Origin of the sequence: Paenibacillus sp. LC231, from assembly GCF_001860525.1 — a bacterium.
Lineage (GTDB): Bacteria > Bacillota > Bacilli > Paenibacillales > Paenibacillaceae > Paenibacillus_AQ.
In genome coordinates, this window is record NZ_JFOM01000006.1 from 1 (window position 1) to 57671 (window position 57671).

Sequence of the window (57671 nt, forward strand, 5' to 3'; positions counted from 1 at the left end):
CTCCTCGTGTTTTAAATTTGGTTGGCGAACCGAATTTATCTTAACACTTCGGAGGATTTTTTTTATACAACGCTTAAGCTATCCTGAACCATACGCATAGCGTATGGTTTTCTTTTTACAATAAAAGGACCCGAGCAGCTGGAGCCGCTCGGGTCCTTCAGGCGAACGTTATGGATTCGCTGTATAAGCGGCATTCACTTCCTCCATGATCTTGTCTCCGCCGTCTCGCTTCCATTCCGCGATCGCTTCATCTATACGTTCCGCCGGTTTTTTGCCTGCAATGATTTCGATGACGGATTTATGGAAACTTTCGTTTAGGGCTGTCCCCTTCGCCAAGTATGTGGCTGACGAGAAGATGTAAGCGTCGGACGCGTTCTTATATGGATATTTGCCTGCGTTATCAATGGATTGCTCCATTTCCTTTGCCCAAGTCGGGTCGCTCCATTTGTACGTGTTAAACGTATTGGAATTGTTTCGCAATACCCAGTTCCACAAGAGACTTTGACGCCCCTCACCTTCAGCCTTCAATTCATCGGTCATCTCATAAGCTCCATTGCTGTTTTTCTTGTAATGGATATTTTCAATTCCATTCTTGAGGATGTCTTCCCCTTCGGGAGAAACCCACCAATCGAACATTTCCAGAATGCGATCCCGCTTCTCGGCATCGACGTCCTTGCTTAAAACGACCTTAATGGTTCCGCTCGTAGGCGTGGATGTGCCCCGCGTTCCGTTTGCTCCCATCGGCGGCGCCAGCTCCACGAACTCGGCTCCTGGGGAAATGGTCTGCAGCTGCTGGTTGGTTTGTTGGCTAAACTGATAATGCATGTCGGCAAAGCCTACTTTACCTTGCGCGTATTTTTCATTGAAATTCGTGTTGGTAATGAAGTCTTTGTCAAGCACGCCTTCCTTATAGGCGCGATTCATGAAAGTAAGGAATGCTTTCCATTCTTCCGATTGGGTTTGCATCGGTATCAGCTTGCCGTCCTCTTCCTTCCAGCCGTTCGCTAATCCGAATGCTGCAAACAGCTCCGGTATTCCCATAAGGCTCGAGTTGCCAAGCGCCGAGAATCCAAAGGTATCGTTCTTCCCGTTGCCATCCGGATCTTGGGTCGTGAAAGCTTTGGCTATTTCATAAAAAGTATCGATGGTGAATTGCTCTGCGGTTGGCACGGGGATTCCCAGCTTAGTAAGCCAGTCCGCTCTTACATAAATTGTGTTCTGGGCTGTGGCGTATATCGGAATGCCGAAGATTTGATCTTTCGGGTTCAGCAGCGCCCATTCTTCCGGCTTTGCTATGTTTTGCAAATTTGAATATTCGGGTAAATGCGGCTTTAAATCCAGGAACACGCCCTGCTCCACCCATTTCAAGTATAGGCTTGGACTATCCATGCGTATAATATCCGGCAGTTTGCCGGATGCGGCGATCACGTTCAGTTTCTCGGCAAAATTGGCATTCGGAACCCATTGAATCTGCAAATCCACATTAAATTTTTCATTGATATGCTTGATAATCGGATGATGGTTGTCCGCCCAGCCCCCACCCTTCCATGAAGCGATCATCATATCGATTTTTATTTTCTTGGAATCGTCTTTCTCTCCGTTCGCACCGGAAGCCGTACCTGCATCCTCTTTTCCCGTGGATGTGCATCCAACGATCGACAATAACACCAGACTCATAACCAGGATCATTGATAACGTTCTTTTCACTTCGGGTGACCTCCATTACGAATTTTTGGAATTTGTCCTTCATGCATCTTTAATATATCTTGTTGTCCGGGGTCACTTTTTCACATAATGATGATGTTTTTATCCGAATTTCTGATCATGTGTTTGTCTTTTTTGGGAATCGAAGCGTGACTTTGCTTCCTTGTCCCGATACTGAATGCACGCATACGCCGTATGGAGGGCCGTATTTTAAAGCCATTCGGGCATGGACATTGAGGATGCCAACCGATTCCTCGTGGTCCGATGGCTCTGCCTGTTGTTCCACATACTTCATTCTCTGGACAATCCGCTGCAATTCTTCTTCTGGAAAACCACTGCCGTTATCCGTAACGTCAATGACAAGGTCGCCATCCTTCTCATATGCCTCCACCGCGATATGGGCATTTCCGTTTCTTGGTTCAACCGCATACTTTACACTGTTCTCTACGATCGGCTGCAGCGACAGCTTGATGATCCGGCAATCCATGCAGGATTCAGGCACCGATATCCGGCTTCGAAAATGATCGAACCGGATATGAATGATATCCAAATAATTTTGCAAATTCCGCAGCTCATCCCGCAGCAGCACTTCGGAACCGGGCATCTTTGATGTATATCGATACACACCCGCAAGCCTTGTCACCATTTTCTCAATCGTGGGCACCTTCTCGATAAAGGCGATGCTTTTGATAATTTCCAACGTATTGTAGAGCAAATGCGGGTTGATCTGATTCTGCAGTGCCTGGATATGCGCATCCCTTTGCCGCAGCTGCAGCTGCATCTCGTTGATCTCAAGATGATGTACCGTGTGAATGAGTTCATTCAGCCTTGCCGTCATCTGATTAAAGCTGCCGTTAAGCTGCTGAATCTCGTCCTTGCCTTCAACCACCTCCGCACGGACATTCGTGTCGCCGGTCTCCACCCGTTTCATCAGGTTCCGCAAGCGAAGAATGGGACGGACGACTTGGCTGACCATTCTCGGAATAAACAGCAACGATACGATAATAATGCCTGTCATCACAAAGAACGTTGCCTTGCGCGCGAAGTCCAGCCCGCTCGCCATTTCATGCATGGGTACAGAAGCAACCATATTCCAGCCGGTCACTTCCGAGCGGTTCCCGGAGATCAGAATTTTCTCTCCGTTCCGTTTGATTACAGCATCCTGCTCACCGAGCGGCAGTGCACCCAGAGCGGTATCCTCGACACGATGACCGGCCAAGTTCATGTCCGGGTGATACACGATCTCTCCTGTTAAATCGACAATAAAAAAGAACCCCGTTCTCCCGAGTCTCGTCTGTCCGAGAATGTCTTGAATTTCGGTAATGGATAAAGCGATGTTCAAATTTCCGACGAGCTTGAGGGAATTCGGATCAAATATGGGCACAATCAGCGTAATATAGGGGTATGCAGCCATGACGGCATCTTCATGACGGTAGTGTGAGGGGACGATGTTCAGCTTATCGGATAAGGGGCTGCTTAGCCATGGCGAGTACTTAATCATGGCATGATTCAAGGCGTGATCTTTCGAATAAATTAATCGGTCGTCCAGTGAACGGAGTACAATCCCCAGGACATTAGAATAGTTGATGGCAATATACTTTGACATGATGCCCTCGACGAGCGCTTCCTGTTCTCTACTGAACATTTCACCGCTAATGAGCCATTTCTGCAGAAGTCCGCTCTCCGGATTGTCGCCTAACAGCGAATTGGAGGGCAGCGGACCGGCAATCGATGCATAAGTCGATTGGGCCATTTGCGTAAAATACCGGTCGAGCTGATGATTAATCCGGGCCGTAGAATCCTGGGCAATCATGTAAAAATCATCTTTTGCCGATTCTGTATAGTAATAGGACGTGAAAACTGCCATCAGTGAAATGGAAATAAAGCTAACGGACAGCACCAACCCGAGGATCTTCGTCTGAAAAGAGAAACGGTGATGCCAGTTACGCCATTTCATGAGCCCATCCTCCTTCTGTATTCGAGGGGAGCAACTCCGGTATGCGCTTTGAATACTCGTGTGAAATATGGCGAAGAGGTGTACCCGACGATTTCAGCAATCTCGGACACAGCGTACGAGGTAGTTCTCAGCAGCTTTTTGGCCTCATCCATACGCAATCGATTGACATAACCGACGAGTGAGCTGCCCGTATGTTTTTTGAATAACGCGCTGAAATGGGAAATGCTGAAATTTGTTAGATTCGCCATTTCCGTGAGCGACAGATTTGATTTATAATTTGTCTCAATGTATCGGCACGATTGGGCAATGGCTTCAGGCAGGCTCGCTTTCCCCATTCCCGGATACTCGAGGTACCATTTTTCCAGCAGCGCCATGTAGTATTTCAGGATGGCCCCATCATCATTAGATACATATTTAGGGATGTCCTCGGACGCAGCGCCGATTTCATTCAACAGGCTCTTGAGCTTGGTCTCCATAATATTCAGCAGCCCAATCCGGGCATTTTTGCTCAGAGCATGTAATCTTAAGACGGACTGAATTAGGTGGCTTTGCTTTTGCATGAGAGTATCAAGCGCCAATCCCTGGTTGTTATCCAATAGCGACTGGAACTTAACGATATAGTCGTTCAGGTCCTTCAGAGATTCCAGCTTCTCCTTGGATCTGCTTAGCGCTTCGGTCAGGGTTTCAAATTCTACCGGCTTTAGCAAATACTCCGAAACGCCATAACTCATGGCCTTCTGGGCATATTGAAAATTGTCGTAGCCGCTGATAATCACGGATACAAGTGGAATCCGATGCTCCGCTATTCGCTTGATCAAAGATAACCCGTCCAGCTCAGGCATCATGATATCCGTAATCAAGAGCATCGGCCACACTTCCTGAATCATGCTCCACGCTTCTTTTCCATTGCTGCATTCCCCTACCACCTGGAATTCCTCACCGGCGGTTTTCACCATCTCGACGATTCCTTTCAAGACCCATGGTTCATTTTCGGCTATCAGAACGGTGTACATTTGAGCGATAAACCTCCATCGTTAGCAATTATCCAGGATTCTCAGGATATAAAGAGGATTTCGTGAATGCATGATATTTTCCTGCTTTTACTAGGCGCAAATGTATGATCAAGGCTTTAATCCTCGTGATTCAATGATCGCGTATCTTCTCTTGAAGCAAAATAAATGGGGTTTGTCACTGCCGCCATCGACAAGCCGTCGGCCAGATCAAGATTCCGCCAAATTTCAGCCCGCAAAAATCTCCTATGCATGGCGTTAACCGTCAGTGTAACGCCTCCTTCCGAGTCAACAGAAGTTTCTTCCTCAAGACCGCGCTCGGTGTACAGACGAATCCGATCGCCCGGAATCAAATCATCCAGTTGAACGACCACCTCGTGATCGGCGTGCCCATAGGGCACTTCATCACCAATCCCGTATTCGCCGCACTGAAGGTTAGCAAAAGGACCATCAGGCGAATAAGTGATGACGACATGGCCTTCCGCAATGCCGTTCAGCACGCCTTCCACCGTTTTTTCATCGGTCCAGACCCATACGCATGGCATCGCATGCTTCACATATGAGTCCGGTCGATGCACATCGCTTCCCCCTACGGCTACCAGACGTCTTCCGGTAACGAGCTGCTCCTGCCACCAAGAAAGCGCGCGTCTGTTGTGCTCTCTCCAAGGGCCGTTCCAAATTTCTACCCAGTCGTAATCCACATCGAAATCCCATTCCCACGGGCAGTTATCGCAGTGCGTATGGTTGAGCACAATCTTGGCTCCCCGTTCGCGGGCGACTCGAAACTTCTCGTGCACATCGGATATTCCCGATACGCGAAAATCATCCATGGGGTTCGTCACGCCGAGAAAATTACTATGACCATAATTCGTCGTAAACTCCGTACCCGGTATCATCAGTACCGAGGTCCCGCGGGGATACGCAAGGTTTTGGCTGTTCGTATTGTGATCGGTCATGGCTATAAAATCGCAGCCCAAACTCTCCATCATGGCCGCATTCTCTTCAAGAGTATAAGTGCCGTCGCTATGAACGCTATGCGTGTGAAGATCTCCCTTCAGCCAGCGCGATATCTTGTAGGTAAACTCGATTTCGATCGTGACCGTACAACCCTGAGCGGGAACCTTGTATGCGTTATGGAGAATAGCCCAATCTCCTGGGGCCAACCGTCCAGGCAGATATCCTGGAGTCGCTTGATTCAGACCGATGCTAAATTCCTGACGTGCCCCTCCGCTCCAGCCTCTTACTCTCTCAGCGTCCCGGATCCCTAAATCAATGACGGCTTTTGCGACATCATCGCCGTGGGATTCCACCTGATAGCTCACGTGGATTTCTTCGACATGCTCCGGCATTTGAAACGGGACTTCGATGTACATACTTTGTTCCGAATGCTCAATGTATCGTTGGAAAGCTAAGGTGTTCATTCGCTCGATTTGTTTAGTCATACGACTGCCTCCTCCATTCTGCTTATTCTTTATTTGCACCGACAAACATTCCTTTAACAAAATACTTTTGCACATACGGATAGATGATGATTAGCGGAAGAAGCGCAATGACGATCCCTGCCATTCTGACATTGGTCGTGATAAGAAAGTTGCTCGAGGTCGAATCGGTATCGACAATGAGCGATTTCAACGCGATCTGCAGCGTATATTTGGACGAGTCATTTATATACAGGAGGGCTGGCGTGAATTGGTTCCAGCGGCTGACAAATTCAAACAGCGTAACTGTTGCCAGCCCTGCTCTCGCAAGCGGCAAGTACATCCTAAAGAAAATCCAAAGATCCCCGGCTCCGTCGATCCGCGCCGATTCCGACATCTCGTAAGGGACGCTCAAAAAGAAATTTCGCATGAGCATGACGCTGAAGCCGGATACGAACCCGGAAAGTATGAGTGAGGACAACGTGTTCAGGAGTCCTAAATCCTGATTCACGATATACAGCGGGATCATGATCGCCTCGCTCGGAATCATCATCGTTAGCAGGATCGCGGATAACATCCACTTTTTTCCGGGAAGCCCTTTTTGAATCAGCACATAGCCAGCCATAGAACTTAGGAACACATGACCTACGGTACCGACAACGGTCACAATGACATTGTTCGTAAATGGCAAATAAAGCTTCATGCGGTTCCACACCGTGGAGAATCCCTCCAGGCTGAATTCCTTGGGCCACAGTACGATCCCGGGCTGCATGGAAGCAAAATTTGATGAAAATGCAAGCGCAAGCGTATTTAAAAAAGGGATAACCATGGTTGAAACGAGCAGAAGGAGGAACAGAATATTAACCGCATCAAACACACGGCCCGGCAAGCTGATTTTATTCGTTGATTTCATCTACCGACTCACCCTTCATCGTAGCGGATCACCGCTCTTGTTACGTACGTTAGCGCGAATGTTGCCATAATCACCAGGAAGCCGGCCGCCGTAGCAGGTCCAACGCTAAATTCCAATATCCCCTTTTGGTAGGTGTACATCATAATGACATCGACTTTATTGGCAATGGCGCCGTTACTCATCACGAATATTTGATCAAACAAACGCAGGATTCCCAAAACGTTCAACATGATGACCACTTTCATGGTGGAGCGAAGCATCGGAATGGTGACGTAACGGACCTTCTGCCAGCGACTGGCTCCGTCCATGCTCGCAGCCTCATACAACGAGGGATTAATGTTCACAATGGCGGCCAGGTACATAATGCAGGTATACCCCATTTCCTTCCAACCTGAAGTCAGGATCATGACGAAGCGGGCATAACGGTCCGAAGACAGGAACCCGACCGATTGACCACCGAAGAGCTGAATGATTTGGTTCACGATGCCCGTATCCGGAGACAGCAGTAGAATCCACACCCCGCCTACGACAACCCAAGAGAATAAATGAGGTAAATAGACGATCATCTGGGTCATTTTTTTGAACCAGGCGGAAGCCACTTCATTTAAGGAGAGCGCGAGAATCAGAGGCAACAAGAAGTTGATGATAAAACTTCCGGTGCCGATTACGATCGTATTCTGAAAAACTTCCCAAAAAACCGGATCCTTTAGCACACTCAGATAGTTATCGAAACCGATAAAGGGCCGGTCTCCGATAAGCCGGTAATCTTGAAAGCTGATAACAAGTCCCCGGGCCAGCGGATAAAAGGAAAAGATGAGGAAGTAGGCCAGGATAGGAAGCATCATAAAATATAGGGTTTTGTATTTGAATATGGCTTTCACGGAATTTCGCCCCCTTATTAAAAAATAAAGAAGGGCGCGGCCGCCATCACCGCCCCTCCTCATGCTTTAATCGATAAGTCCGCCTGCTTTAAGCTCTTCTCGCATTTTCTTTACGGCGTCGGCAGCCGGCATTTCGCCCATGATCGCTTTGAAGGAATATTCATTGATAATCTTCTCGGCATTCGCCCAATTCGGAGGCGTTAATTCCAAGGAAGCGTATTGATCGACGAGATCCTGCGCTTCCTGGACGCCCGGCAGTTTACCGAAAGGCGGTTCGACGTTGCGGTTATACCAGAAAGGAACGCCATGGTCGGAAGCATGCTCTTTACCGGTTTGGGTCAATTCGTATTTGCCGTTGGCAACCGTGTAATCCACATCCTTTATGCCTAAGCTGCCCAGCGTAATACCTTCCTCGGAATGCCACCATTCAATGAATTCAAAGGCTGTTTTCGGATGCTCCGCATTGACGGGAATAACCCAAACATCCGGATCGCCTCTGCGCAGCATGTGGTTGCCGTTTGCGTCGGCTGCACCAGGCAAGCCCTTCGCTTCGAATTTCGTATTCGGATCTTGTTCCTGGCGCGTATTGTTCAGCATGCCTACCCAAGCGTCCCAGTACGTAATCATGCCGACCCGGTCGGTTAGGAACAGGTCTCGCATTTTACCGGTGTCATTCGTGGTAAAGTTCGGATCCAGAATGCCTTCCTCAAACAGCTTGTTCAGCCATTCATAAACCGGGATGGCCGCATCTGTAGAATATGGAACGTCCAGCTTGCCGTCCGCCGTTTCCACATATCGTTGTTTCAAGCCCGCTGCGCTGAAGAAACCCTGCAGTTCATACATGCCGGCCGTGCTGAGTCCGTACGTGTCTTTTTTGCCGTTTCCGTCCGGATCTTGTTCGGTGAACGCTTTGAGGACGTTATAATAATCGTCCAGCGTTGCAGGCTCCGGCAGGTTTAATTCGTCCAGCCAGTCCTTGCGAACGATCGGCATCGTTCCTCCCTGGTACTTGGTGAACACGCCGTAGATCTGGCCATCCTTCGTCTTTACTTGTTCCCACTCATTCGCGGGAATGACGTTTGGATCCGACAGCACCTTGGAGGCGTTCACTTGATCGGTCAGCGGCGTAAGAATTCCTTGTTCAACGAAGGTGGACATCTTCTCTTTGCTGATTTGCAGCAGATCGAATTTTTCTCCGGAAGCGATCGCTGCAAGCAGCTTCTGGTCATAGTCAGCAGCCGGCTTGTTTATCATTACCTTGATGCCGGTTAGACGTTCGATTTCTTGCTCGAACTGCGTGTTCTCCTCAGGCGTTTTGCCGCCGATGACACCCGTCATGATTTTGAGTGTGCGTTCTTCTTTCGATGCAGCTTGGGACGCGGCAATGCCGCCTTCCTGTGTACTGCTGCCTGCGTTCGGAGAACAGCCCGCAAGCAGCCCACCGAACAGAGTTACAGCCATGATTGCACTCATGATCTTGTTTCTTTTTACCAAGCTAACCACTCCTTAATTGTCATTAAATAAGAAATTTGCAGGATTCCCTCACAACCAGCTTTGCGGGGATGATGATTTGCCTGTGGACACGTTTATCGCTTATTTTCTCGATCAACAGCTTGGCTGCTTCGGCTCCAAGCGTCTCTGCCGACAACTCCACGGATGTCAGCTTTGGATTCATATCTTGAGCTAAAATCGCATCATTGCTGAGGGCGATGACCGATAACTGTTCGGGCACATCAATATCAAGCTCCCTGGCTGCCCTCAGCACGCCAAGAGCCACTCTGTCCGTATCGGTAATGACTGCCGTATAGTTCATGTTTCTATACGTATTCATGATGGACATGTATCCGTATTCCGTACCGTTGGCATGCAGCCTGTGATTATAGTACATTACGTACTCTTCGCGCATCGGCAGACCGAACTGGCGATAAGCTTCCAATAAGCCATGTTTTCGATCATAGGACACGGTCATATCGGAGGCTGCATTCAGGAAGAGGATGGATTGATGTCCTCCTTGAAGCAAATAATCTCCTACCTGATGAGCCACGTTTGTGTTGTTGTTATCCACGTAGCTGATCGAATCGTCATATGGATCCGACCGCCCCACCAGCACAAGGGGTGTGCCCATCATCAGATACCGTTGGATACGCAAATCATTCTTTCGCGGGTTGAGCAGAATGACGCCATCGACAGGATCCTGTGAATACATCGTAGGATCATCCTGCTCGGGTAAAGTGTCGAGCACTAAGCGGTAGCCCTGCTTGGAGCATTCCTTGATGACACCGTTAATCAACTGAGTATCGAAAGCCGTCATCGTCCCATCAGGCGGGAGAGGGATCTTGAGGCCGATGCTCATCGTCCTCTTGATCGCGAGGCTTCGGGCCAGATGATTCGGGAAATATCCCAGCTCTTGGGCTACCTCCAGTACCCGCTCCGTCACTTGCTGGCTGATCGGCCTTTTTTTGCTGAACACACTGGATACGGTCCCCTTGGATACACCAGCCCTCTTGGCAACGTCATCAATGGTAGCCATCTATGGTTGTTCCTTTCTCTAGCAAATTCTCATTGCCTGCTGGATCATTAAACCGGTTTAATAACCCTACGCCATTGATTGTAAAAAAGAATAATTTAATAGAATGCAGGTTTTTGTTAATTAAAAATTAAAATCTCTGCACCAGCTTGATGAAGGATGCTGCTCTTGTTTTTTCTCGGCACATCAAAAAAAGCCGCCTATGGCGACTTTCTACGCATGTATATTCATGTGAACCCGACCCCTATCGTGTCCGGGTTGCCATATTAGTTATTTTCGATTGGCATCGCTTTACTTTATAGCGGTTCGCATCGGGTCTCCCGCCTAATTATGAGTAAGAAACTATTATACTAACTCCGTGCGGACCGTGATTCCGCTATTTGTGAGCAAAGGTGCTAAATATAAGATTAAGCGGACACAGGTTCCGCTATTACCGGTATATCACCGCAAAAACAGAGAAAAAACCGAGAATAACGGATTCTGTGTCCGCTAAGCATTGAAATTAGTACTTTTGTTGGGAAATAGCGGACCTCCTGTCCGCATACATCAGTGCACCTGCCTATTTTTACTTCCAATTTGAAAATAGGGCTATTGTTAATTGGGCTCTTATTATCGCTGCCACAGTTGATCCTTTAGAAGAACCCGATGTATTTATCCATATACCCATCTTATTCATATAACCAACTTATCCTTAATCTTCTTCATATCCATCACTTTGGTCGAGTATTCTATTGCATGTATTTCCCCCTTGATATGGAAAATCAAATCCTAAACGGCTGAAAGAAGCAGCAGAGACCTATCCATTGACGGGTCCCTGCTGCTTCTGTGCATGCCTATATCTCGCGAGAAAACTAAACATTTTCCAGAAAAAGTGTGCAATGACGCTCTCTATTCACCTATGCCAGGGTTATGCTTCGTAACGAGTCCATATTCGCTTATGCCAGGTTTATGCGTCATAACGAGTCCATAACCGCTTACGCCAGGTCTATGCTTCGAATCGAGTCCATAACCGCATACACCAGGTCTAGCTTCGTATCCAGTCCATATTCACTTACGCCAGCTCTATTCTTCGTATCAAGTCTATATTCACCTATGCCAGGTTTATGCGTCGTATCGAGTCCATATTCACCTACGCCAGCTTAATGCTTCGAATCGAGTCCATAACCGCATACACCAGGTCTAGCTTCGATTCCAGTCCATTTTCGCTTACGCCAGGCTTATACTTCGTATCAAGTCCATATTCAACGACGCCAGAACTATTCTTCGAATCGAGTCCATACTCACCTATGCCAGGTTCATGCGTCGTAACGAGTCCATATTCGCTTACGCAAGGTCTATGCTTCGAATCCAGTCCATATTCACCTACGCCAGGTTTATGCTTCGAATCGCTTCCATATTCACTTTCGGTTTGCGCTCGATCGTCAGCAAGCCATTCACTTCCTGCTGAACGTCCGTAATTTGCGTATAGCAGAATCCGCTCACGTATGGCAAATTTTTAATCGCTTGCGTAATTCCTTCGTATCGCTTCAAAAATTCATCCTCGTTACGAACTTGATTGCCGTAGCCCCAGCCCTCTTCGCTTGTAAAGGCGATGCCGCCGTATTCGCTGATGATCACAGGCTGGCCTCGATAGCCATACCCCTGCGCGAATGGATAACGATGCGTGTTATGCGCGAATTTATTGCCCAACAGCGCGTCTTTGTCCCGATATCGCTCTTCCAGCATAGCGCCTATCTCTTCATAATCGTGGAGTGTAATGATATCCGAAATCGTATGTTCCCAGCCGTCGTTCACGATGACCGGCCGCATCTGGTCGAATGCCTTGGTCAAATGATAAATCGACTCCGTAAATTGCTGCTGCTTGCGGTCGGTGGCGATGTCAGTTATCCCCCAGGACTCGTTGAACGGTACCCATGCAATGATGGAAGGATGATTGTAATGCTGGCGGACGACAGCCATCCACTCATTCGTGAATCGCTCAACCGCATCGTCCCCGAATTCGTAGGTTGACGGCATCTCCGACCATACCAGCAGCCCTTTGCGATCGCACCAATATAAGTACCGGGGATCCTCCAGCTTCTGATGCTTGCGCACACCGTTAAAGCCGAGGGCCAGCGTTTTGTCGATGTCTTCCAGCAGTGCTTCCTCCGATGGAGGCGTCAAATGCGTATCGTTCCAATAGCCCTGGTCCAGCAGCAGTCTCTGATAGATCGGCGTATGATTCAGTATGACCTGATCGCCTACGATCCGGATGCTCCGCATGCCGAAATAAGAATAGGCCGTGTCGACCGGCTTTCCGTTTTGCTTCAGAATCATCTCGACGTCGTATAAATTCGGATGGTTCGGATGCCACGGCTTGATCTTCCACTCGCCCACGGCCTCGTTAACAACGCTCACGTCAACTGCTACGGTGCCGCGCTCTACGCTCGTTTCCGTCGACCGGATCAGCTTACCGTCAAACCGGATGATGGTCTGCAGGGTCAATCCGTTGTAGTCCTGCCCAGCGTTACCCAGTTCATAACAGAAGTTTGCCGACCCGCGTTCCAGCTCCGGCGTTATTTTTACCCGGTTGATATGAATCGGATTCACGTACTCCATCCATACCGTCTGCCATATCCCTGTCGTCTGCACGTACCAGCAACCGAAGTTGTCCTGCATCCACCGCTGCTTGCCGCGCGGTTGGGTACAGCTGTTGCTGTCCACGGCTCGAACGGTAATCCGGTTCTCCCGGCCGACCTCAACCGCTTCGGTAATGTCGAAGGAGAAGGCTGCGTATCCGCCCTCATGCGTGCCAACTTTGTGTCCGTTGACCCACAGGGTCGCCGTGTAATCGACCGCTTGAAAATGCAGCAGGATACGTTTGCCTGCTTCCTTGGCAGGTATGGCAACCATCCGCTCATACCATACGCAGGGATGGAATGATTCATCCGCAATGCCGCTTGCTTTCGTTTCGAACGCGAAGGGGACCGTAATTTTGCGGTCGGCTTCAAGACGGTCGTACCACTTGCCGCTCTCCCCTTCCCATGCATCGTCAAAACGGAAATCCCATTCCCCGTTCAGATTTTCCCAGTTTTCACGCACCAATTGCGGTCTAGGATAGTCTTTAATATATTTGTGCGAGCTAGACATTATGTTCCACTCTCCATCTTCTGTTAGTTTATCGTTTCTATTTCCGTACCCATGGATTCCACCGTTAAGTCGCCGAGCTCGATCTGCTCTGCATGAACCGATCGCAGGCCTACTCTCCCCTGCATGAATGCCCGGGGATCATCATATGTCAGGATCGGCTCTCCCCCGTCCTGCACATATACGCGAATCGTGCCTCGTACCGCTTCAATTCGCAAGCTTGTCGGCTCGTTCGCTTTCAGCGAAACCTTGACACTATGCAGTAATTCGGAATCGTAATTATGTTTGTACAGCTCAAGCTTCGTAGCGCCGACCGCAAGGAAATATCCCATCAGCGAATCACTCACTTGATCCCGGAAATCCGACTCGTTAGTCACTCGAAAGAGCACTCCCGCCTGACCGGACGGATCGTCGCCCAGCTTCACGGTCGTTCGGATGCGATAATCGGTCCAAAGGGGGCTTCCTCCATACATCTTGGCATCGGAATCGGCTGCGCCGGCATACCCGCCGTCCGATTCGATCCATTGGCCGTGAACATCCTCGGAGCTTGTTTGTTCCAGAAGATTCTCCAATTTAAACGTTTGCATGTCGACCAGCTCGAAGTCCATCGTTTTCCATTCCATCGTATGGTCGCTGTCCAATTGAATGGCAAGGCTATGTAATCCCTTTTCGAGCTTAAGAGACCCAACCCGAATTTTAACCCAAGGTTCGCTACCGCTACCCGAGTAATGGCTGCCGTCAACTTTATAGTTTTCGACCTTCTTATCGTCCACGAGCAGCTTGAAGGATGTCGGCCCCATTCCGGCCTTGACCGTCAGGTCCAGCGCATACGTTCCGGATTCCGACACGTTCACGGCATAACGCAACCAGTCGCCTTTTTCCGTCAGCGAAGCCGAATAGCTTCCATCCTCAGCCATCTTAATCGCCGTACGGTCCGAACCGCGCCATGCACCTGCTTCCGATGGATGGCGGACCGAGAACCCTCTGCCTTCACCGCTTAAGTAGTGTACGGCTTCCATGCTGCCGGGAAGCGGCTTGGCCGTTTCGAAGTCGCTGCTGCCGGAGGCGTGATTCGAGAATGCCGTATACGAAAAGCTCGGCTCGCCGGTTTGGTATCGATAACCGATTTTACCTGGTCCGAACGGTACCGCCGATTGATCCAGCTTCAGAACGCCGTCCAGATAAACCCGCAGCCGATCTTCTCCGCGCTCGACGCGAATCGTGTGCAGCTTGGACCAATCCGTATCTGTGGGAAGCTCCACCGTGGCAAGCACCTTGCGGCTGCCGTCCTGCATTCTGCCTAAGGATAACCCGTTTTGCTCCGGATCGATTTCGGCGAACCCGTATTGATTCGTGTCCTGATACGCAAACAACGCGGCGACGGGGGCCTTCGATGGAACCAAGTTATATTCGGCAGTAAAGACTCCATCCGTGCTCACCTTGCTAATGATTTGTGCACTTCCTCCAGAATCCGCTGCTTCCCAGCGGCTTTGATCGATGGCTTCTGCGTCCAGCCTATCAGCAAAGACCGGCCCTCCCGGAACAGGCTGATCGTAATTCGTAGGCCCCAGAATCTCCATCTTGTCTCCGTTGAATACAAGCCGGTCGATGTTCATCCGACGTACGGGCGGGCCCTCCTGGGATCTTCCCGTCAAGTTATGATAGACGAGATAATAGGAATCCAGATCGGGCCCCATTACCGTCGAGCTATGGCCGAGCCCGTAAAAGTCCGGCTTAGTGCTGATGACGAGCGGGTTGTTGGCCGGAATGGTGTACGGACCTAGCGCCGAATCATGCGACACGGCATAATGAATGCGGTAACCTTTGCTGAACACATGATTCCCGGTATATGTCATGTAATAGGTTCCGTTCCGTTTGATGATCATGGACCCTTCCGTCCAATGCCCCAAATAGGGCCCTGGGATCGTCTGGCCCACCCCGAATTCGGCGGGACCATCCATCGGAACGCCGACAATGCCCGACGAACCAGCATGGGTGAACAGCCATGAGCCGTCATCGTCGATAAATACCGAGCCGTCAATGCTCATCCCGACGTTGTCGGAGATCCGTTCGAACGGGCCTGTCGGCGATTCGCTGCGAAACACATAATGCCCCTTTCCTGCCGGAGACGTGTAGAGATAGAACCAGCCGTTCCAGTAAATCACTTCAGGTGCGTAGGCGCCGGTCGATACGGGATCCTCCGTCACCAGCCCCGCATACCTCCAATCGACCAGATTGTCCGATATCCACGCCTTGATGCCCGTCCGGTGATCCTTTGTACTGACATACAGATAATAGCGGCCGTCATGCCGCAGTATATACGGGTCCCCGTTGCCGTAATCCTCCCATTCTTCCTCTAGGGAAGGAAAAGGATTGGCGTAAATCTTTTCGTTGTAAATGTCCAAATCGACCGCCTCCGGTTTCGTTCTTGAATCGCATCCCGACAATGCCAATCCGGCCGCTAATCCTAACATGCCAAGACAACAAACGATCTTCGACAGGCGCGGCATACTTCTTGGCATGTGTCTCACCCCTTGATTCCGCTGATTGCCATCGACTCGATAAAGTATCGTTGGCAAAAAAAGAACACGATGATCACCGGCACCATGGCGATGATGGCGGCGGCCATGATCATCGGATAATCCGACTGGCCAATGTACATGGCCTGCATGGAAGCGATCAGCACTTGAATCGTTTGCTTCTCGGGCGTATGCAGGTAAATCAGCGGACCGAGAAAATCGTTCCAGATGCCCATAAAGCCGAGGGCAGCTTGGGCGGCGAGCGCGGGCTTCATGATCGGCAGCGCGATCTTGAAGAAAATGCCCGGAAAGCTGCAGCCGTCGATCTTCGCCGCTTCGATCAATTCCGTTGGCATCGCGCTTTGCAAATATTGGCGGATGAAAAAGATGACAACGATGTTGCCGAACAGGCCAGGTATGATGAGCGGCAGCAGTGTATCCACCCAATCCAGCCTGGAGAATCCGATATACTGCGGTATCATAACGACCGAATACGGAATCATCATCGTCCCGAGCAAACCCATGAACAGCATGCCTTTGTAAGGAAATTCGAATTTGCCAAAGGCATAGGCCGACATCGCAGATACCAGCATCCCGATCGTCAGGACGATCACCACGATGATCAAGCTGTTCATAAATCCATGCAGCAAGGGCGACTCCAGCCAAACCTTCGCATAGTTGTCGAACGTAAACGGATCGGGAATCCATTGTGGAGGAATTTCAAATACGTTTCGCCGATCCTTTAACGAGGTCGATATGGTCCATATGAACGGTGCGACCATAAAGATCGAACCGCATAACAACAGCAGCAGCGACCAGAGGTCCGTCATTTTTTCCCGTTTCACAGATTTCCCCCCTAGTCTTGATAAACCCATCGATTGGAAAGCTTAAATTGAATGAGCGTGACGATAAAGATGAGAATGCCCAGTACCCAGGCCACCGCGCTGGCATAGCCCATGTTGAAGTACTCGAACGCGTGCTGGAAAATGTAGTAGACGACCGTAGCGCCGCTGTATTCCGGTCCGCCATCCACCGCAAGCACGTAAATCTGGCTGAATGACTGGAACGCACCGATGATGCCCATAACGATGACAAAAAAATGAATCGGCGTGAGCAGCGGGATCGTAATTCGCGTCAGCTTGTGCCATGCACCAGCGCCATCAATTTCCGCAGCCTCATAATACGTCGAGGAGATCGATTGCAATCCTGCAAGATACAGCACCATGTTACCGCCGATGCCGCTCCACAGCCCGATCAGGATGAGCGAAGGCTTCACCCACTCCGGCTTGCCCAGCCAGTTAGGCCCGGTGATGCCGAATGTTTCCCACAGAAAGTTGTTGAGCAATCCGTAATCCTGATTCAAAATCCACTGCCACAGCAGGGATACCGCGATAATCGGCGATATGACCGGAAGGTAATAGATCGTTCGCATGAACGAGATGCCGGCGAATTTGCGGTTCATCAATATGGCCAGCAGCATCGAGAGTATCATGCCGAGCGGAATGCCGATCATCAAGTAGACCGTATTGTACAACGATTTGAACACTTTCTCGTCTTTCAACAGATCCTTATAGTTTGCGAGCCCCGTCCACTGCGGATCGGTAAGCATATCCCATTTGTGAAAGCTGATATAGATCGAGAACAAGATCGGCACAAGGCCGAACAAAAGAAACCCGAGAACTGGCGGAGCGACAAACAGATACAACCACGCCAGCTCTCTTCTGCGATACCCGCCAAGCTTGGTACCCATATTTCATTCCACCTTCGCCTGTATTTCGTTATGACATGACAGGATGTCCGTACGGCGGGGGGCGCCGATATGAATAATTGACGCCCCCTGCCCTAGCGGCATTATTTATTGCCTTTGTCGTACAGCTCCTGCATCTTCGGCTGGATCTGGGCCGTAAAGTCTTTCGCCGACAACTCACCGTTCCATACTTTGCTCGCGTTCTGGTTGAACATATCCATCCATTGCGTATCCTTAGAGAAAGCTACCACGTCCGGACGTCCGTAATCTTGGATAATATCGAGGAATACTTGACGTGTCTGAGGTCCTTTGTCCATTTCCTTAAATTCGCCTTCCGCCATATCGATCAGATTAGGAACCGCTTGGCCGAGCTGGTAGTTTTCGCGCTGCCCTTGCTCATCCAGGGACAGAAAGGCAGCCAAGTCGAACGCTTCCTGCGGGTGTTTGGATTTCGCCGAAACGGCAAATCCCATCGAGCCGAGCCAGGTCGCCGTTTCTCCCGTATTCGGGCTTGCCGGCCACGCCGCAATGTCCCAACCGAAAGGCAGCTCCCAGAATGCAGGCTGATCCCAAGGGCCCATCGCAAACATCGCCAGCTGGCCGTTAATAAAGCGGGTATATGCATTCATCGCTTGCTCGGCTTCCTGATTCGGGCTGACCTTATGCTTCAGGTTCAGGTCAGCAACAAATTGCATCGCCTCATAAAATTCGGGCTCGTTCACCTTGACCGTGCCGGTGGCGTAATCGATATATTCACCGCCGTTGCCCCACACCGCCGATTCCAGGCTGTAAGCGCCTACACCATATTGATCGGGCTTTCCGTCGCCGTTATCGTCGACCGTCAGCTGTTGGGCTGCTTCCAGCATGTCGTCCCAGGTCCATTCCCCTGCCGTTGCGGAAGGGTAAGGCACCCCCGCTTCGTCAAACAAATCCTTGTTATAGACAAATGACCATGGTCCTACGTCCTTCGGCAGTCCGTACACATCTCCGGCGCCAACCTTGCTGCCGTCAAAGCGGTAGCGGTCCATCGCCTGCTTCCATACGTTATCGGGATTAAACAATGAGGTCTTATCCAGATAGGACTGAATGTTGAGAAGCGTTCCGGCCTCCGCGAAGCGGTAAAACTCGGGGCCTCCGACGTAGAATACGTCTGGAACCTTGCCGGAGCTGATCAGCGTCGTCATCTTCTGCGAGTATTCGCCTGGCGGTACCGAAGTGTATTTAACGGTGACGTGCGGGTTCTTTTCCTCGAAGGAAGCGATCAGCTTTTCGAAAATCTTTTTTTCGTTCGGATTGCCGTGGCCCATAAACTCAATCGTTACAGGTTCTTTAGGGTCCTTCCCGGCGGAAGCTTCATTGCCTGGTGATGAAGTGTCCGGGGTGGTTGGTGCAGCCCCGTCATTTGGTCCATTGCCGCCGCTGCAAGCGGTTAACGCGAACATCAGCAGCAGCATGATCATGCCTGCGAATTTGTTCTTCGATTTCATGCGATTCCCCTCTTCTTTAAAAGATGTGGTGTAAGCGCTTTACGAAATCATAGTAACTTATAATAATATAATTTTATATACTATATTTAGTATAAAATTAGGGCTATCCTCCGTTTTTCGATCTTTCACCTTAATCTTTCACCAGCATGACCGGCACCACGATTCTTCTCGCCTCAAAAGCCCCTTCGATCTGCTCAATTAGCAGCTCTACGGTTAACCGGCACATCTCCTCCTCGTTTTGGCGGATGTACGGCACATTCGGCAGATCCGGCGGATCGAACGTGATCAGCTCCAGTTCGTCCGGCACCTGCCTACGCGATGCAACTGCCGCTTTATAGGCATTTCTGCACAGCTCCGTATTGGCCGTAATAATGCCGGTAATATGGGGATTGTCATCTATAAACGTCCTGATGTGTTCGACGGATTGACCCGATGCGATCTCATCCAGCGGGAGGAGACACCATAAGCTTTTGTCGATCGACAATCCATGCTCCAGAAATGCCTGCTCAAACCCTTGGGCCCTCTCGTCCGTCACCGTATTCGTAATTTCGGGAGAGATGAACGCGATAGACGAATGGCCTTTGTTAAGCAAATACTCAACGGCTTCCCTTGTGCCGTTTACGTTATCCGAGCTTACACTGTATGTCTTGATCTCCTTCAAGAACCGGTCGATCAGAACGAAGGGGAAACGGTCCAGCGAGAGCCTCAGAATCGAATCGTTGTAGGTCTCGTTTTCAACCGGAAAAATGATCATGCCGTCCACCCCTTGCTTGAGAAAGGACGAGATGACCTTGGATTCCTCTAGCTGGGATTCGCGCGTAATTCTCAGCATCACTTCATAGCCTGCGGCAGACGCATATTTCTCGATGTTATCCAAAAAACGCTGGTCCACTTTCGTTTTCATCGTCGGCAGCACTAACCCGATCCGCCCGCTTTTGCCCGGACCTGCCGTCCATTCACCCAACTGATCAATCGCCGTGGCGTGCTCCGGCTTGCTCATGACAAAGGTGCCCTTGCCTTGAATCCGGACGAGCAAGCCTTCCTCCATCAGTCCAACCAGCGCATTTTTGCTTGTAATCTGACTGACGCGGTAACGTTCGGACAGTTCCTTCTCCGAAGGGACCCGGTCGCCTTCCCGCAGCTTGCCGATGGCGATCAGCCGCTTGATATCTTCCTGAATTTTTTTGTATAGCGGCAGAGATTTCAATGCCCATCACAACCTTTATAATTTAAATAGTATATTTAGTATATTATTATAATATAACTTCGCTTTTGTAAATGACTAAAACATCAATCAGAGGATTCGTAAAGGAGAATGACTGCCTTTATAGGATGTTTTTTCTTGCGATATCAGGAATGTTCATGCTTCGAAGTTTATACTTTCTGATGTCTACAAAAAAAACGGTCTGAACTTAGTTCAGACCGTTTCTTGGCGGGCTACTTCATTGATTCTTAAATTGTAATAGGTGAGGTTGAGATCATTCCGGGCATATCCACTGGACTGGTACGACTTCACGCCTTGGCTCGTGCGTACCGGACATTTGTTCCGACAGCAAATCGACGACACGCCGACTTACTTCATCCAATTGCTGACGGATGAAAGGAATGCCATCGAGATCCGGATCGTCAAACGCGGCCAGCTGAGGTTCCTTCCCCGCCCCCTTCCAAATCTCCCGAATGGCATAATAGGCATAGCGGGCCAGCTCCGCGTTAACGGCAAAGACGGCCGCGATATCGCTCTGATCGCTCAGGAAACGAACGACCTCCCGTTGTCCGTTCCCCTCTGCTATGGTCTCCAAATCCAGCATGCACCACAATGTCTTGTCTATAGGCAAGCCTTGTTCCATGAAAGCGGCCTCGAAGCCTTTCGCTCTTTCGTCCGTAACCGAATTTGTAATTTCCGGTGACAGGAAGGCAATGCGCATGTGCCCAGCAGCAAGCAGACTGGATATAGCTTCCCGAACGCCTGCATAATTGTCCGAGCTGACGCTGTACGCCTTGATCTCTTTCAAGAAACGGTCAACAAGCACCAAGGGAACCCGGTCGAGCGACAAGCGCAGAATAGCGTTATTGTAGCTTTCCTGCTCGACAGGGAAAATGATGAACCCGTCGACTCCTCGTTCCTGGAACTGCTTGATCGCTCGGTATTCTTCCTCTTGCGACTCGCGTGTAATGCGGATCAACAGATCGTATCCCCTATCCGCACAATAGCGTTCCAGACCGTCCAGCAGCTGCTGGTCGATCTTGGTTTTCATCGTCGGCAAAATAATCGCGATCGTCTTTTTCGTACCCGACTGAAGATGCGGCTCTTCCGGAATGACCAGCTCCCGAACGAAGGTGCCCTTTCCCCGATATCGCACTAACAAGCCTTCCTCCACCAAACCGTTGAGCGCGTTTTTGGATGTAATCTGGCTTACACCGTACCGCTGGGCCAAGTCCTTCTCCGAAGGTATCAAGGCTCCTGCTTGCAGCTCGCCGCTCTGAATGCGCTGGCGTATATCGTTCTGAATACGTTTATATAACGGTTGCTCCATGTCTGACCTCTCTTTTTACGTCAGTCCCAACTGAAAAATAATATATATTTAGTATATCTTAAATGATATTAATTACGATACAATCCATTTTAGAAAACGCTTTCTAATTTGGGTTGGGAGGTTAATTGCATATGAAACGGAACACAGGCTTCTGGAAGAAACCACTTTCGTTCATTGTTATGCTTGCACTTGCTCTAACGGCAATTCCATTGTCGCCGGTTCATGCCGCTTCATCAGGCATGGCATGGGCTTCGCAGCAGATTGCCATCTATACGCCGCCATCGGGAGGTGTGTGGTATCCAAGGCTGCTCAAGCTTACGCCAAGCGAGTGGCTCGTATCCTTCGACACCAACGCTGGCGGTGGCAACACGCGCATTGTGGTCTCCAGAACGCAGGACGGCGGCTATACATGGAGCACTCCGGTCACAGCTGTCTCAAGCACCGCGGGCAATGTGGGGAACGGTCAAATGTTAAGGCTGCCGAGCGGGGAAATCTGGTTAGCCTATCGGCAGGTCGTTCAGAATGGCTCGACCTATGAGATCCAGCTTAATGTTCGGCGAAGTCTGGACGGTGGTCACACTTGGAGCGATTTACCGGGCGGATTGATCGGAAGTTCAACCGCCTCCAGCTTTAAAGGTTTGTGGGAGCCGCATCTGGACATGATCAACGGCACGATTGCCGTGCTTTATGCGGACGACAGTCCGGCAGCGGTCGGAACGACCGGCCTGCAAAATTTGTATATGAAGACTTGGAACGGAAGCGGCTGGGGCAGCCGGATCACGGTCAGTGACGGAGTTGCCGCCGGCTCCCGCGACGGCATGCCCGTCATCACGCGAATGAACGACGGGCGGTATATAACTGTTTTCGAAGCCTCGGACGTTGCCGGCCACCCTTTTGTCATCAAATATAAAATTTCGCCGGACGGCTTCAATTGGTCGGTTCCCCGTCAAACGATGTACGTGCCCAGCGGCAATGGCAAAAAAGCGGGCGCTCCGTTCGTCGTTAAGCTCGCCGACGGTCGTCTTATGGCTGCATTCCAAACAGATGAAAGCAGCGCCAACACGGGGGATCCTTACTCATCGATGTTTACGATGATCAGCTCCGATAACGGCGCGTCATGGCAGTACAAAACCAACGTGTTTCCGGTATCCGATACGAAATCCTCCAACTGGAATGCGCTAATGGCCGTTGATTCCACTCGTGTTGCAGCCGTCACCAGCGCAACTTATCCGTCAAACGGCATCTATCTGCGCTTCGGGCATACCGTGACACCGACGCAAACCAATCTGGTTAACAATCCCGGCTTTGAAACAGCCAATGTAGCGGGCTGGACTACGTACGGCGATGATTACCCGAATCGGATTCTTATTCATGGAGCCAATGACGGCGTTGGACTTCCCGCTGCCGAAGGCTCATACTTTGTCGGTCTCGCAGGCACAAGCGGACCTTCGACCGCATATGTCGGACAGACGATTAGCGGTCTTGATAACGGCACGTATACGATGCGAGCACGCATGCGCAGCAGCGGGGGCCAGAACAGCTGTGTCATGGAAGTGAAGGAGTATGGAGGCAGCATGCTACAAACCGGGTGTCCGATGACGACAGCGTGGACGCCTGTCACGATATCCAATATTCAAGTGACGGGCGGAAAGGCAACGATCGGATTTTACGTATCCAATTCGTCCTCTTCCCAATGGGCGGATATCGATCAGGTCGAGTTCTTCCGAAACTAATAGGCTTCAATTCCGGGGTCGTCCATAAGTCATCAAAGATGACAGTGGACGGCCCCTGCTCATTATAGTCAGCAAATAAATCTACTTCATGCCCTATGTCAATATTCGTTGTATGAATGATCATCCCTTGATCTCGCCGGCTTACATCTCTCCATACATGGCTTCCGACACAAGAAACGCTGTACCGTCGTATTCGTACCGCAGCCGGACCGCGACCGGGAATTCGCCAGGCGAAACCTGTATCGGCACCGATGCATATAAGATGCCTCCCTCAACGTAATACCTAACCATGTTGCCAAGCGCGGGCTGATCCAGCCAAAATCCCGCGTCTTCCTCCATATATTCAAATGTGCGAGCTACCCCGTCCAGCGTGAATTGAAAGATCCGTTTTCCCGCTTCTGCCGTCGCACCATAGCTAAGTCTGGATTTTACCGCAAGCACCGGATCGGCTGACATCACTTGTCTAAAATTTTCTGTAAGAAGTTTCAACTCCGATTCTCGAATGCTGGTACCGTATCCGGTTGTCAAAATGATTGCAAGGACTTCCTCCTTGTTGTTCTTTGCAGGCAGCAAAGCAACGTCCGGATAGTAGGTTTCGTTGCTCACATTCTTCCAATCATGAAAGGTGTGTTCCATGTCGCCATACTGAACGTGGATGGAGCGGATCATCCCTTCTTTTTGGATCAGAGTTCCGGTTATCTTCAGGCCAATCTCCGCGTCCTCCTTTAATATCACGGTATTCCCCTGTTCGTCTCCAGCCTTGATTTCATACATAGGTGCTCCCGTTTCGTCTATGTCTATTTGCTCAATAAGCGAGATTTTGTGTGAATCGTTACGGATGGTAACGTCTATCGTTTCCTCATACGTCATCGGAATCGAATACCGCAGCAGCAGACGAAGTTGATATACGGTTTGTGCTTCTTCTGCGTTTATCTCCTTTACGTGCACTTCATACACCCAAGGGCTGGACACATCATAGCGGTCAAGCGGCCATTTCACCTCGGAATGCTCCCATATGTCAGGCGATGGTCCGCCCCAGATGCCCAGCTCTCGCTGCAAGAGTGCTGTGGCCAATGTCACAATGGTACGGTCATTGGCCTGTTTGACTTCATTTTTCGCAAGGTTCCACCAATCGAAGTCGCCTCCACCCCCAAGTAAGAAGCTGGATTCGAACGTTCCTCCCCCCTGTGTAACTGGATTACCTGGACTTGGAGCTACCGGTTGGGGAATAGATGGCGACTGGTTTCCGAACCAGATCCCCACGCCGAGAACAAGCAGCAAAGCTGGAACGATAACCACAGCGGCTCGGCTCCATCCACTGCGGGATCGTTTTTTTCCAACAACTTTAAGCCGTATCTCCACGGCCTCCATCATGTCAGCCCCAAAGCGCCGATTCTTAAAAGGGGGTCTAGCCAGTCTCCGGTTCCAATCCGGCTTCCATTCATTCATCGTCGTTCGCTCCTTCCGAATCTGGCGGCAACCTTCTGTTTGGCTCTGTAAATTCTAGACTTTACCGTCCCTGGCGAAAGACCGGTAATGCCGGATATTTCCTCTATGGATAGCTGATGATGCACACTCAACACGAGGGGGTCTCGAAATTTACCGGGCAGCTTTAGAACCTCCTGCCACAGCTCATCCGCCTCCTCCTGTTTCAAATACTCCGACTCGGCAGATGGCGAAGACGTCGTCCCGTTCAGTCCATCACCCGGTGAACGATCGCCGATCAGCACCACTTTGCGCAAAAACGCTCGTTTCAGATAGGAGAGCGCTGTGTTTCGAGTAATTTTAAGCAGCCAGGTTTTGACGGAAGCCTCCCCGCGAAAGAAGGCAACCTTTTGATAAGCTTTAATAAACACATCCTGCGCGACATCGTCTGCTGTATATGTATTTCTGGTGATCACGTAAGCATAATTCCAGACATCCTCACCGTAGAATTCCATCAGCGTCCTTATGTCCGATATATTCAGTTCCGCAGAATGCTGCATCTGCATCTCCCTCAAGCTGTTCGCCCCCTTACCAAAACAGACTCTTTAAGGTCGATGAAAGTTCCCGAATTCCAATGAATATTATCCGGCGTTTCATAATGAATGACTGTCACCTTAACCGATTCACCTCGTGAACTAAAAAAGACACCTGTTTAGGTGTCCCTCTGTTTATTTTGCTCAAGCTCGTCAGACCTGCTTATCTGCGGCGATCAATAAGAAAATGGGGCGTCGGTAAGCGTCATGCCATTCCGGATCCTCAATCTGCTCGCGTTCTGGTTTAAGTTCAGACATTTCCCTGAACTGGAACCCGGTTTTCACTAACGCATTTATCTGTGTGGCTATATTCCGATGGTACTTGGTGACATCATTATCAAGAAATCTAGATTGGCGTGCTCCTTCCTCATGATAGTGATCCAAAGGCCAATGCAGCTTCTTCCCGTCCGGACTATAATACCAATCTTGTTCGGCCACAGAAGTAAATACGGGATGCTCAACTGAAAAGACAAACGAACCTCCAACCGTTAGACTCTGATATACCTTTTTACAGATATCCTCGAAATCACGAATGTAATGAAGTGCAAGCGAGCTAATCACGACATCAAACTCGTTAGCAGGGTAGTCATAGTCCTCTATTGCGGACTGCACATATTCTATATTCGTGTCATCGGTCATCAATCTTGCCCTCTCCAGCATGTTCCTTGAGATATCCACCCCGACCACAGTGCTCGCATGCTGTTCTCTTACGTACCTGCAGTGCCACCCGAATCCGCAGCCGAGATCAAGCACCTTTCTATCACTAAGATCCGGAAACATCGCTCGAAAGGCGCTCCATTCTCCTGCACCTTCTAATCCTTTGATGGAACGGGGGAGTTGTTTGTAATTTTCAAAAAATCCCTGATCGTCATACTTGTTTTGCTTCACTAAAATCTCCCCTTCACTCTTTTTATATTTCCACCCCATTATATTGACCCTGTTTACATTTCTCAACGCCAGACTTGTTTCTGCTTTAAATGTGATCTTGGATCGATCATTCTAACTCAAACCGTTTATTCCATATCTTCATCAAGACGCAAGGTGAACACAAGTGCCCACTCCGTTTTTCTTAACGAATCCGTTGTAAGATCCGCTGTATGTATTTCATTGGAACTTGTAGCATGCATGCCAAATACATGTACCGGCTGATCTATCGTAAACGAACGTGGGCGCGTATCCTGAATCAATCCTTGTGCCGTCAACGTTGTGTCCCAAGGAATGGTAAAGGTAGACAGGCTTGATCCCAAATGGGAATTGGTGTTGACTTTAATCTTTCTGAACTCCTCGAGACCTTCTATCGATTCCGTGTCCACGGATATGATTAGTTCTACTTCGTTGCTGTCCTTTTCCTCGTCCGAACTGTAAAACAAATCTCCGATCGACCCTGCCGAATCTACCTTCTGCCCGTTCTTCCAAATATCTATATCCAAGCTGACATTGTGTTTATTTCCCTCATACTTTAATTTAAATGCACCCGTCATCGGACCGAGGAATAGCTTAAACCTTGCTGCTTCCCCTTGGAACAAATCCACGGGTGTCAATTGGATCTCGGCAGCTGCCGAATTGTTCTCAGGTGAGATCTGCTCTTTGGTTCCTGCAAAGCACCCCGTTAGAATCATGAAGACAATCAAAATACACGCTTTAAATCTCAATGCACTACCTCCTTTAATCTATGCTATCGACGGTGCTACACTTGAATATCGCAGCCATCAAAAGGCAAACCTCTTTCAATCAGCTTAACAGCGTGGTCTATTGCATTCCGTTGGTCCTCTGTAAAGCTGCTCTCATCACCATTCCATTCACTTAACCACCAGAAGTAAGAACAAATATTTCTATACTCCATAAACAAGGGGATTGTTTGTTTCCAGAATTCAGAGAGCTGGTGTTCCTTCTCGTAACCCATGAGGAATTCATGCAAGAACTGTTGGGCAAACCTGCTTTTGGTGACACGATCTTCTGCATGCACTCCCCACCAAACGGCATGTGTGGCTGCTATTGCAATGTCTAACGAAAACCAGCCATAGATACTATCGTCAAAATCAAAGACCGTTATTTCACTGTTGTTGATAAAAAAATTATACGGATGAAAGTCATTATGTATCAGACCAAACGAATCGCTCCCCCTAGGCAGTGAATCAATCGTACTTTCCATGGAGATCAATTTTTCAAGAAGCACATAGAAACGGCCTCGCTGCAGATGAGGATTATCCATATTTCTTCTGCTCCAACTATCTCTATTCACAAGGATGTCCGATGGTTCATATGATGTCGACAGCCTATGCATCCTTCCCATGGTTTCTCCCCAATTCTTGAATATCTTCGGGCCCCATAGCTGCTCATTGTGTTTATCAAAAAATCGACCTGCTGCCTCGTGAAAAGCAGTTGCGATATACCACTTATCTTCATCAGAGAACACGGCCATTAATTCATGATTACATGTATGAATGGGTAATGAAGCACATACTCCGTTCTTCACTAAGTAATAAAGCCAATCTATCTCCGCCCTGATCTTCGGTACATACTCGTGTGATTTCTGAGTTAACCGCAAGATATAGGATTGATCACCCTTAGTAAAACGATATACTTCATTGGTCGAGTTACTCAGGAAGATTAACGTCCCTATATTAAATTCGAAAGATTCCGCGGCTTGAAGCAATATCTTCGAGCTTGCCATTCATATATGCCTCCATTCTTATTAAGATCCTTATGATTTCGGAAGATCCCCTTCGCGAACCCACGCAAACAGCCGTATAAGTTCGATTCGTTTGGTGCATTGTAGTAATGCAGAGATTACAAAGTTATCACAACATGGAGGGATCGTTTTGGCGAAGAGCAAACAGCATCAAGAAGCGCACGGGATTGGACAAGTAGAACAACAGCTGAATAATCAAATGGAGGCTGCCGAAGACATTCAAGGACAATCGAAACTGGATCAAGATGTAAAAAAAGCCTCTCAACGTCCGGCTGATCTATTGAAAGACCTTTCGAAATAAGGAGATATGTCATGAACAAACAAAGAGCGATTGAAATTTCGGAATCGGCCATTATGAAAAATGTAACTTATCTGGATACCCCTATCTTTATCCAGCATGTCAATGAGGATGAAACCGCCCGGGTCTATCCGATCGGAAACTCGGAGCAGGAAATGACCGTCCCTTTATCCAGTCTCACCGAGCATCCATAAGATAGAAGACATTCACCCTAATATAATCAAACCCGAAATAACAAAATCCCATCCAGACTCGTCGGTGGGATTTTATTATTCTTAAACGAAATATGATTCAAGTAGCCCAAGCTATTCCTTTATTTCAACGATGCCGGTACTTTTACACCGAGGAGCTTACCCTCCGCTTGAATGATGATCATACCGTTCGTCTTTAGTGTCGACTCGTGTAGATCTGCTCCAGTCGTTACTTTAAAGACTGGCCGGGACGTCATCAAGTTAATGCCGAGTAATGTGCCGTTACGCTGTGCCCGGTATAAACCTTTTCCATACACATCACTCTGCGCAGCAGGTGCATCGCCGTTCCATCCGATCCGTTGACCATTTGCAAGTTTGGTGCCGGCCAGTTCACCCGTCGATCTGTTATTGAAAATCAGCCGTTCCTGAACCAGTCCGATCAACTCCCAGTCGCCCCCATAAGGGCGAGGAAAAGTTCGCAGAGGAACTTCACCTTTCTTATAGGTGTCAAATTTGTATTCGGCCACCTTATTGCCCTGATCCATGTATAACTTCCCTTGGTTCATAAATAAACCGCCTCCGCCGTACTCATATGGCGGCTCCCCCGTCATCTTCCAGCTATACTCTCGGCTGCTCCTCTTTACGCCTGTCTTAAGATTATACACGTTTACGATCCATTTGCGGTCCGGAAGCGACTGATAATCAGCCAGCAATGGAGAATAATAGTCAACCGAATACACGAGATTGTCTTTGATTTGAAGCGCTTCTCCCTGACCAAAATGGTCCCATAACTTCTTGCCCGTCTTTTTGTCATAAGCATTCAGTTGAATGGATGTTAGTGCTCCTTGTACATAGAACGTCCGAAGGATGACTCCATCCGCCTCCTGAAGGTAATCCGTGCCGTTTCCTTCTCCTGACGGCTCATTCATTTTCCACCGAAGCTTTCCTGTTGCCTTATCAAAAGCGAAAGTTGCGCTTCCTTTGATAGCATAGAGCGTATCATAAGTCGGCACCAGCGCCTCCGTGCGCGTTTGCGCATCCATAAAGATGGACGTATTCGACTGCCATTTCAATTTTCCTGTCTTCGCATTCAGCGCGTATGGCTTCTGACCTGCCGACAGGCCGTAAATAACACCATTATCATAAACAATATAAGGTTTCAGGTCTTTACCGTAGCTCCACAGCCGCTTGCCTGTCCTGGCATCCATGGCGATGAGTTTGTTTCCCGCGAATGCAAATACCTTGCCCTCTTCGGCAATTACCTGGTGACCTGAAACATCGTTCTCGCCCATATTCAGATAATTGTCCACCTTTACCGTCCAGGAAGGCTTTAGTTCGGGTACCTCGATTGTTGATGAATAATGCCAGTTGCGTACCGAAACATCAGCCGTTTCTGCATTCACTTGCGAAGGTGGTACTACCAATGCGCCCTGGACAGTAAGTATGCCTGCAGCGATGCTTGCAATGAGACGCCGGCGTAATCGAGCTTTGAGGCTTATGCTTGATTGTTTCTTCTTGATGTTAAGCATGAATTCCCCTCCCATTTGTTATAGCTTCTTGCTTACGACCAATATAACGCTCAAAGAAGGGATAAAGTTCCAAGCGAGCTCTAAATAATCTTTAATGATCTAAAACGAGCTTCGCAAGGAGTTTGTCTGAATGAATGCCATGTACTCCACAGCTGCTGCCATCAAAGCTATTTCTCTGACATTCAGTAATACAAGTCCTATTTAAGATGGCTGCGCCATTTTGGATGCTAAAAAGAGCTTGGATCCTGAACAGATCCAAAGCTCTTCTGAGGAATAATATATTGTCTTACATGTTAACGCGTCGCTCATAAACTCTTCTTATAAGCTCTTCAATGATCTCATCAGGTGACCGGTCACCCAACCAAGTTTGGCCATACATTTGCAATATTTTAATGAGTGGACCATCTTCCCAAAATCCGACGAATTCATCATTGAGATAAATCTTCTCTACGACATGCTGATTCATCTCATCGAGGCATTCTTCCAGTACCGATTTCGCAATCGGATCGCTAATCCAATCGCTAATCAGGCTGAATTTATGAAATGAAACTTCTTCCTTCCGAAAATCACAATACAATCGCTCGGTAATTCTTATATCGCGAGAAGAGCTGCCAAGCGCAATTTGGAAATAACCGCTCTCCGCTACCCAGCGATTATATTTGGTATTGTAATAGGCAAAGTCTCTCTCTTCAAGTTCAAAGACGATCTGTTGTTTCTCCCCAGGAGCCAACTCGATTTTAGAAAATGCCTTCAATTCTTTCTCTGGACGCGTCCATGTGCATTCTTCGTCATGCACGTAAAGCTGAACGACCTCTTTCCCTGTTCGGTTTCCGATATTCTCCAGCCAGAAAGAGACTGTGATCCCTGTCTCCGTTTGAGCTGCCTTCATATCCTTATAGGCAAATGAAGTGTAGGATAAGCCATGGCCAAACGGAAACTGCGGAGCGAGTTCTTTCCTATCGTAGTATCGATAGCCGATGAACAGCCCTTCACGATAATACAGCTTGCCGTTTTCACCGCGGATCCTCATATGCGAAGGATTGTCTGAAAGCTTAACCGGAAACGTCTCGGACAATTTACCGGAGGGACTCACCTGTCCAAACAAGATTTCAGCAATCGCTTTACCCATGCCTTGTCCGGAAAGCCATGAGTGAATGACAGCGGGAACATGCTGAACCCAAGGACGCATCGCCAAGGCTGTTCCACTGCTGGTCACCACAATGCACTTCGGTTGTACGGCTGCAATCGCTTGAATAAGCAGAATCTGCTGTTCCGGCAAATCAATGCCCTTCAAATCACGCATCTCGGATTCTGCGTATTCAGGCTGGCCAACGAATATGACTGTGACATCAGATTTTGCTGCCAATGCGACACTTTCCTTGATCATTTCCTCATGGACGGAGTCATCTTCAGGGTAACCCTCAGCATAACTCAACTCAACGGAAGCTCCAGCCAACGCCTTCATTTCTTCAATTGGAATATCAACGCGTGTAGGCGTTACTTTTGCGCTGCCGGCTCCTTGAATTCTAGGTTTTTTGGCAAAACGGCCGATAACTGCAATGGAATGGGTTGACTCCTGGATCGGAAGGATGCCATTCTCATTCTTAAGAAGTACAATGCTTTCTGCTGCAGCTTTTCTCGCAAGATTGTGGTACTCTATAGCGGATGCCGGAACAGCTTCTTCCATACCCGTTACACGTTCTACGAGTTTTAGAATACGGGCAACGCTTTTATTGAGCTGCTCTTCTGCAAGAAATCCGCTCTCAACGGCTTTGATAATCGCTTTCGTGTTATAACCTGCTGGTCCCGGCATTTCGAGATCAAGTCCTGCTTTCAGCCCGCGAACCCGGTCATTCACCGCCGTCCAGTCTGAGATGACAACCCCCTCGTATCCCCATTCTTCCCTCAAGATGTCATGTAACAAATGTTCATTCTCGCTGGTATACGAGCCATTAAGCAAATTGTAGGAGCACATGACAGTCCAGGGATCCGATTTCTTAATAATTCGTTCAAAGGCGCTTAAATAAATTTCGCGCAGCGTCCGTTCGTCTACTTCTGAACTCGTCACCATTTTCTCGAATTCCTGGTTGTTGCAAGCAAAGTGTTTAAGTGACGCCCCAACTCCTTTGCTCTGGAGGCCATTGATGAAAGCAGCGCCCAATTCGCCTGTCAGGCAAGGATCTTCGGAGTAATATTCGAAATTTCTTCCCCCAAGCGGAGTCCGTTTCATGTTAATTCCTGGGCCGAGCAGCAATTCTACGCCCATCTCTTTGGATTCATTGCCAAGTGCTTCCCCGACTTCGTGCAGCAGTTCCGTATTCCACGAAGAACCGATAGCTGCGCCCGTGGGATAACAAGTTGCCGGAACATTCTCTGTCGTAATCCCCATTTCATCGTCACTGTTCGTTTTGCGGATCCCATTCGTTCCGTCATACATATGAACCGGCGGAATGTTGAGTCTCTCGATCCCCTTGGTCATCCACATATTTAATCCCGCACAGAGGGATGCTTTTTCAGTAAGTGTCATGTCCTTTATCAATTCGTTAATAGATGCATTCATTTGCTTCCACCCTTTCATATCAAGCTTCTTCTTGTAGCTCCCGCTCTTTCTTCAATTCCTGCGCATCGTACAGTTTAAAAAACGGAAACCATACGGCGAACACAATCAGCAAGACAACGGCGAGCAGAATAAGTCCATTGAATCCGGACATGAGGTAAGTCGATACACCGATCGGCGTATACCACAGCTGGAAGATTTTGCTCGGAATTTGTGCAAACCCCATATCAAGAGCTAGGTAGACGATGATAGGTGTAATAAGACCATTGATCCACATAGGCACCATCAACAGCGGATTGAAAGCAACCGGCGCTCCATACACAACGGGCTCGTTAATATTAAATAGAGAAGGTATCAAAGTTGCTTTACCAATGGTTTTCAGTTTCTTGGATCTGGCAAACAGGAACCAGATGACAAGCGGTAAGGTTGCACCCATCCCTCCGATTCCAAGCCATCCGGAGAAGAATGTTTCAAAGGTATTTATATTGACGGGATCCAGTCCCTGCGCCACCAATGCGGCATTTTCTTCAATCGCCGGAATCCATATGGCATACCAGATGGGCATCAGAACCCATGGGCTAACTCCGAAGGAGTACAGCACAACTCCAATAAAGTTGAACAGAACAAACCCGAACAAGCTTTGCCCCATAGCATTAATAGGCTCAAACACGCTCACAATCAGTCCAAAGATATCAAAGTGGAACTGATACACAAGCACCCAGCCTAAACCCATGATCACGGCAATCGGTACCAGGAAGTCAAACCAATCCATAATAAACTCTGGCATGGAAGACCCTTTTTTAAAGAAAGAGAACTTCGCGCAGACATTCATGATGACGGCGATAAAAACGCCTACAATGAGTGCCGTAACCATACCCGCAGGACCGAAACGCTCAAGAACGAACTGAACGGTTCCGTCCTCGTTTACGACGGGATTAAGCAGCATGAGGAATAAGGATATGCCGGTCATTCCCGCCAGCAGCTTGATTTTGTGTCTCTCCTTTTTCTCCATGACCGTATATGGCGTTAGAAATGCAATAAACAAACCGAGAAGACCGAAGCTGAATGTTGTAATTGGCGTTAAATCCGGCATTCCAGGAATGAAGTCTTGCAAAATTGAAATCAAAGTAATAATGGAACCAATAAAGATCATCGGGATGGCAACCATAATGGCTTCTTGAATCGATGCTATCCAAATGTTATTTGTAATCGCATCCAATCTTGGCGCAAAGGATTCCGTCATCCATTTCATGAAACGCTTCATCTGTGTATTCCCTCCTGTATTTCTGTTGTGGACATAGCTATAGTATAGATTCAATTGTTAACGCTTACTCGTTGTAAATTGCCTCATCTATGGTCGTTTTTTGTTCATTTCTCGTCTTTGGAGCCGGCAAATCGAAGCTGCCTGGAATGGACAGCAAAAAACACCCCTCTCTCTTATAGAGCGGTGGTGTTCTTGAAGGTTCTAGTGTTTAAAACTGTTTCTCTAAAGTGAGCAATAGGACACCATGAGGTGGAAGAATGAGCTCTTTATACCAACCCTGATTCTCTAAGATCTTTGTCCGGATGACCGGGCCGCTTCTTCCGCGAAGATACGCAAGTTCCTCCTCCGTCAAGATTTCGGGTGCCCCCATGCGAACCCACTCGTCAAAAACGGAGCCATGTTCCCGGTCCATCTGATAAGTTGTGCACTTGTAGGCTCCTGAAAGATGAGGAATGTTGACTTGAAATACCTTGCTGCCCTTCTCTTCGAACACGCCGTAACGGTTAAGATTGGACATCTCCGACCAGTCCCCGCTTGAAAACATATGATCCAAATGGACATAATGATACAGCAGAAGCTGCATGCTCCCATCTTGATTCTGAGTGGCCACATAACCATCACCCTTAACGGTGATCTCTTCACCCAGCTTCTGAAGAAGCTCAAAGGCGTAATAACTCGGCTTCTTAAGGCCATCCCGATTCATTAAACCAAAACCTCCGTAAAACGGAGAGGATGGAACAAGACTTTCCTCAAACACATCCGTAAAACACCAGAAAGCCATGGCCTTTACGTCTCCCAGTGTATTCATCGCATGATACATCACAAACGGGGCCATAAACATGGTATCGTGTAGCAGATGCCGGTCATAGAGCGAAAAGTTCCATTCGGTAATATGCAGCTCCATCTCACGGAAAGAGGCAAGCGCCATTTTTTCCTGCAATCGATGGATGCTCTCTTTATAAAAGGTCGGCGGCATCATCTTCGTCAATATGTTCTGCTCTGCCTTAAGCTGAGGATATTCCGAATAGACATGAAAGGAAAAGAAGTCTAGGGGCACCTGACGTTTATTGCAATATGCCATAAATTCCTCGGCCCAGCTGTCGTTCCATAACGAACCATAACCTAAAGCAGGGCCACCTGTTTTTAGTTCGGGAAGGACCGACTTGATCACTCGAACGGTAGATTCATAAAAAGAGAAGTATTCCTCTTTGCTACCTGCCCAGCAAACGCCTGATAAATCCGGTTCATTCCAGACTTCAAAGTACCATTGTTTTACTTCCTGAGCCCCATAGCGATTTAAGCAATGCCGAACGAACGCACGAACAAGCGCCTCCCATTTTGCCTGGTCGGCTGGAGGGGAAATATTCCCTTTCCACCAGAATACCGTTTCGTTGGAACGGCTAAGCAGGGTCGGCATGAAACCAAGCTCCACGAACGGCCTGATGCCCAGCCCAATAAGAAAGTCATAAAGCTTGTCAACATATGCCCAGTTATAGATGGGAGTACCGTCATCCTCTTCGTTATATACCATCATCTCATCATTAAAGATGCCATGGAAACGTATGTATTCAAAAGGAATTCGACCTTTAAGCTCGGCGAGCTGCCGACGCCAGTCATCGCGCAGTCCTTCAATTGCCCTGCCCGCTGTTGTGGTAACGTTCCAATGCTTTTTGTACCCTGCTGACGACATTCCCGGCTGAATCTGAATTTGTACATGATCCGTAACAACCGCCGTTAAAGGGTTTGCCCTATCCTGTTCCTGAACCGACTTCTCTTCCAGATATCGATATAACGACCCCATCGCATTGATCGTATCTAATTCATAATAGTCACCACTCGAGGACTCTTCATAGGTAAGCGGTTTTCGATTAGGCTTATCCTGAAGCGAGGCAGCGGCTTCACGATACGATCCTGGTGTGCTGCCGTACTTTTCTTTAAAGTACTTATTGAATAACTTCACGTTCGCAAAACCGCAATCCATGGCAATTTCGGTAATGCTCTTCTCAGTTCCCGATAACTCCGACTGGGCTTTCTCCAAACGGATCAGCGTTAAATACTTTTGGAAAGGAATACCGATTTTATCGGTGAAAAAGTGAGAAAAATAATGCAAACTTAAGTGCTCCTGTTCGGCCATCGTCTGCAGTGTTATCTTCTCTTTGTAATTTTGATCGATATAGGTAAGAACCCGATTCAACCTTTTATAGTCATAACTCTTCCCGCCATCTTCAGCTTCCGGGTTGATTCCTTCCGCAAAATATCGCAATAAATGACCACATAATGTATGCAGCCTTCCCACGGTAAAGCTTCGATAGCCTGGAGACTTCTTGTTCATTTCCCATACCATCTTGGCAAGCTCTTGCTTGATCGTGTCAAATCGGAAACCGACCGGCTCAGGCTCAGTCGCTGAATTACAAGAAATAAAAACGTTATTATGCAGCCATTCCGGGCCAAACTGAAGCGTTAATAATATATTGTCGTGGTTATTCTGCTCAAACTTATGGATCGACATGCTGTTCACCACAATGACATCATCCTGATGCAGGGTATACTCCTTCTGATCTAGATGCATGATAACCGAACCTTGGAGTACGTAGACAATCTCCACCTCTTTATGCCAGTGAAATGGAACCTGCTTCACGCTGTTGACAAACAGCTTAAAAGGCATATCCTCTTGGTGCTCGATAAATTCATATAGGTAACGCATCATTTGCCCTCATTTCAAATGAACTGCAAACGATATATCCTGATTCAACATATCGAATGCATTTATAGAGTGTCTCATAGATTACAAGTATGTTCTCAAATTATAGAAGCTTATCATTATAGCATGTATAGTTTACGACTTTTACATACATTAGAAAACAGGCTATCCGGTACTAGATTCGTTGCATTGTAAAAAAAAACAATGCCGATTAGATAAAAACCTAATCGGCATCGCTATCAGGAGGTGTTCCTCCAGTTATGCCATCGACATAATTATAGTTTTTAAATGCTAGAATCACGCCGTACATCGGGACATAGTTGTAGATGAACAAGTAGACGACTCCCGGCAGTTTCATTAGCAGCCACTTATACTTCTTCAGCCTCTTCCTTAAATGAGACGAACCCCTCATGTTCCAGCCCCTTCTTCTGATAACACAATGGTGACTTCTTCTCATCCGGCTTCACCTATTCCAATACGCACAAAAAACTGTTGAAGTTTTTCAATGCAAAAAAGGGTGCCCCAAGAGGTCCATTGACCTGGGGCACCCCACTGTCTGTGGTATGATGCTGTTCGTATGAATCCTTCCTCCACTCGCTGTTAGCCCAGCAAAGTCATGCATGATTAATATAAAACAGAACGTTTTCATAGTATCTCATAAACCTTTTATAATCCGCTGTTTCTTTCAGTACAATTATGGTTGGATAAGCATTTACTTTGCGTTGTTTGAGTGCAGCTAATACGTTCTTCTGTTCAATGCAATAAAATTTGCCTTCTTTATACTGAATAAGAAGCGGTGGATCTTCATCGGTACAGTCATTCCCAGGCATAATTCCATTAAGCTCGATGAGCCGCAAGGGAAACTTAACGACACCGAAATACAAACACTCTTTACTCATCAAATCATGTAAACCAGGAGCTGCATTTCGGGTATGGAGCATATAACAATAAATCCATTCTTCGAGCATTCCGATATTCGCATACTGTACAGCGGATCGCACAGTTGGAGCATAAGTGAATTGTCGGTCATCTTTCTTCGAATAAATGATTTTCTTTATGGAATCCAAAGATAAAAAGTACTCGTCCGCAAGTTCCGAAACCGTTACCCCATTGGCATACTTGTTGCGAATCATAATATTACGCCTCTGTAATTGATTTCGGTAACCCGACTTCTCGCCCCAGCCCCTTTTTTCCTCTCCAGTAGGGATATAAAGAAGTTTTCCTGCAGCGTATTTCTGAATTTCTTTCAATAACTTCTCAGGTATGATATCGCTGGCATTTTCATAATTCATAGGATCACCCTTTATAAGGCGTATATTCGATCCTTCAGTTGACCGATAGATTTCATAATAGAATTGCAAGATTCTATATCATCGATCGATGCATGCCACCGCAAAACATCGATTCCCTTATAATAAGCCATGCATAAAAATCTTTCTTTAAAATCCGGTATGACAATGTTCCTTTTTTTGCAATACTCGAATAACAATTCAGGTATGTGCAAGTAAGGCTTATTTAAGTCCATAATGGCAAAATCTAAAAGGAAATCGCATATTCCCGATCTGCTCCAATCTGGGAAACCAACCGTCGTTTTTCCATCTGTGATCATGATTTCAAAAAACGTGTTATTATTTACCAAATAACGTTTTCCTTCACAATAATCAATTCTGGCGTCCATTTCCATCCAATATTTTTCGACAAAGTCACGGTCTAAAATGGTTGTATCATAGAGTTCCTTCCAATTAAACCAGTATCCTTCTTTATCTTCTGCAAATGTATCGATTAGAAATTGCCTGCAGGTACTATACTCCGTTTTACAATCCTCGTTGAACTCACCATAGCCTTCTACTCCCGCTATGTCCGATGCACTAATTTCCAAGACTTTGTCAAAAAACAACTCATAACAATCTGCAAATTGATCGGGGCTTATTTCATCTGCGACAAATCCATTGGGTGTCATGCTAACCTGATCCGAAAGCAGGGACTTGATTATACTGTCTTTACTCATGCTCGTATCTCCTTTACACCAACAATTGTTATACACACATCAGCTGCGCACCTGATATGGGGTAATGATAACATTGGCCATGGATCGGATATAGGTAAAGAATAGGTTTAGTCTACTTTACACCCGCCTCTTGTGATTACTTCCATACTAACAATAAAGTTTACCCTCAATCATCGTCCATTGCACTTGATACCTTTCATCCATCAGCACGAGATCCGCATCGTATCCTACCTCGATTTTTCCTTTGTGAGATAAACCTAGAATACGGGCCGGCGTTGTTGAAGCCATGTGTACGGCATCCTCCATTGAAATTCCGTTAGCTTCGGTCAGACGTAACGCTTCATCCATAGTCACGGTACTCGATGCTAACGTGCCATCCGCAAGCCTTGCAATCCCCTCGGATACGGTGACGTGATGACCTCCAAATATATAATTACCATCGCCTAATCCCATCGCCTGTAGCGCATCCGTAATAAGCACCATGCCTTCGGGCCCTTTGAGACGATGCATTAATCTGACGATGGCTGGGTGAAGATGGACTTGATCAACAATCGCTTGCAGGCTTACATGCGGTTCTTCGAACGCGGCTACAATCAGTCCGGGATCTCGATGGTGAATCGGTCTCATGCCGTTAAAACAATGGGTTACATGACTCGCACCAGCTGCAAAAGCCAGCTTTGCTTCCTCGTATGTGGCATCGGAATGAGCCACGGCAATCACAACACCCTGCTCTTTCAGATAGGATATGAGCTCCAATCCTCCAGGCAATTCAGGTGCGATCGTTACCATTTTAATGAGCGATCCCGCTTCCTGAAAAATGAACTTCATTTCATCCAGATTCGGGTGGCGAAGGTATTTCTCATTTTGCATCCCTTTACGCTTCGGGTTTAAATAGGGTCCTTCCAGATGAATGCCGGCGATCCTTGCCCCTTGTTCTCGTCCGATTACAGATTTGACACTGCGAATCATGTTCAGCAGGTCCTCTATCGTCGAACTCACAGAAGTCGCCAGAAACGAGGTGCATCCGGTTGCCGCGCAAGCGCGTGATACTTCTTGAATGCTGTCCTCGGTTCCATCCATCATGTCATAGCCATTGGCCCCATGAATATGAACATCGATCATTCCTGGTATGAGCCACATTCCGTTCCCATCAATCAGTTCAGCATCACTTTCGATTTTATCAAGTTCTTGCGACGGTTCTATTCTCTTCAGCTTTCCGTTCGAAATCCAGACCGTTGCAGAAGGAAGTATTTGATGAGGTAGGTGGACTTTGACATGTCGAATGATTTTGTTATTCATTCCTACAAGGCTCCTTCCTATTGGTTATGAGTTTGACATTCTATAAGCGTAATATTTTTCTGATCTAATATTTCTTGGATGTCAACGGGAACCGATTGATCGGTTACAATAATATCCACATGATCAAAGTCTAACTTGAACCTCGATTTCACCGAGAATTTGGTATGATCCGCAACAAGTATGACCTGATCTGAGCGCCGAGCCATTTCCCTTTTCACCCGCACATCTTCTTCATATGGATAATAGAGTCCGTCTGGCTGGATTGCCGTCGCGCCGATGAACGCCTTGTCGGCACGGATTTCACTGATTTTATCGATGACGGAAGGACCGTATAATAATCGATTATGGGTATGCAGATAACCGCCGAGCACGTAGATGCTCAGATTTTCTCGTTTGGAGAGTATCCCTACATTATCGATGGAATGCGTAACCGCTGTTATCTGTTTCGCTTGAATATGTTCCGCAACAAATTGTACGGTCGTAGATACGTCCAAGAAGACCGTTTCATGGTCCCGAATCAGTTTAGCGCCATACTCGCCGATCACGTTCTTGCTCGTCGGCTCATCAATAAGCCGTTCCTGGTAAGAAGTCAGTTCCTTTTGCAGTTCAGGCAAAGCTACCCCTCCGTGCGTTCGAACAACTACTCCTTCTTGAACTAATCTGACAATGTCCCTGCGTGCGGTATCCCGCGACACTTGAAAGAGCGAGCATATCTCTCCTACACTCATCGTTTGATGTTGTTTTAAGTAATCCAGAATTTTTACTAATCGTTCCTCTTGGAACACGTCCAATCCCTCCTTTCTTAAGCATTTACATCTTAATTATAAGTATATATAAGTAAATGATTGCAATCAATAAGTATATGTAAGCCCATTTGAACTTTCTATTCCAACTATCAAATCGTGAGCCTATATTCACGATTTGATAGAAAACAGGCAGGCTGCTTCTTGCATAGAAGCAGCCTGCCCTTACCATCGAAGCAGGAGAGCCATTAATAAGTAAACGACTGTTGTACCGTGCCAATCCTTGCGTTTGCATATTGGATATTATTACATCTCATACTTTCAAACGCTTGTACTGCTGCATTGGCAACGTCAATATCTTGTGCGCTTGTTCCTCCACTAACGCCAATACCACCGACAACCCTTCCTTCATGAACCAAAGGGATTCCTCCGCCAAGGATAACGATTCTCCCCCGATTCGTCGCGTTAATGCCAAATGTAGCCCCATATTGCAATTGCCTATATAGGTGAATTGCCTAATACCAGTACTTGCGGAATGCAGGCTAAAGAAATGTCTTGGACCCCCATTCAAAAAACTTTTCCTTCTCTTCAAATTGCGGATAATGCGCAGATTGATCAAACGCGATAAACTCCTTCTGTTCGGCTTCAAGCTTATCGAAAAATTCTTTTGCTGCATGGGAGGACGTCATATAGTCATAATCGCCCATGATAAAGTAGCACGGTATTCCAAGTTTCGTTACAAGCGCTGGCAACGGATGTTCTATAACTTCCTGCAGCAAAACCTTTTGAGATATTCGAACAAAGCTTCTACAAAAAAAGCCGCTGATCTGGATACAGATCGGCGGCGTAGAAACTACCAGGAGGATAGTTCGGTCCTTTTCCAATTGTTTTGGGCAACGCAAACATATACATATTGGTCGTCCCAAGAGATCTGTCCCTGGTTGCAAGCAGCAGTGGAAGAAGCAGGTGTATACTTTTCTCGAAGACGCAGCATATCCCCGTTTACATCGAGCTTGGTGTCGGGTTCGCTCGTGCCAATCCCGATATTACCGTCGCTGCGCCGCATGGTGAGCGGGGAATCGAGCACTTCGCCGTCATCTCCATATCGTACGAACTGCAGGTTGGCTCCCGTATTGTCGCCCGCTTCCTCTAAACTGTCGGCCCGGACGGCCCACCTCGGTGTCGTCTCATTATCCTTGCCGACTGCACTTAACTGAATGTCCCGGTTCGTCCCGCTTTCGCCGGCTACCCGCAAAATACCGCTCATTACATTGAAATTGGATGAATGAGTACGGATCTCGCTTATATCGGTGTCGAATGGAATTTCAAACCGGGTAAACAGCTGGTTGGGGTATTGACCTGTCGGCGACATGGTCGTCTCGAACGAGATATGCTTATGATCCTGCTGCTCCGGATTGTTTGCCTTATCATGGGAAATGATCGCCGTCTTGTCCTTTCCATTCTCGTCCATCCAGACGATCGCCGGCTTGGCCCTTTCCGCCGTCCACTGCAATCGAATCAGATCAGACTGATGTCCTTCTTGCTCGATCCATTTCTTGTCGGTGGACAAATGAAGCCGTTCATTGTGCGGAACGCGTATATCGTCGCCAACTTGCTCGGATTGCCCAAGCTTTGTTGTCACTCCCTGTTTCTGATCCGTACATCCTATGCCGAGCAAGAAGAAGCTCCCCATTATAATCATCATCGTCCTTAATAATTTCACGTTGTTTCCCTCCATTTATCGGTATGATTCGAGTTCATTCGTGTTCAAGAGCTAAAAACACTTTGTCTGATCGTATTATATCCAACTCGCAGCGTACACCCATTTCATCAAACTTCCCGGAAAAATGATGCTTTTCGTCTATAAAGTTTTAACGTAGCTCGTCCGAAAGGTGTGCTTCGGTTGGTCATGTAATACAGCCCAAACGATCAGCTTTTTGTGGGCACAGCAAGAGGGACTTTTGGGTCACTTGGCAGTGACTCATCATCAACAAAAAAGGATTTATGCAACTCATCTCGAACATGATATTTCGGTGCATGGATTGCAAGGTTTCATGGGTTACCATCCCCTATACTCAAACTTGAAAGGATGGTCTGTATGGATTGGTTGGATCGTATGAACAACGTTATGGAATATGTGGAAACACACTTGTCCGATTCGATTGATTACGATGTCGTGGCTAGAATTGCCTGCTGCTCAACATACCATTTTCAGCGAATGTTTCCGTTCATAACGAATGTGTCGCTTTCAGAGTATATTAGGCGCAGGCGGCTGACCCTTGCCGCATTTGAACTGCAGCAGAGCGGCACAAAGGTAATCGATATTGCTTTAAAGTATGGTTATGAATCTCCTGAGGCGTTTTCTAGAGCGTTTAAAAAAATGCACGGTGTGATGCCAATGTCAGCGCGCGACAAAGGAGTTACACTGAAGGCCTATCCTCGGTTATCCTTTCACATTTCGATTCGAGGAGATGTTGAGATGAATTACAGAATAGAGGAAAAACAGGCTTTTGAGATGTTCGGCATATCAACCCTGGTGAATAGCGATGGCGATAATCCTTTTATTGATATACCTGCTTTTTGGACGAAGTGCATATCCGACGGCACCGTTGATCGAATCCGTACAGCTGCGGGTCTGGGGGAAAATAGTCAGATTCATGGGGTACTATACAACAAGGAAGATGGAGAATTTTCCTACATGATCGCTTACTTCATACCCCAGAGTGGCATGCCGGAAGGGTTTGAAAGGCTCTCTATCCCACCTCAAACCTACGCGATATTCTCAACCGGCTTTTATCCCGACGGGCAAAGCGGGATCCATGCATTGTGGAAGCGCATTTGGGCAGAGTGGTTTCCCACCTGCAACTACGAACCGGCAAATGGTCCTGAGTTTGAAATGACTTACGATAGAGGCAACAGCATGTATGAAATGGAAGTTTGGATCCCTGTCGTTAAGAAGGCAGGGTCTTAGAATGGAAGAGCAGCACGGGTGACTATCACTCGTGCTGCTCTCTTCATTCAGTTCACATGATCCATCCCCCTTGTGCTGTAATGAAAAAAGCCCATGCGGATTTCATGTAAATGGGAAGTTCGAACTACCTTTCCTACGTGAGACTCATGCAAACCCATTCTTTCATTAATTGCAAGAACACAGGCGAGAAAACAATCCACTCCTCTCTTTGCCGCATACATATAAACTATCTTCGATAGAGAGGAGCAAACCTATGAGAATCTTCCGGGCTATCTTAAACGGAGGTAATGAAGTGCCATCAGTTAGAACGAACGCTACTGGAGATGCCGTTTTTCAGCTTAGCGCTGATGGCACTCGTTTAAGATTCCGACTTGTCATCAGAAATATCGCCCAGGTTATACAAGCACATATTCATCTTGGGCGGAGAGGACAAAACGGTCCTGTGGTGGCTTTTTTATTCGGACCATCTAAATTCGGTATCTCCGTAAAACGCGGCGTTGTAGAAGGAACTCTGACCAATAGCGATTTGGTCGGCCCATTGCTTGGCAAGTCGATCCGTGATTTAATCCGAGAGATCGAAAGAGCCAACACTTATGTTAATGTGCATACAATACAACATCCGGATGGTGAAATCCGGGGACAGATTAAAAAGTAAACCAAAAAAGCGTCAATACAAGAAGGACATTGACCTATATCAGGCAGTGTCCTTCTCGTATTGGTTAGACTTCAAGTGTTAATGTCTTTCGTAACAAAGGCCGAAGGACAGGGCTCGTATCGAGCCTGCCTTCGACCTTTGACTGTAAAAGATATTCTAGCTATCCTTCATTTCAGTTACTGCAAACGAAGTTGGTGATAATTCCTTCGTTCTCCCCCTTGTATCGCCATATACAACCCTTTCTGCCCGTTCATTGAGTGAAAAAAGCAGTCGATTGCTCTCATCGGCTGCTAACAAATCTTTATTGAGTTATCGCTTCGGTTAGTTTAAGCACATCCAGTTGGATTTACTTTACGAATGTATCGGTCATCCACTTATAAAATTTCTCCTTCTCTTCAAATTGTGGATAATGCGCGGATTGCTCATAAGCAATAAATTCTTTTGAATCGGCTTCAATGCTGTCGAAATAAGTTTTTGCTGCATGAGAGGAAGTCATATAATCGTATTTCCCCATGATAAAATAGCACGGGATCTCAAGCTTCGTTACCAGTTCAGGCAATGGATGTTCCATTACTTCCTTTAACAAAACCTGTTGAGAAAAGGATAGTCCCAAGTTGTAACGTATGACATCCAATAAGTTATACTCGCTGCTTAATAACGTATCCAGGGTGTTGCCGTCGGGGCTATCAATAAGCCTTGAAGCTCCGCCGTATTTCATGACATAATTTCGCGGGGTAAACGTATCGCCATTTTTGATTTGTTCCGATAATCCTTGAAGATAGGAAACGTCATTGAAATTGCCGGCTTGTTGAGCCTGGTCAAGTATGTAATTCAAACTGTCCGTCTCGCTTTTTACTGTGTCGCTCATCTGGCCAATACCAACATATGCCTCATATTTTTCGGGAGCCTTATGCGCTGCTTGTGTTGCGATATATGTACCATACGAATGGCCGATCAGGATGACCTTCTCCTTGCCAAGACGTTCTGAAACGTAATCGGTGAGCGCCAATAAGTCTTCCACCAATAAGTCGGATGAAAGATTAGCGTAGTCCTCAAAAAAATGATAGGATTTTCCGCTTGCTCTTTGGTCGTAATTAACAACGGTAAAACGGGTTTCCAATAAGTCTTGGTACTTAGCGGCGTAAGGAATCTCTGAACATCCTGGTCCTCCATGTACAAAAATAATGACCGGATGATCGCTGTCATTGCCGCGAATCATAATTTGATGCCGGCTTCCGTTTATGTCTACTTGTTCTAATACGCTAATACTTTTCTCGCCTTTGATAGCTGAAGTCCATGTAGGAAAGAAAAGGGCTGTAATCAGCAGCAATAGGATGGTCGCTCCAATAATTTTTAATTTTTTTCTTAAGTTTTTCATTTTCATGTGACACCTTTCTGCTTTAAGCTTCAAGTAAATTTCGCTTGGAAGAATGTAGATTTCATTCATCTCATCTTACCTTACCATCGGTTATACCAAATCCTCCCTGAGGCTGAAAATAACCTAGCCTTTAGTCGAAGAAATGAATCTGCGAGAGAGTGCCTGTAGATAATGAAAAAAAGCCGCCGGATGGGCGACTTTTCACTTTATACGTTTTGCTTTTCTATATCTCCTTAAATAGTAAGGGGATACTTCCGTGCATATTGTTTGGACACCCGGTACAATTGCTCGATCTCCAACCGGTTGGTGGCACTGAACTCCTCATGATTTTTCGAACGGCAGCGATAGTTCGTCAGTACGCCCTCCAGCATGAGATAATACTTAGCGTTCACCGGGTAGAGCTGCCTTTCAAGAAATGACGAAACACTTAGAAAATCGGACAGTTCCCCTGCCGCTTCCGGTTGACTTTCCCAATTTAGGAACAGCCACGTATACAACTCAGGGTGGAAGTTGGCCATCACGCCGCTGAAGCCGAAAGCGCCGATCCGGTAGCTGTCCAGAAGCGTAGCCGTGTTGGCGTTGAAGATTTTCAGACTCCCGCCCTGGACCGCCTCGAGTTTATCCCCGATCAGCTGCAGGTCGCAGCTCACGTCCTTGATAAACCGAAAGCGTCCGGTATCCGAGCATGTCTTCAGCATTTCGGGTGTCAGAAGGCGCCTATACGGGGCTGGACACTCATACAATCCGAGAGGTACGTGTTCCGGAATCCGCGCCAGCAGCTTATCGAGATTCGCCAGCCACAGGTCATCCGACTCTTCGACACCGGCGAGCCGGTTCGTGATTAAGACGACGGCGTCGACGCCGGTTTCCGCGATTGCGTTCAGCTCCGTTACTTGGTCTTCAAACGCATCCGATACATGACCCGATGCAATGACCGGGACCCGGCCGGCAGCCTTCGCTTTGACGAAGGCTGCGATCAATACGCGCTCCTCCAGGGTCAATGTATACATTTCGCTGGATTGACATACGGCAAACAGGCCGTCGGCCCCCCGCTCGATATACCAGTCGATAAGCCGCTCCAAGGCATCGTAATCCACTTCGTTCTGCTCCGTAAACGGCGTAAGCATAACCGGCCAGTTGCCGTCAGTAATGATCTGATACATATGCGTCCCCTCCTGAATGGTTCGAACAATGGTTGACCATTATCCTTTTGCTGTCAGTACATTTTGTGGTTCCCGTCCTTCGAATATATCCAGCAGCGCCTGAGCGGTAATCATGCTGACCCGCGTATACGTCTCGAAAGTCTCGGCTGCGGTGTGCGGCGTCGTAATCAGGTTCCTGCTCTGCAGAATCGGATGGTCGGCGGATACAGGCTCGGACTCGTAGACATCGATTGCCGCTCCGGCGATGACTCCGGACGACAGCGCCCTTGAAAGCGCCTGTTCATCCACGACGGCTCCTCTCGCGGTGTTAATGAAAATGGCGGATGGTTTCATCCTGGCAAAAGCCTTGTCATTCATAATATGGTGTGTCTCTTTCAGGCTGGGTAGATGCATACTAACGATGTCGCTATGCGCCAACACATGCTCGAAGGTTGTCATTTTAACGCCGTATTCCGACGCTTTGGCTGTATCTGGATACTTATCATAAGCGATAATCTCGACATCAAAGCCCTTCAACTTCTTCGCGGTGAGCTGGGCGATATTACCGAACCCTAGAAGGCCGATCGTTCCCCCTGCAAGCTCGGAGCCGACAAAGCGCTCCCAGCCGCCGTTCTTCGTCGACCGATCCAGCGCCGGAATGTGCCGGCGGACCGTGATCATCAATCCGATCGCCAGCTCGGCCACCGCGTTCGCATTGCCTCTTGGTACATTGGTCACTCGTATTCCATGTTTCCTTGCGGCCACTAAATCGATATTGTCCACGCCGACGCCAAAACGGGCGATGCCTTGAAGCTGCGGCGCAAGCTTGAATACCGCCTCATTCCAAGTGTCCACACCGGCAATGACGCCGTCGACCGATCCTACCACTTCCTTCAGCTCCTCGAACGTCAGCGGACGTCCGAAATGATTCTCGATAATCTCGCATCCATGGCTCTCGAGCAGCCGCTTCGCATCCGCGCACAGTTTGGAATAATTCGTAGCCGTTACTAATACCTTTTTCGCCTTCATTATTTAACTCCTCCCACCGTCATTCCGCTTACCATATATTTCGATGTGAACAGATACATCACGATGACCGGAATCGATGCAATGATGGAGCCGCCCATCAGGGGTCCCCATGCGAATACGTCGCCGACGATCATATCCGACAGTCCCAGCGTGATCGTCTTGTCTGCGCCTTTAGTGACAACGACCAAAGCGTACAAGTATTCGCTCCAGCATAACGTGAACGAAAAAATGAAGGTAGCCGCAATGCCCGGCGCCGATAATGGAAAAATGATGTGGGTCATCGTACGGATTCGCGAACATCCATCGATCATGGCTGCTTCCTCGATTTCATCCGGGATGGATTTGAAATAGGAAATGAGCATCCATGTAGCATACGGAATCGTGATCGTTGGATAAATCAACATGAGGCCGTAAATGGAATTGTTGATGCCGATTGCCGTCACCAGCATGTAGAGCGGGATAAACAGAACGGCTCTCGGCATCAGGTACGCATAAAGGATGCTCTTGGAGATGAAGCTTCTCCCTCTAAACTTGAGCTTGGAGATCGCATACGCAGCCAGCATGCTGACCGTAATCGAGAACAAGGATACGATCAATGAGACGAACAAGCTGTTTTTGATATTCGTCATAAACCCCTTTTCGTTGATCAGCTTATCGTAGGCGGTGCCGAGAAATTCCTTCGGCCAAAACGTAGGCGTCATGGAATAAATCTCACCGTTGGACTTGAATGAGGTAATCACCATCCAATATAAAGGGAAGAGCGCGAATATTAGCAGCAGCGCGAGCGTCGAGTATACCGTAATTTGCTTGCCGAGCGAATTCTTCATCAAGATCACTCCTTACTTGTCGGACGCCAGCGAACGCTTGGTCACATAATGGATCAGCATGATCAGCGGCGGCAGCGTAATGAGGGATATCGCAATGGCTTTACCGAGACTCATGTTCAGAAAGCCAACGGTATAGCTAAGCGTGGACAGCACCTGCGTGCCATTGTCCGGGCCGCCGCGTGTCAGAAGCCAGATGATCTCGAAGTCGTTCAGCGTCCAGATGGTGGTGATAACGGAAGATAGAATGGTCACTTCTTTTACCGAGGGGAGCGTCATGTAGAAAAACCGCTTGACTGCTCCCGCTCCATCCAGCATGGCGGCTTCATACATCTCTTTGGACACTGTCTGCAGGCCGGCCAGAATGGCAATGCCCATGAACGGAATGCCGCGCCACACGTTGACGAGAATGACGGAGAACATGGCCAGGTCCGGTGTGGCCAGCCAGCCGACGGGACTGTCGATGATCCCTGTTTTGAGGAGGATGGCATTCAGCACGCCGCCGACGTCGGAATAAATCCACTGCCAGGTAAAAACGGAAACGATCGTCGGAATGGTCCACGGAAGAAACAGCATCACCCTGAAAAAGTTTCGGGCGACGATGTTCTCGTTGAGCACGAGCGCCATAATCATCCCGAACACCGCTTTCAGAATGACTGCCACCATCGTAAAGACAACCGTGTTCCATACCGCCTTCCAAAACACGGAATCGGTAAACAGCTCCGCATAGTTCCGCAAGCCGATGAATGTTTCGGGAACGCCGACTACTTTATTGGTCAAGCTAAGATAGACCGCCCAGCAAAAAGGGAGCGCCATGACAGCCAGCAAATAAATTAGTACCGGACTCATGAGGAGGTAGGCCAGCCTGCTGCTTGTACCGCCTTGTTCCCGCCTAGGCGCCGGGGTCTTCCCCGGTGTTGTTTGGACTTCCAAGCTTTTCATTGAGAGCACCTTCTTTCTGTTGCTTCAGGCTCGTCCGCAGCCACGGACCTTGCATCGATGCCTTGTATTCGGACTGCGGTAGCCTGATGCGCGGCTAAGTCATAACCCTACTTCGCGTATACCGCCTCGATCTTACTCTGTAATTCGTCCACTGCTTGCTGGGCCGTGAAGCCTGAATCCAGCAGCATTTTTTGGAAGACGTCGTTGACATATCGAAGGTTATAAATCTCTCCAGCTTTCGGATTATACGCCCCAGGGTATCCAAGGAAAGCGAAATGTGCGATGGAGTCGACGAATCCTTTGTTCTTCTCCTCCTGCCAGACGGATTCGTTTGCCAGATCCGTGTAGATCGGACCGGTCAAAGGAGCCCCGTTCTGCACCCACTGGCCGTACCACGTTTTGTCCGCCATATATTCGATGAAGGATTTGGCGAGCTCCTTGTTCCGGGATGCCTTGAATATGCCCAGATTATTGCTAATGCCAGGCACTACGGCTCCCTTCGGTCCTGCGGGCAGCATCGCGATCCCTGTATTCTCGTACAATTCGGGATTATCGTTCTTGATCGTCGCAGCCAAGCTGCCGACGTTGAAGATCATGGCCGATTGGCCGCTCAAATACGATTTGTTATTGCCGCTGTCATCCCATCCGATAGAGCTTGGAGGCGTCACCTTATCTTCGATGAAAATGTCCCTGATCAGCTGAACCGCCTGAAGAGTTTCGGGCGAATTCACCGCCACGTTCTTGCCGTCCTCGATATCGAGGGAACCTCCGTAGGACCAGATGATCGCCCGGGTCAGCCATTCGGCATCCGAATTGCCTTTCCCGTAACCGAGTCCTGCACCGTATATCCCTTTGGAAGGATCCGAAAGTGCCTTCGCCATTTCGCGGAATTCTTCCCAGGTTCCAGGCGGCTCGCTGTATCCGGCAGCCTGAAGCATGTCCTTACGGTAATATAAAGCCGTGGACTCGGTCCAGAACGGCACTCCGTAAAGCCTGTCCTCAAACGTTACGGAGGTTTTCAGGCTGTCCTGTATTTCCCCGTTTGCCTTCTCCACGCTGCCCACAACGTCGGTAACATCCTCGAGAACGTCCTTGGCGTAGAATTGTCCGACTTCCTGGTAGCCGAAGAAGGAGACGTCCGGCGTTGTACCCGATTCGATGGCTGCCGACCATTTCGGATAAAAGTCCTCGTACGCGATAAACTCCACGTTGACATTCACGTCATGCTCTTCCCCGAACTGCTTTGCCCTCTCTTGGATCATCTGGTTTTGCTCTTCGAACATCTGCTTCTTCATCCAGAATGTCAGGGTTTCCTTCCCCGGATCGGCATTCCCCGATCCGCTGCCTCCCGTTCCCCCTACGCTGCATCCTGCCATCAATATCATGGTTAAAGCTGCCGTTATCCATCGTATAGAGGTTTTCTTCATCTTCATCATGTTCACCCCTCAGCATATAGTGGAATGTCCTTACACCATTTATTGTAAAGACTTCATAAACAGGGTTAAATGATATAGGCTTAACATCCGCTCTCCTTACTTAACATGATGACGCTATCGAAAGCAGCGGCCGAATTACACAAAAAAAAGCCCGCTTCCAGCGCAAACGCATGGCTGGAAACGGACGGCATACAGGCTTTATTAGGGCTTTCCGGCTTCCAAGCTGTTTCGGTATTCTTGGGGCGTCACGGAATAATACTTTTTGAACACCCGAATAAAATAGTTCGGGTTGTGGTATCCCAGCTTCAGGGCAACTTCGAAGCTCTTCAAGGAGTGGTCGGCCAGCAGTTCGGCCGCTTGCTCCATCTTCAACCGGAGCACATAATCACTTAAGTTCGATCCGGTCTCCATTTTAAAGAGGCGGGACACGTGAACCGGATGCATATACATATGATCCGCAATGGCTTGAAGGGAAATATCCCGAGACAGATGGTCCCGTATGAACCGTTTCATCCGGGACACGGAAGCGCTCCGGTCGCTGCGGGTTGCCTGTTCGGCGCTAGACTCCAGTAGAGGCAGCACTTGACCCACCCATTTGCCGAGCGTGGCCGCGGTTGTGCATTGCGACAGTCCCGTTACGTCCGCAAGGGACGCTCCGACGATATCGGCCAGACTGCGTCCGTTCTTGTGCGCATAGGCACTTAGCGAGGAGTATATAAAGAAAAAGGCTTCGATTACATGCTCCTGCGATTGGCTGTGCGCGAGCGACAATTCCTTGAGGATCTGCTCAAGCTTCTCTTTGATCTGCTTCCAACTGCCGGATTCCAGCAAATGAGGGAGAAGCGGGGGCTCATAACACTTTTGCAAGGAACGGACCGGATGAAGCTCCTCTTCATCTTCTGCGTAAACGAACATATCACTGTGACTGCCGATATGGCGGCGCAAAGCGAAAAGACTGTCCTGATACAGCTTTCGGACATCTTCCGGAAAGGAACCTCGTTTTCCTATCAGGACGGAGATCGTTCCTTTCAGGTAACGGCTGACGTTCATCTGTAACTGCGCCGCGAGATGCTTGAGTTCATTTTCCTGTGCATGCTCATGGGGGTGCATCCTGTCCGCCGATTCATCGCTTACAAAAACAAAAAAGACGAGATATCCGTGTATGTCCCTGCATCGCCACAACCGAAACCGTTCCCCGAAGATCTCGTCCGCCATGTTACCGATCGCGTACTCCATGATGGAGGAGTCATAAGGACTCATTTCCGTCAAGCGGTCCTCCATCCGTACGAGCATCAAGGCCGCTTGATTGCCGATGGCGGATTTCATTTCAAGCAGCTCCAGTTTTTCGGCCCAAACGTTCTTCGGTGATTTCATGCCTTGAAGCAGCTGATTCAGAAATTCGCCTCGAATTTGAGGCAGATTAGCTTGAAAAGCCTGAACCGCACGGTTGTAGGTTTCGCTGGACTCACGCTCCTGCCGCAACGATTCCACAGCTCCGCCTACTTTTTCAAGCACGACTTCGTCGCTGACGGGCTTAAGCAGGTACTCGTAAGTGCCAAGCGTTATGGCTTCTTTCGCGTAAGCAAACTCGGCATAACCTGACAGCAGGATCGTTTTGATCTTCTTCCATCTCGATCTCGTGATCTCGATAAGCTCGAGCCCGTTCATTCGTGGCATCGTGATGTCGGAAATCATAATGTCGACCGGCTGCGTCTGCAGTATTTCCAGCGCTTCGAAAGCGGAGTATGCCTTGCGCACCTCATCAATCCCGATTGTCTGCCAAGGTATCGTATGCGCCAGCCCCTCTACTACGCTTGCTTCATCATCAACGATCAGCAATGTATACAACATCATCCCCCCTTGCCCTACTTGGATCTTCCCAGCATAATTCTACGCGAAGCCCTCCTGACGGCGATTCCGAGAAGGTCAAACCCGCATGTTTGCCGTACCGGGTGATCAGTCTCTGATGAATGTTCCACAGACCGAATCCCCCGCTTTCGTTCAATGGCTCCTCGACCTGCCGCTTCAGCTTGTCGATGATGCCAACGTCCATGCCCTGGCCGTTGTTGTCAATTCTGATTCTGCATCGACTACCTTCGGTTTCTCCGGAAATATGAATCATCGCAAAATCCAATTGATCCTCAACGCCATGAATGACGGCATTCTCCACGATAGGCTGGAGCAATAAGCGCGGAATCTCCAGCTGCATCATGCTTTCGGGAACCTCGATCTCGAAGGTTAGGCGCTGAAGTCGCAGCATCTGAATCGTTAAATAATTGTCCACCAGCTTCACTTCCTCTTCAAGCGGCGCGGTCGGATTTTCCAGTCGAGTCGTGTATCGGTAATACTCCCCCAAGTTCAGGGCCATGGCTACGACAGCTTCCTTCTCACCGAGATTTGCCATGTTCTTGATGTAGAACAGGCAGTTATACAGGAAGTGAGGGTTAATTTGCGATTGGAGCTGCTTAAGCGTGGCTTCCTTGGATCGCAAAGACTCTTTGTATACCCGTTCGATGAGCTCCTCGATCTGCTCCGCCATATTATTGAAGGAATGGAACAGATACATGAATTCGTTCTTCGGCACATCCTTCAGACGCGTCATATATTGACCGTCCCTGATCCTTCTTACCGCATGAAGCAGGCGGGAAATCGGACGCTGAACATTGCGGTACAACAACAAGGTCAGCAGTAAGACGAGAACAAGCAGGAGCGATACGGAAATGTAAAAGAGGGTGCTGCTTAAAGTGATCGGAGAATAAACGCTGTCCAGTCGGACGAAATCCACCAGATACCAGCCCAAACTGCTGGACAAGACGTAATTCATTACATATTTGCCCTGCCCGGATTGCACGATTCGGCTGCCCTCTTCCCCAAGCTGCATCTCGTTCAGGATGCCGGCCGCCATTTGTATCGTCTCCTCGACCGATGTGCTGTTGGCAATAACAGTTCCGTCAGGTGCAAACAGGAATGGCTCGCTGTCCCCATCCTGTTTCAACCGATTCAGCATATTGACCAGATTCTGGTCGGTGAAACGGACCTCCACGATCAGATCCTGGGAAGAAGCGGACGTTCTCATCCAGCTGAAAAAAGCTTGTCCTCGCGAATCCCGATGATAAGACCAGTTCTGCTCATGGGCATGAGCCAAGTATTCGGCATCATACCTCGCCGACAAGTCGGTAGTCAGCAATTCTTGATACTGCATTACGTACATTAGAATTTGGCTGTCCCAGCTGCTCGTTGCAATCTGCATATTCAACATATCCGTGATCCGCTGCTGGCTGTCGATTCGTTCCATGAGAGTGCTTCGTGAGCGCTCCGCCAGATAACTCTTGATCCCGTCATCATTGCTCGCAATCACCGAATATTTGGTTAGCTGATCGATCATGTTGTCCATCTGACTCATGAAGAACGTCAGTCGGTTCCGCTGGCCCTCCTCCACAGCCGAACGAACGACGTTGATGCTGACCTGATGGGAGTAGGCATACAGCAAAATAATCGGAATAACCAAGACCGCCAGCAGTGTTGTTAGCTTCGCAAACGTACTTGTTCTTAACCGCTTCATCAAAAAACATACCCCCGTGTCAGAGCGATTCGCTCTACTTCTCGCTGTCGATAAGTTCTTGCAATTGAACGTTTGCCGACTCCGCAGCAACCCCGACATCTTCGCCGATGAGTCCCTTCACCACGATGCTGCCGATAATGTCCCGTGCTTCCTTCACGTGAATGACTTTTGGACGATCATAGCTCATTCCGATCGGGATGGATTCATTGATTACCGGAATCAGCTCCTCCGGAAAGCCGGAGATGCCTTCCTTGTCATGCCACAGCGAGCTCCGGGCTCCCGGGTTACCAATCCTCTGGGCTTGCAGCACCATGTCCCGGCCCGAGGCCCACTTGATGAAAGCCCAGGCCGCATCCTTGCGGGCCGATTTCGCATTGATCGCGATGCCCCAAGCGGTAGTGCTGTAGGGCTTGCGGCCGGCATCGCCTGCCGGAAACAGCGCATACCCAATCTTCTCCTTCGCCAGTCCTGATTGCGTGAGCATGGGGTAGATCGCGCTGGCATCGGTGAAAAACGCCGCCTTTCCTTGAGCGAACAACTCCGCGGACTGAGTCCAACTGTAGTTCAGCACATCCGGTGGACCATATTTTCCGAGGAGCCTTACATACCGTTCAATACCCTTGACCGCTTCCTTTGAGTTCAGCACCGCCTGATCCTCATTCGTAAAATTTCCGCCTTCGGAGTAAACGAAGGACGAGAGCTGGGTGACGAGAGCGCTTCGCTGCCCTCTTGCAACAAAACCGTAGACGCCACGCTCGGGATCGTGCACCTGCTTGACCGCCCCTTCCAGCTCGTCCAAAGTCTGCGGCACTTCGATTTCTTTTTTCTCCAGCAAATCCTTGCGATAAAATAGAATCTGCTGCTCGGTTGAAAGCGGGACGGCAAGCAGCTTTCCGTTCACCGTTACCGATTCCAGCGCCGTTGACGAAAAATCGGCAAAGTCGTAACGTGGATCCGATACGGCATACGATTCCAAGGGCGTTAGCCAGCCATTGTTCTCATACAAACTCAGCTCTTCCAAAGGCCGGATCATGAACACGTCGGGACTTTCGCTACCTACGGTCATCTGAACGGACATCTTTTGGCTGAGCTGCTCATTGGTCAACGCTTGAAAATCAACCTTGATGCCCGTCTCCTTCTCGAATTCGGGAAGATGGGCGCGAAGGATATCCGCAACCGGGTTTTTGGCCATATATGCGGTAATCCGCACGTTGTCAAACGGTCGTTCCGATTCGGACATGCTGCTGTCAGCTCCGTTCCTCCCCGCCATGCATCCAGCTGCCGACACCATCATGACGACAATCCATAACACCCTACAGAAACGTCCTGCAACCTCCATAACTCCCCCTCCTGTTCAGTCGGTCATAAATCGATATTAAAGCGTTTACAATGAAGAAGACACTGAAAAAATTTAACATATGGTACACATATTTAACATCAAGTATAGTCCTGACTCTCATACGGCTTTTCGGCAGACGAAATCCCCCTCTTTATCAAAGACTTTATTTAAACAAAAAAGCCGCTGATCTCATTCCAGATTAGCGGCTAAGAAATTTACCTATTCTGCTTCCTCTTCATAAACAACAACGGTCTGACTTTCTGATTCCCACTTGACGGTTGCATTCAATGCCTCACTTATAAAGCGTACGGGTACATACGTATTGCCCTTGGTAACGGTAGCCGGGGCATCCAACGAGACCTTCTTGCCATTAACGGTTGCTGTTTTACTGCCGATGAGGAGTTGTATGCTCACCCCGTCCTTCGTGACGGTGATGGAACGCTTTTCAGGATCCCATATTACCTCTGCTTCCAAAGCCTCGGCAATAGCGCGAAAAGGAACATAGGTATTGCCTTTTTTGACAAAAGGCTCGGTGTCAGAAGCTTCGCCGTTCACATACAGCTGAACCCCATTCTTTTTACCTGCCTTTTTGTTGAGCTTATCCAAGGTTTTGTATAGATCCAGATTTTTAAAATTTGCTTGAATGGCTTCTTCTTGCAGATACACAGCGTCAGTTACGTTACCGTTTGTTTCAAGCATGCCCGCAGCCGCTTCTAACGCCTTGTCCTTTTCAATAATGGCTTCCAGCTGTTGTTGTTGCTCGTCCGTCAGCTTGGCCGCATATTCGGTAAGCAAAATATTCGCTAAAACGGGGCCTGCCGGTTTATCTTCCACGTTTTGTATGGCATTTAGCAAACCCTTGTATCCTTGGTGCCCTTTGTTCTTGGCGTCCGCTTTATCGGTGGAGCTGTCGTTTGTGCTCTCTGTTTCTGAAGGTGCGGAATCATCAACTTGGTCTTCTTCTTTGCTGGTCGTAACCGATGCCTCGACTTCATCGATTTGATGCTCTTCATTTCGAGTTTCTTTTTCTTTAGGTCCTTTTGGCGATGCCACGTTACTTGTCTTGCCAGGTGGGGTGTTAGCCGGTTTGGCTGAGATCGTGCCTGCAGCGGTCGCAAACATCAGTGCCGCACTGGTGAGCAGGATGACTGTTTTTTTCATGATAATTCCTCCTGAATGATCAAAAATATACGCACCTTCATTATCGGCAGAATAAATAGACTTCAATAGATATACGTTAAATTGAAGATTCGCAGTTAAAATGAAAAAGTCGCCCTGATGGCGACTTTTCTGCACATATATCATTTTGTCATTTGCATTCATATTTATAATAATTTTGTACATGCACTGCCTCAAATCCAACCGACTCATATAATCTCAAAGCGTGGTCGTTTCTCGTTTCGACTTCTAAGTGTACCGTATAACCGGCAGAGCTTTGCTCTTTAACGACTTGGCGAAGCGCTTTTCTGCCTATGCCTCTGCCCTGATATTCCGGTAAAATGGAGAAACCATAAATCCACGCCTGCCCCTCTTCACG

Annotated in this window: 47 protein-coding genes and 1 pseudogene (1 of these 48 running past the window's edge); 5 read left to right on the top strand and 43 right to left on the bottom strand. The window is 48.4% G+C overall.

Features of this window, described 5'->3' with window-relative positions; all coding sequences use genetic code 11:
• Nucleotides 1-168: 168 nt before the first annotated feature.
• From AK95_RS02985 to AK95_RS03055, 15 genes are all read right to left on the bottom strand, one after another.
• A complete protein-coding gene (locus AK95_RS02985) occupies nucleotides 169-1707 on the bottom strand; it encodes an extracellular solute-binding protein (RefSeq protein ID WP_071218432.1) in 1539 nt (512 codons plus the stop codon).
• A gap of 115 nt (nucleotides 1708-1822) precedes the next feature.
• Nucleotides 1823-3661 (bottom strand): cache domain-containing sensor histidine kinase, encoded by a 1839-nt coding sequence (locus AK95_RS02990; protein WP_071218434.1) that lies wholly within the window; start codon nucleotides 3659-3661, stop codon nucleotides 1823-1825.
• Entirely contained in the window at nucleotides 3658-4674 is a 1017-nt protein-coding gene (locus AK95_RS02995; protein ID WP_071218436.1) for a response regulator transcription factor, read from the bottom strand. Before AK95_RS02995 ends, AK95_RS02990 begins: the two co-directional genes overlap by 4 nt.
• A gap of 116 nt (nucleotides 4675-4790) precedes the next feature.
• Nucleotides 4791-6113, bottom strand: a complete 1323-nt coding sequence (locus AK95_RS03000; protein ID WP_071218438.1) for a CehA/McbA family metallohydrolase — start codon at nucleotides 6111-6113, stop codon at nucleotides 4791-4793.
• A 22-nt stretch (nucleotides 6114-6135) separates the two neighbouring features.
• Complete coding sequence (locus AK95_RS03005; RefSeq protein ID WP_071218439.1) at nucleotides 6136-7002, bottom strand: carbohydrate ABC transporter permease; 867 nt, start codon at nucleotides 7000-7002, stop codon at nucleotides 6136-6138.
• 8 nt (nucleotides 7003-7010) lie between these two features.
• Complete coding sequence (locus AK95_RS03010) at nucleotides 7011-7883, bottom strand: ABC transporter permease subunit (protein WP_071218440.1); 873 nt, start codon at nucleotides 7881-7883, stop codon at nucleotides 7011-7013.
• A 66-nt stretch (nucleotides 7884-7949) separates the two neighbouring features.
• On the bottom strand, nucleotides 7950-9377 hold the full coding sequence (locus AK95_RS03015; RefSeq protein ID WP_071218442.1) for an extracellular solute-binding protein: 1428 nt from the start codon (nucleotides 9375-9377) through the stop codon (nucleotides 7950-7952).
• A gap of 22 nt (nucleotides 9378-9399) precedes the next feature.
• On the bottom strand, nucleotides 9400-10413 hold the full coding sequence (locus AK95_RS03020) for a LacI family DNA-binding transcriptional regulator (RefSeq protein ID WP_071218444.1): 1014 nt from the start codon (nucleotides 10411-10413) through the stop codon (nucleotides 9400-9402).
• Nucleotides 10414-11772: 1359 nt separating this feature from the next.
• Nucleotides 11773-13539: a glycoside hydrolase family 2 protein gene (locus AK95_RS03025; protein ID WP_071218446.1), complete on the bottom strand. Its 1767-nt coding sequence runs from the start codon at nucleotides 13537-13539 to the stop codon at nucleotides 11773-11775.
• 23 nt (nucleotides 13540-13562) lie between these two features.
• Nucleotides 13563-16058, bottom strand: a complete 2496-nt coding sequence (locus AK95_RS03030) for a family 43 glycosylhydrolase (protein WP_235612971.1) — start codon at nucleotides 16056-16058, stop codon at nucleotides 13563-13565.
• Nucleotides 16059-16063: 5 nt separating this feature from the next.
• Nucleotides 16064-16900 (bottom strand): carbohydrate ABC transporter permease, encoded by an 837-nt coding sequence (locus AK95_RS03035; RefSeq protein WP_083397511.1) that lies wholly within the window; start codon nucleotides 16898-16900, stop codon nucleotides 16064-16066.
• A gap of 11 nt (nucleotides 16901-16911) precedes the next feature.
• On the bottom strand, nucleotides 16912-17805 hold the full coding sequence (locus AK95_RS03040) for a carbohydrate ABC transporter permease (protein ID WP_071218449.1): 894 nt from the start codon (nucleotides 17803-17805) through the stop codon (nucleotides 16912-16914).
• Nucleotides 17806-17906: 101 nt separating this feature from the next.
• Nucleotides 17907-19289, bottom strand: coding sequence for an ABC transporter substrate-binding protein (locus tag AK95_RS03045; RefSeq protein ID WP_071218450.1), 1383 nt, complete (start codon nucleotides 19287-19289; stop codon nucleotides 17907-17909).
• Between the two features lie 130 nt (nucleotides 19290-19419).
• Nucleotides 19420-20496: a GntR family transcriptional regulator gene (locus tag AK95_RS03050; RefSeq protein WP_071218452.1), complete on the bottom strand. Its 1077-nt coding sequence runs from the start codon at nucleotides 20494-20496 to the stop codon at nucleotides 19420-19422.
• Nucleotides 20497-20767: 271 nt separating this feature from the next.
• Complete coding sequence (locus tag AK95_RS03055) at nucleotides 20768-21823, bottom strand: GntR family transcriptional regulator (protein WP_071218454.1); 1056 nt, start codon at nucleotides 21821-21823, stop codon at nucleotides 20768-20770.
• A gap of 131 nt (nucleotides 21824-21954) precedes the next feature.
• On the opposite strand from AK95_RS03055, the gene AK95_RS03060 reads away from it, so the two are divergent.
• Complete coding sequence (locus AK95_RS03060; RefSeq protein WP_071218455.1) at nucleotides 21955-23556, top strand: sialidase family protein; 1602 nt, start codon at nucleotides 21955-21957, stop codon at nucleotides 23554-23556.
• A gap of 141 nt (nucleotides 23557-23697) precedes the next feature.
• Here the strand turns inward: AK95_RS03060 and AK95_RS03065 are convergent, their stop codons facing one another.
• From AK95_RS03065 to AK95_RS03085, 5 genes are all read right to left on the bottom strand, one after another.
• A complete protein-coding gene (locus AK95_RS03065; RefSeq protein WP_071218457.1) occupies nucleotides 23698-25005 on the bottom strand; it encodes a hypothetical protein in 1308 nt (435 codons plus the stop codon).
• Nucleotides 25002-25547, bottom strand: coding sequence for an RNA polymerase sigma factor (locus AK95_RS03070; RefSeq protein WP_235612986.1), 546 nt, complete (start codon nucleotides 25545-25547; stop codon nucleotides 25002-25004). The genes AK95_RS03065 and AK95_RS03070 overlap by 4 nt, the downstream gene beginning before the upstream one ends.
• A 180-nt stretch (nucleotides 25548-25727) precedes the next feature.
• Complete coding sequence (locus AK95_RS03075) at nucleotides 25728-26462, bottom strand: class I SAM-dependent methyltransferase (protein WP_071218673.1); 735 nt, start codon at nucleotides 26460-26462, stop codon at nucleotides 25728-25730.
• A gap of 125 nt (nucleotides 26463-26587) precedes the next feature.
• Nucleotides 26588-27226 carry a hypothetical protein gene (locus AK95_RS03080; protein ID WP_071218458.1) on the bottom strand — a complete coding sequence of 213 codons (639 nt, stop codon included), beginning with the start codon at nucleotides 27224-27226 and terminating at the stop codon, nucleotides 26588-26590.
• 35 nt (nucleotides 27227-27261) lie between these two features.
• The gene (locus tag AK95_RS03085) at nucleotides 27262-28248 is read right to left on the bottom strand and encodes a phosphotransferase enzyme family protein (protein ID WP_071218460.1); all 987 of its coding nucleotides are present in this window, start codon (nucleotides 28246-28248) and stop codon (nucleotides 27262-27264) included.
• Between the two features lie 148 nt (nucleotides 28249-28396).
• On the opposite strand from AK95_RS03085, the gene AK95_RS34445 reads away from it, so the two are divergent.
• On the top strand, nucleotides 28397-28567 hold the full coding sequence (locus AK95_RS34445) for a hypothetical protein (RefSeq protein WP_201259344.1): 171 nt from the start codon (nucleotides 28397-28399) through the stop codon (nucleotides 28565-28567).
• Between the two features lie 11 nt (nucleotides 28568-28578).
• A complete protein-coding gene (locus tag AK95_RS03090) occupies nucleotides 28579-28758 on the top strand; it encodes an H-type small acid-soluble spore protein (protein ID WP_071218462.1) in 180 nt (59 codons plus the stop codon).
• 119 nt (nucleotides 28759-28877) lie between these two features.
• On the opposite strand, the gene AK95_RS03095 is transcribed toward AK95_RS03090, so the two are convergent.
• The 12 genes and pseudogenes from AK95_RS03095 to AK95_RS03145 form a co-directional block, all read right to left on the bottom strand.
• Nucleotides 28878-30284 (bottom strand): outer membrane protein assembly factor BamB family protein, encoded by a 1407-nt coding sequence (locus tag AK95_RS03095; RefSeq protein ID WP_071218464.1) that lies wholly within the window; start codon nucleotides 30282-30284, stop codon nucleotides 28878-28880.
• Nucleotides 30285-30570: 286 nt separating this feature from the next.
• Entirely contained in the window at nucleotides 30571-32844 is a 2274-nt protein-coding gene (locus tag AK95_RS03100) for a beta-glucosidase family protein (protein WP_071218674.1), read from the bottom strand.
• A 19-nt stretch (nucleotides 32845-32863) separates the two neighbouring features.
• Nucleotides 32864-34105: a PTS sugar transporter subunit IIC gene (locus AK95_RS03105; RefSeq protein ID WP_071218465.1), complete on the bottom strand. Its 1242-nt coding sequence runs from the start codon at nucleotides 34103-34105 to the stop codon at nucleotides 32864-32866.
• A gap of 208 nt (nucleotides 34106-34313) precedes the next feature.
• Complete coding sequence (locus AK95_RS03110) at nucleotides 34314-36812, bottom strand: GH39 family glycosyl hydrolase (protein WP_343225151.1); 2499 nt, start codon at nucleotides 36810-36812, stop codon at nucleotides 34314-34316.
• Between the two features lie 217 nt (nucleotides 36813-37029).
• Complete coding sequence (locus AK95_RS03115) at nucleotides 37030-37218, bottom strand: hypothetical protein (RefSeq protein ID WP_071218467.1); 189 nt, start codon at nucleotides 37216-37218, stop codon at nucleotides 37030-37032.
• 202 nt (nucleotides 37219-37420) lie between these two features.
• A complete protein-coding gene (locus AK95_RS35220) occupies nucleotides 37421-38098 on the bottom strand; it encodes a CD3324 family protein (RefSeq protein WP_071218468.1) in 678 nt (225 codons plus the stop codon).
• 11 nt (nucleotides 38099-38109) lie between these two features.
• Nucleotides 38110-38814: a hypothetical protein gene (locus AK95_RS03125; RefSeq protein WP_071218469.1), complete on the bottom strand. Its 705-nt coding sequence runs from the start codon at nucleotides 38812-38814 to the stop codon at nucleotides 38110-38112.
• 147 nt (nucleotides 38815-38961) lie between these two features.
• A complete protein-coding gene (gene nagA / locus AK95_RS03130) occupies nucleotides 38962-40113 on the bottom strand; it encodes an N-acetylglucosamine-6-phosphate deacetylase (RefSeq protein WP_071218470.1) in 1152 nt (383 codons plus the stop codon).
• Nucleotides 40114-40130: 17 nt separating this feature from the next.
• Nucleotides 40131-40898, bottom strand: coding sequence for a DeoR/GlpR family DNA-binding transcription regulator (locus tag AK95_RS03135; protein ID WP_071218471.1), 768 nt, complete (start codon nucleotides 40896-40898; stop codon nucleotides 40131-40133).
• A 206-nt stretch (nucleotides 40899-41104) separates the two neighbouring features.
• On the bottom strand, nucleotides 41105-41350 hold the full coding sequence (locus AK95_RS33310) for a heme-binding protein (protein WP_343225153.1): 246 nt from the start codon (nucleotides 41348-41350) through the stop codon (nucleotides 41105-41107).
• 48 nt (nucleotides 41351-41398) lie between these two features.
• Nucleotides 41399-41647, bottom strand: a pseudogene (locus AK95_RS03140) (alpha/beta hydrolase); the annotation flags it as partial.
• Between the two features lie 62 nt (nucleotides 41648-41709).
• Complete coding sequence (locus AK95_RS03145; protein ID WP_071218473.1) at nucleotides 41710-42579, bottom strand: hypothetical protein; 870 nt, start codon at nucleotides 42577-42579, stop codon at nucleotides 41710-41712.
• Between the two features lie 375 nt (nucleotides 42580-42954).
• Here AK95_RS03145 and AK95_RS03150 point away from each other — a divergent pair, with 375 nt between their 5' ends.
• On the top strand, nucleotides 42955-43827 hold the full coding sequence (locus AK95_RS03150; protein WP_071218474.1) for an AraC family transcriptional regulator: 873 nt from the start codon (nucleotides 42955-42957) through the stop codon (nucleotides 43825-43827).
• Between the two features lie 253 nt (nucleotides 43828-44080).
• A complete protein-coding gene (locus tag AK95_RS03155) occupies nucleotides 44081-44482 on the top strand; it encodes a CHRD domain-containing protein (RefSeq protein ID WP_071218475.1) in 402 nt (133 codons plus the stop codon).
• Nucleotides 44483-44828: 346 nt separating this feature from the next.
• Here AK95_RS03155 and AK95_RS03160 read toward each other — a convergent pair whose 3' ends face one another.
• The 11 genes from AK95_RS03160 to AK95_RS03210 all read right to left on the bottom strand — a co-directional run.
• Nucleotides 44829-45860, bottom strand: coding sequence for an alpha/beta fold hydrolase (locus tag AK95_RS03160; RefSeq protein WP_071218675.1), 1032 nt, complete (start codon nucleotides 45858-45860; stop codon nucleotides 44829-44831).
• Nucleotides 45861-46093: 233 nt separating this feature from the next.
• Complete coding sequence (locus tag AK95_RS03165; RefSeq protein WP_071218476.1) at nucleotides 46094-47023, bottom strand: dihydrodipicolinate synthase family protein; 930 nt, start codon at nucleotides 47021-47023, stop codon at nucleotides 46094-46096.
• A gap of 39 nt (nucleotides 47024-47062) precedes the next feature.
• On the bottom strand, nucleotides 47063-48031 hold the full coding sequence (locus AK95_RS03170) for a phosphoglycerate dehydrogenase (protein WP_071218477.1): 969 nt from the start codon (nucleotides 48029-48031) through the stop codon (nucleotides 47063-47065).
• The gene (locus AK95_RS03175; RefSeq protein WP_071218478.1) at nucleotides 48031-48858 is read right to left on the bottom strand and encodes a carbohydrate ABC transporter permease; all 828 of its coding nucleotides are present in this window, start codon (nucleotides 48856-48858) and stop codon (nucleotides 48031-48033) included. Before AK95_RS03175 ends, AK95_RS03170 begins: the two co-directional genes overlap by 1 nt.
• 12 nt (nucleotides 48859-48870) lie before the next feature.
• Nucleotides 48871-49797 carry a carbohydrate ABC transporter permease gene (locus tag AK95_RS03180; protein ID WP_071218479.1) on the bottom strand — a complete coding sequence of 309 codons (927 nt, stop codon included), beginning with the start codon at nucleotides 49795-49797 and terminating at the stop codon, nucleotides 48871-48873.
• A gap of 107 nt (nucleotides 49798-49904) precedes the next feature.
• The gene (locus AK95_RS03185; RefSeq protein WP_071218480.1) at nucleotides 49905-51233 is read right to left on the bottom strand and encodes an ABC transporter substrate-binding protein; all 1329 of its coding nucleotides are present in this window, start codon (nucleotides 51231-51233) and stop codon (nucleotides 49905-49907) included.
• Between the two features lie 201 nt (nucleotides 51234-51434).
• On the bottom strand, nucleotides 51435-53087 hold the full coding sequence (locus AK95_RS03190) for a response regulator (protein WP_235612973.1): 1653 nt from the start codon (nucleotides 53085-53087) through the stop codon (nucleotides 51435-51437).
• Nucleotides 53059-54795 carry a sensor histidine kinase gene (locus AK95_RS03195; protein WP_071218482.1) on the bottom strand — a complete coding sequence of 579 codons (1737 nt, stop codon included), beginning with the start codon at nucleotides 54793-54795 and terminating at the stop codon, nucleotides 53059-53061. Before AK95_RS03195 ends, AK95_RS03190 begins: the two co-directional genes overlap by 29 nt.
• A 34-nt stretch (nucleotides 54796-54829) precedes the next feature.
• On the bottom strand, nucleotides 54830-56134 hold the full coding sequence (locus tag AK95_RS03200; RefSeq protein ID WP_071218483.1) for an ABC transporter substrate-binding protein: 1305 nt from the start codon (nucleotides 56132-56134) through the stop codon (nucleotides 54830-54832).
• Between the two features lie 219 nt (nucleotides 56135-56353).
• Nucleotides 56354-57478, bottom strand: a complete 1125-nt coding sequence (locus AK95_RS03205; protein ID WP_235612974.1) for a copper amine oxidase N-terminal domain-containing protein — start codon at nucleotides 57476-57478, stop codon at nucleotides 56354-56356.
• Nucleotides 57444-57671, bottom strand: the 3' end of a protein-coding gene (locus AK95_RS03210) for a GNAT family N-acetyltransferase (RefSeq protein ID WP_071218484.1). Its footprint extends 597 nt past the window's final position; 228 of the gene's 825 nt are visible here — the last part of the coding sequence; its start codon lies beyond the right edge, outside the window; its stop codon occupies nucleotides 57444-57446. The genes AK95_RS03205 and AK95_RS03210 overlap by 35 nt, the downstream gene beginning before the upstream one ends.

Bases quoted from the DNA above. Each gene is read 5' to 3' on its own strand.
- AK95_RS03180 (WP_071218479.1), bottom strand. From the start codon at position 49,797: ATGAAAAGCTTGGAAGTCCAAACAACACCGGGGAAGACCCCGGCGCCT.
- AK95_RS03000 (WP_071218438.1), bottom strand. From the start codon at position 6,113: ATGACTAAACAAATCGAGCGAATGAACACCTTAGCTTTCCAACGATAC.
- AK95_RS03025 (WP_071218446.1), bottom strand. From the start codon at position 13,539: ATGTCTAGCTCGCACAAATATATTAAAGACTATCCTAGACCGCAATTG.
- AK95_RS03200 (WP_071218483.1), bottom strand. From the start codon at position 56,134: ATGGAGGTTGCAGGACGTTTCTGTAGGGTGTTATGGATTGTCGTCATG.
- AK95_RS02995 (WP_071218436.1), bottom strand. From the start codon at position 4,674: ATGTACACCGTTCTGATAGCCGAAAATGAACCATGGGTCTTGAAAGGA.
- AK95_RS03165 (WP_071218476.1), bottom strand. From the start codon at position 47,023: ATGTATCAGATCATTACTGACGGCAACTGGCCGGTTATGCTTACGCCG.
- AK95_RS03195 (WP_071218482.1), bottom strand. From the start codon at position 54,795: ATGAAGCGGTTAAGAACAAGTACGTTTGCGAAGCTAACAACACTGCTG.
- AK95_RS02990 (WP_071218434.1), bottom strand. From the start codon at position 3,661: ATGAAATGGCGTAACTGGCATCACCGTTTCTCTTTTCAGACGAAGATC.
- AK95_RS03205 (WP_235612974.1), bottom strand. From the start codon at position 57,478: ATGTACAAAATTATTATAAATATGAATGCAAATGACAAAATGATATAT.
- AK95_RS03090 (WP_071218462.1), top strand. From the start codon at position 28,579: ATGAACAAACAAAGAGCGATTGAAATTTCGGAATCGGCCATTATGAAA.
- AK95_RS03160 (WP_071218675.1), bottom strand. From the start codon at position 45,860: ATGAAAAACTTAAGAAAAAAATTAAAAATTATTGGAGCGACCATCCTA.
- AK95_RS03190 (WP_235612973.1), bottom strand. From the start codon at position 53,087: ATGATGTTGTATACATTGCTGATCGTTGATGATGAAGCAAGCGTAGTA.
- AK95_RS03060 (WP_071218455.1), top strand. From the start codon at position 21,955: ATGAAACGGAACACAGGCTTCTGGAAGAAACCACTTTCGTTCATTGTT.
- AK95_RS03110 (WP_343225151.1), bottom strand. From the start codon at position 36,812: ATGATGCGTTACCTATATGAATTTATCGAGCACCAAGAGGATATGCCT.
- AK95_RS03095 (WP_071218464.1), bottom strand. From the start codon at position 30,284: ATGCTTAACATCAAGAAGAAACAATCAAGCATAAGCCTCAAAGCTCGA.
- AK95_RS03170 (WP_071218477.1), bottom strand. From the start codon at position 48,031: ATGAAGGCGAAAAAGGTATTAGTAACGGCTACGAATTATTCCAAACTG.
- AK95_RS03115 (WP_071218467.1), bottom strand. From the start codon at position 37,218: ATGAGGGGTTCGTCTCATTTAAGGAAGAGGCTGAAGAAGTATAAGTGG.
- AK95_RS03045 (WP_071218450.1), bottom strand. From the start codon at position 19,289: ATGAAATCGAAGAACAAATTCGCAGGCATGATCATGCTGCTGCTGATG.
- AK95_RS03175 (WP_071218478.1), bottom strand. From the start codon at position 48,858: ATGAAGAATTCGCTCGGCAAGCAAATTACGGTATACTCGACGCTCGCG.
- AK95_RS03070 (WP_235612986.1), bottom strand. From the start codon at position 25,547: ATGCAGATGCAGCATTCTGCGGAACTGAATATATCGGACATAAGGACG.
- AK95_RS03105 (WP_071218465.1), bottom strand. From the start codon at position 34,105: ATGAAGCGTTTCATGAAATGGATGACGGAATCCTTTGCGCCAAGATTG.
- AK95_RS03065 (WP_071218457.1), bottom strand. From the start codon at position 25,005: ATGAATGAATGGAAGCCGGATTGGAACCGGAGACTGGCTAGACCCCCT.
- AK95_RS03030 (WP_235612971.1), bottom strand. From the start codon at position 16,058: ATGCCAAGAAGTATGCCGCGCCTGTCGAAGATCGTTTGTTGTCTTGGC.
- AK95_RS03005 (WP_071218439.1), bottom strand. From the start codon at position 7,002: ATGAAATCAACGAATAAAATCAGCTTGCCGGGCCGTGTGTTTGATGCG.
- AK95_RS03085 (WP_071218460.1), bottom strand. From the start codon at position 28,248: ATGGCAAGCTCGAAGATATTGCTTCAAGCCGCGGAATCTTTCGAATTT.
- AK95_RS03055 (WP_071218454.1), bottom strand. From the start codon at position 21,823: ATGGAGCAACCGTTATATAAACGTATTCAGAACGATATACGCCAGCGC.
- AK95_RS03155 (WP_071218475.1), top strand. From the start codon at position 44,081: ATGAGAATCTTCCGGGCTATCTTAAACGGAGGTAATGAAGTGCCATCA.
- AK95_RS03100 (WP_071218674.1), bottom strand. From the start codon at position 32,844: ATGAATGCATCTATTAACGAATTGATAAAGGACATGACACTTACTGAA.
- AK95_RS03150 (WP_071218474.1), top strand. From the start codon at position 42,955: ATGGATTGGTTGGATCGTATGAACAACGTTATGGAATATGTGGAAACA.
- AK95_RS35220 (WP_071218468.1), bottom strand. From the start codon at position 38,098: ATGAATTATGAAAATGCCAGCGATATCATACCTGAGAAGTTATTGAAA.
- nagA (WP_071218470.1), bottom strand. From the start codon at position 40,113: ATGAATAACAAAATCATTCGACATGTCAAAGTCCACCTACCTCATCAA.
- AK95_RS03185 (WP_071218480.1), bottom strand. From the start codon at position 51,233: ATGATGAAGATGAAGAAAACCTCTATACGATGGATAACGGCAGCTTTA.
- AK95_RS03040 (WP_071218449.1), bottom strand. From the start codon at position 17,805: ATGGGTACCAAGCTTGGCGGGTATCGCAGAAGAGAGCTGGCGTGGTTG.
- AK95_RS03125 (WP_071218469.1), bottom strand. From the start codon at position 38,814: ATGAGTAAAGACAGTATAATCAAGTCCCTGCTTTCGGATCAGGTTAGC.
- AK95_RS03020 (WP_071218444.1), bottom strand. From the start codon at position 10,413: ATGGCTACCATTGATGACGTTGCCAAGAGGGCTGGTGTATCCAAGGGG.